General features: G+C 67.4%; 49 protein-coding genes (2 of these 49 only partly in view). 26 read left to right on the top strand and 23 right to left on the bottom strand.

Annotated elements, in window-relative coordinates:
• Positions 1-9: the end of a M13 family metallopeptidase gene (locus NA4_RS02420; protein ID WP_373862749.1), read on the top strand. Its footprint begins 2,019 nt before the window's first position; only the last 9 of its 2,028 coding nucleotides appear in the window; its start codon lies off the left edge, out of view; it ends in the stop codon at positions 7-9.
• Positions 10-65: 56 nt separating this feature from the next.
• On the opposite strand, the gene NA4_RS02415 is transcribed toward NA4_RS02420, so the two are convergent.
• The 3 genes from NA4_RS02415 to NA4_RS02405 form a co-directional block, all read right to left on the bottom strand.
• Entirely contained in the window at positions 66-968 is a 903-nt protein-coding gene (locus tag NA4_RS02415) for a L,D-transpeptidase (RefSeq protein ID WP_067463207.1), read from the bottom strand.
• Positions 969-1,262: 294 nt separating this feature from the next.
• Complete coding sequence (locus tag NA4_RS02410; RefSeq protein ID WP_245671047.1) at positions 1,263-2,642, bottom strand: cytochrome P450; 1,380 nt, start codon at positions 2,640-2,642, stop codon at positions 1,263-1,265.
• Between the two features lie 60 nt (positions 2,643-2,702).
• The gene (locus NA4_RS02405) at positions 2,703-4,004 is read right to left on the bottom strand and encodes a serine hydrolase domain-containing protein (RefSeq protein WP_067463113.1); all 1,302 of its coding nucleotides are present in this window, start codon (positions 4,002-4,004) and stop codon (positions 2,703-2,705) included.
• 260 nt (positions 4,005-4,264) lie between these two features.
• On the opposite strand from NA4_RS02405, the gene lppU reads away from it, so the two are divergent.
• Together lppU and NA4_RS02395 are read left to right on the top strand one after the other, a co-directional pair.
• Complete coding sequence (gene lppU, locus NA4_RS02400; RefSeq protein ID WP_067463110.1) at positions 4,265-4,888, top strand: LppU family putative lipoprotein; 624 nt, start codon at positions 4,265-4,267, stop codon at positions 4,886-4,888.
• Positions 4,889-4,984: 96 nt separating this feature from the next.
• Positions 4,985-6,436, top strand: coding sequence for an MFS transporter (locus NA4_RS02395; protein WP_067463107.1), 1,452 nt, complete (start codon positions 4,985-4,987; stop codon positions 6,434-6,436).
• A 58-nt stretch (positions 6,437-6,494) separates the two neighbouring features.
• Here NA4_RS02395 and NA4_RS02390 read toward each other — a convergent pair whose 3' ends face one another.
• A complete protein-coding gene (locus tag NA4_RS02390) occupies positions 6,495-7,169 on the bottom strand; it encodes a S1 family peptidase (protein WP_067463103.1) in 675 nt (224 codons plus the stop codon).
• Positions 7,170-7,694: 525 nt separating this feature from the next.
• On the opposite strand from NA4_RS02390, the gene NA4_RS02385 reads away from it, so the two are divergent.
• The 9 genes from NA4_RS02385 to NA4_RS02345 all read left to right on the top strand — a co-directional run bounded on the left by NA4_RS02385 (position 7,695) and on the right by NA4_RS02345 (position 17,243).
• Positions 7,695-8,549: an MlaE family ABC transporter permease gene (locus tag NA4_RS02385; protein WP_067463100.1), complete on the top strand. Its 855-nt coding sequence runs from the start codon at positions 7,695-7,697 to the stop codon at positions 8,547-8,549.
• A gap of 4 nt (positions 8,550-8,553) precedes the next feature.
• Complete coding sequence (locus NA4_RS02380) at positions 8,554-9,417, top strand: ABC transporter permease (protein ID WP_067463097.1); 864 nt, start codon at positions 8,554-8,556, stop codon at positions 9,415-9,417.
• Between the two features lie 7 nt (positions 9,418-9,424).
• Entirely contained in the window at positions 9,425-10,900 is a 1,476-nt protein-coding gene (locus NA4_RS02375; protein WP_067463094.1) for an MlaD family protein, read from the top strand.
• Positions 10,897-11,940 (top strand): MCE family protein, encoded by a 1,044-nt coding sequence (locus NA4_RS02370; protein WP_067463091.1) that lies wholly within the window; start codon positions 10,897-10,899, stop codon positions 11,938-11,940. The genes NA4_RS02375 and NA4_RS02370 overlap by 4 nt, the downstream gene beginning before the upstream one ends.
• Positions 11,940-12,938: an MCE family protein gene (locus NA4_RS02365; RefSeq protein ID WP_067463088.1), complete on the top strand. Its 999-nt coding sequence runs from the start codon at positions 11,940-11,942 to the stop codon at positions 12,936-12,938. The genes NA4_RS02370 and NA4_RS02365 overlap by 1 nt, the downstream gene beginning before the upstream one ends.
• On the top strand, positions 12,935-14,044 hold the full coding sequence (locus NA4_RS02360; RefSeq protein ID WP_067463085.1) for an MCE family protein: 1,110 nt from the start codon (positions 12,935-12,937) through the stop codon (positions 14,042-14,044). Before NA4_RS02365 ends, NA4_RS02360 begins: the two co-directional genes overlap by 4 nt.
• Before the next feature lie 8 nt (positions 14,045-14,052).
• Entirely contained in the window at positions 14,053-15,144 is a 1,092-nt protein-coding gene (locus NA4_RS02355; RefSeq protein WP_067463082.1) for an MCE family protein, read from the top strand.
• A complete protein-coding gene (locus tag NA4_RS02350) occupies positions 15,141-16,319 on the top strand; it encodes an MlaD family protein (protein ID WP_067463079.1) in 1,179 nt (392 codons plus the stop codon). Before NA4_RS02355 ends, NA4_RS02350 begins: the two co-directional genes overlap by 4 nt.
• A 132-nt stretch (positions 16,320-16,451) precedes the next feature.
• Positions 16,452-17,243, top strand: coding sequence for a hypothetical protein (locus NA4_RS02345; protein ID WP_067463076.1), 792 nt, complete (start codon positions 16,452-16,454; stop codon positions 17,241-17,243).
• Positions 17,244-17,320: 77 nt separating this feature from the next.
• Here NA4_RS02345 and NA4_RS02340 read toward each other — a convergent pair whose 3' ends face one another.
• From NA4_RS02340 to NA4_RS02320, 5 genes are all read right to left on the bottom strand, one after another.
• Complete coding sequence (locus NA4_RS02340) at positions 17,321-17,893, bottom strand: ribonuclease H family protein (RefSeq protein WP_067463073.1); 573 nt, start codon at positions 17,891-17,893, stop codon at positions 17,321-17,323.
• A gap of 10 nt (positions 17,894-17,903) precedes the next feature.
• Entirely contained in the window at positions 17,904-18,362 is a 459-nt protein-coding gene (locus tag NA4_RS02335) for an SRPBCC family protein (RefSeq protein ID WP_067463070.1), read from the bottom strand.
• Between the two features lie 133 nt (positions 18,363-18,495).
• Positions 18,496-19,680: an L-2-hydroxyglutarate dehydrogenase gene (gene lhgD, locus NA4_RS02330; protein ID WP_067463204.1), complete on the bottom strand. Its 1,185-nt coding sequence runs from the start codon at positions 19,678-19,680 to the stop codon at positions 18,496-18,498.
• Between the two features lie 292 nt (positions 19,681-19,972).
• Positions 19,973-20,764: a TIGR03084 family metal-binding protein gene (locus tag NA4_RS02325; protein ID WP_067463068.1), complete on the bottom strand. Its 792-nt coding sequence runs from the start codon at positions 20,762-20,764 to the stop codon at positions 19,973-19,975.
• 111 nt (positions 20,765-20,875) lie between these two features.
• A complete protein-coding gene (locus NA4_RS02320) occupies positions 20,876-22,231 on the bottom strand; it encodes a DUF445 domain-containing protein (protein WP_067463066.1) in 1,356 nt (451 codons plus the stop codon).
• A 261-nt stretch (positions 22,232-22,492) separates the two neighbouring features.
• Between NA4_RS02320 and lon the strand changes: the two genes are divergently transcribed.
• Positions 22,493-24,829, top strand: coding sequence for an endopeptidase La (gene lon / locus NA4_RS02315; RefSeq protein WP_067463200.1), 2,337 nt, complete (start codon positions 22,493-22,495; stop codon positions 24,827-24,829).
• A 71-nt stretch (positions 24,830-24,900) separates the two neighbouring features.
• On the opposite strand, the gene NA4_RS02310 is transcribed toward lon, so the two are convergent.
• Both NA4_RS02310 and NA4_RS02305 read right to left on the bottom strand, forming a co-directional pair.
• A complete protein-coding gene (locus tag NA4_RS02310) occupies positions 24,901-25,335 on the bottom strand; it encodes a PaaI family thioesterase (RefSeq protein WP_067463063.1) in 435 nt (144 codons plus the stop codon).
• Positions 25,332-25,919 carry a TetR/AcrR family transcriptional regulator gene (locus NA4_RS02305; protein ID WP_067463060.1) on the bottom strand — a complete coding sequence of 196 codons (588 nt, stop codon included), beginning with the start codon at positions 25,917-25,919 and terminating at the stop codon, positions 25,332-25,334. Before NA4_RS02305 ends, NA4_RS02310 begins: the two co-directional genes overlap by 4 nt.
• Before the next feature lie 95 nt (positions 25,920-26,014).
• Here NA4_RS02305 and NA4_RS02300 point away from each other — a divergent pair, with 95 nt between their 5' ends.
• The 4 genes from NA4_RS02300 to NA4_RS02285 all read left to right on the top strand — a co-directional run bounded on the left by NA4_RS02300 (position 26,015) and on the right by NA4_RS02285 (position 30,582).
• Positions 26,015-27,085 carry a DNA polymerase IV gene (locus NA4_RS02300; protein WP_067463197.1) on the top strand — a complete coding sequence of 357 codons (1,071 nt, stop codon included), beginning with the start codon at positions 26,015-26,017 and terminating at the stop codon, positions 27,083-27,085.
• Between the two features lie 37 nt (positions 27,086-27,122).
• The gene (locus NA4_RS02295) at positions 27,123-28,118 is read left to right on the top strand and encodes an oxidoreductase (RefSeq protein ID WP_067463195.1); all 996 of its coding nucleotides are present in this window, start codon (positions 27,123-27,125) and stop codon (positions 28,116-28,118) included.
• Between the two features lie 109 nt (positions 28,119-28,227).
• Positions 28,228-28,944 carry a TetR/AcrR family transcriptional regulator gene (locus NA4_RS02290; RefSeq protein WP_067463188.1) on the top strand — a complete coding sequence of 239 codons (717 nt, stop codon included), beginning with the start codon at positions 28,228-28,230 and terminating at the stop codon, positions 28,942-28,944.
• Positions 28,945-29,061: 117 nt separating this feature from the next.
• Positions 29,062-30,582 (top strand): alpha/beta hydrolase, encoded by a 1,521-nt coding sequence (locus tag NA4_RS02285; protein ID WP_218022232.1) that lies wholly within the window; start codon positions 29,062-29,064, stop codon positions 30,580-30,582.
• 64 nt (positions 30,583-30,646) lie between these two features.
• Here NA4_RS02285 and NA4_RS02280 read toward each other — a convergent pair whose 3' ends face one another.
• Positions 30,647-32,527, bottom strand: a complete 1,881-nt coding sequence (locus NA4_RS02280; RefSeq protein WP_067463054.1) for an ABC transporter ATP-binding protein — start codon at positions 32,525-32,527, stop codon at positions 30,647-30,649.
• Between the two features lie 356 nt (positions 32,528-32,883).
• Between NA4_RS02280 and NA4_RS02275 the strand changes: the two genes are divergently transcribed.
• From NA4_RS02275 to NA4_RS02255, 5 genes are all read left to right on the top strand, one after another.
• The gene (locus NA4_RS02275) at positions 32,884-35,673 is read left to right on the top strand and encodes an FAD-binding and (Fe-S)-binding domain-containing protein (RefSeq protein WP_067463051.1); all 2,790 of its coding nucleotides are present in this window, start codon (positions 32,884-32,886) and stop codon (positions 35,671-35,673) included.
• 246 nt (positions 35,674-35,919) lie between these two features.
• Complete coding sequence (locus NA4_RS02270; protein WP_067463048.1) at positions 35,920-36,840, top strand: DNA-3-methyladenine glycosylase family protein; 921 nt, start codon at positions 35,920-35,922, stop codon at positions 36,838-36,840.
• 224 nt (positions 36,841-37,064) lie between these two features.
• Positions 37,065-37,526: a DNA-directed RNA polymerase subunit beta gene (locus tag NA4_RS02265; RefSeq protein ID WP_245671043.1), complete on the top strand. Its 462-nt coding sequence runs from the start codon at positions 37,065-37,067 to the stop codon at positions 37,524-37,526.
• 143 nt (positions 37,527-37,669) lie between these two features.
• On the top strand, positions 37,670-37,894 hold the full coding sequence (locus NA4_RS02260) for a DUF397 domain-containing protein (protein WP_067463043.1): 225 nt from the start codon (positions 37,670-37,672) through the stop codon (positions 37,892-37,894).
• Between the two features lie 131 nt (positions 37,895-38,025).
• Positions 38,026-38,223 carry a hypothetical protein gene (locus NA4_RS02255; protein WP_067463040.1) on the top strand — a complete coding sequence of 66 codons (198 nt, stop codon included), beginning with the start codon at positions 38,026-38,028 and terminating at the stop codon, positions 38,221-38,223.
• Between the two features lie 48 nt (positions 38,224-38,271).
• Here the strand turns inward: NA4_RS02255 and NA4_RS02250 are convergent, their stop codons facing one another.
• The 7 genes from NA4_RS02250 to NA4_RS02220 form a co-directional block, all read right to left on the bottom strand.
• Positions 38,272-39,018 carry a succinate dehydrogenase/fumarate reductase iron-sulfur subunit gene (locus tag NA4_RS02250; protein ID WP_067463037.1) on the bottom strand — a complete coding sequence of 249 codons (747 nt, stop codon included), beginning with the start codon at positions 39,016-39,018 and terminating at the stop codon, positions 38,272-38,274.
• Positions 39,019-39,020: 2 nt separating this feature from the next.
• On the bottom strand, positions 39,021-40,961 hold the full coding sequence (locus NA4_RS02245; protein WP_067463034.1) for a fumarate reductase/succinate dehydrogenase flavoprotein subunit: 1,941 nt from the start codon (positions 40,959-40,961) through the stop codon (positions 39,021-39,023).
• 24 nt (positions 40,962-40,985) lie between these two features.
• Positions 40,986-41,852 carry a succinate dehydrogenase subunit SdhC gene (gene sdhC, locus NA4_RS02240; protein ID WP_245671041.1) on the bottom strand — a complete coding sequence of 289 codons (867 nt, stop codon included), beginning with the start codon at positions 41,850-41,852 and terminating at the stop codon, positions 40,986-40,988.
• A gap of 600 nt (positions 41,853-42,452) precedes the next feature.
• Complete coding sequence (locus NA4_RS02235) at positions 42,453-42,740, bottom strand: Rv0250c family protein (RefSeq protein WP_067463031.1); 288 nt, start codon at positions 42,738-42,740, stop codon at positions 42,453-42,455.
• Between the two features lie 193 nt (positions 42,741-42,933).
• Positions 42,934-43,896, bottom strand: a complete 963-nt coding sequence (locus tag NA4_RS02230) for an alpha/beta fold hydrolase (protein WP_067463028.1) — start codon at positions 43,894-43,896, stop codon at positions 42,934-42,936.
• 330 nt (positions 43,897-44,226) lie between these two features.
• A complete protein-coding gene (locus tag NA4_RS02225; protein ID WP_067463025.1) occupies positions 44,227-46,182 on the bottom strand; it encodes an acyl-CoA dehydrogenase family protein in 1,956 nt (651 codons plus the stop codon).
• 168 nt (positions 46,183-46,350) lie between these two features.
• The gene (locus NA4_RS02220) at positions 46,351-47,532 is read right to left on the bottom strand and encodes an ATP-binding protein (RefSeq protein ID WP_067463022.1); all 1,182 of its coding nucleotides are present in this window, start codon (positions 47,530-47,532) and stop codon (positions 46,351-46,353) included.
• A 133-nt stretch (positions 47,533-47,665) separates the two neighbouring features.
• Between NA4_RS02220 and NA4_RS02215 the strand changes: the two genes are divergently transcribed.
• The 3 genes from NA4_RS02215 to NA4_RS02205 all read left to right on the top strand — a co-directional run bounded on the left by NA4_RS02215 (position 47,666) and on the right by NA4_RS02205 (position 49,350).
• Positions 47,666-47,923 (top strand): hypothetical protein, encoded by a 258-nt coding sequence (locus NA4_RS02215; RefSeq protein WP_067463019.1) that lies wholly within the window; start codon positions 47,666-47,668, stop codon positions 47,921-47,923.
• 425 nt (positions 47,924-48,348) lie between these two features.
• A complete protein-coding gene (locus tag NA4_RS02210; RefSeq protein ID WP_084496728.1) occupies positions 48,349-48,942 on the top strand; it encodes a C40 family peptidase in 594 nt (197 codons plus the stop codon).
• Between the two features lie 3 nt (positions 48,943-48,945).
• A complete protein-coding gene (locus NA4_RS02205) occupies positions 48,946-49,350 on the top strand; it encodes an RNA-binding S4 domain-containing protein (RefSeq protein WP_245671040.1) in 405 nt (134 codons plus the stop codon).
• A 98-nt stretch (positions 49,351-49,448) separates the two neighbouring features.
• Here the strand turns inward: NA4_RS02205 and NA4_RS38590 are convergent, their stop codons facing one another.
• The 4 genes from NA4_RS38590 to NA4_RS02190 all read right to left on the bottom strand — a co-directional run bounded on the left by NA4_RS38590 (position 49,449) and on the right by NA4_RS02190 (position 57,294).
• Positions 49,449-51,383: a fatty acyl-AMP ligase gene (locus NA4_RS38590; RefSeq protein ID WP_169810965.1), complete on the bottom strand. Its 1,935-nt coding sequence runs from the start codon at positions 51,381-51,383 to the stop codon at positions 49,449-49,451.
• A gap of 144 nt (positions 51,384-51,527) precedes the next feature.
• On the bottom strand, positions 51,528-51,680 hold the full coding sequence (locus tag NA4_RS40020) for a hypothetical protein (RefSeq protein WP_157128750.1): 153 nt from the start codon (positions 51,678-51,680) through the stop codon (positions 51,528-51,530).
• The gene (locus tag NA4_RS02195) at positions 51,677-57,001 is read right to left on the bottom strand and encodes a type I polyketide synthase (RefSeq protein ID WP_067463015.1); all 5,325 of its coding nucleotides are present in this window, start codon (positions 56,999-57,001) and stop codon (positions 51,677-51,679) included. Before NA4_RS02195 ends, NA4_RS40020 begins: the two co-directional genes overlap by 4 nt.
• Positions 56,998-57,294: an acyl carrier protein gene (locus NA4_RS02190; protein WP_067463178.1), complete on the bottom strand. Its 297-nt coding sequence runs from the start codon at positions 57,292-57,294 to the stop codon at positions 56,998-57,000. The genes NA4_RS02195 and NA4_RS02190 overlap by 4 nt, the downstream gene beginning before the upstream one ends.
• Positions 57,295-57,496: 202 nt before the next feature.
• Here NA4_RS02190 and NA4_RS02185 point away from each other — a divergent pair, with 202 nt between their 5' ends.
• Positions 57,497-57,671, top strand: the 5' portion of a protein-coding gene (locus NA4_RS02185) for an MBL fold metallo-hydrolase (RefSeq protein WP_157128749.1). The gene runs 800 nt beyond the window's last position; the window shows 175 of its 975 coding nt (coding positions 1-175); the start codon lies at positions 57,497-57,499; its stop codon lies off the right edge, out of view.

Here is a 57,671-nt window from a genome sequence, read left to right as displayed (position 1 = left end):
ATCTGGTGATCCGAAACTGAGGCGGCCCCCATTCGGGGGCCGCCTCGGTCACACTCTTAGTTCTCTTAGTTCCAGTCGCCCAGGCCGTCGCTTGCGCTGAGGGTGCCGCCTTTGGTGTTCTGCACGATCACCGCGTCACCCCTGCGCGCGTTCTCGAAGAACCACTTGCCGTCTTCGGTGCTGACATTCAGGCAGCCGTGGCTGACATCGGACACGCCTTGCTGGGCGACCGACCACGGAGCCGCGTGCACGAAGATGCCGCTGTTGGAGATGCGGGTCGCGTACTCGACCTCGAGCTTGTAGCCCTCGGGATCGGTGATCGGCACACCGTAGGTGGACGAGTCCATGATCATCTTGCGCTGCTGTTCGCCGACGATGTAGGTGCCGTTCGGGGTCTCGTGCTTGGGCTTGCCCATCGAGGTCGGCATTTCCTTCACCACCTCGCCGTTGATGGTGATGGTGATGGTGTGGGTCGTGTCATCGGCGGTGGCGACGAACGCGTCGCCGATGCGGAACGAGCTGGTCGTGCCGCCGGCCTGGACCTGCACGTCGGTGTTGTCCGGCCAGAACTCGTCCGGCCGCCAGCGCACCTGCTTGTCGCCGCGCCAGTAGAAGTGACCGGGGGCGGGCTTCGATGACGTGATCTTGATGGCCTTCTCGGCGGTGGCGTGGTCGGTCACCGGTTCGGTGAAGGTGATGATGATCGGCTGCGCGACGCCGACGACCTCGCCGTCGGCGATGTTGATCGAGGGTGGGGCGAAATTGGCCTGCGACCCCGGATCGGTGGCCGCCGCGGTGGCCGAGCCCGTGTCGATACCCGGAATCGGTTCGGCTTGTGCAGGCGCGACGAGCATGACTCCGGCCGCCGCGATCGCCGCGGACAGCAGGACGCCCTCGCGCAACCGGCGGGTTAGCCGAGCTCCCTTACGGTGAGCAGGCAACGACGCGGTGTGCAAAGCGGCATGCATAGATTTCTCGTCCATTCCATCTCTCGCACGCGCGCGTACGAGATCTTTCATTTCAGCGCGGAGCCAGAAGAGCGCCCCATGGGTATTGACAGCCCGACCCGCCGTCCTTCCTACCGTCCCGGAGCACGCCGAAGCTACCGGCGTTTCAGTGTGATTCAGTCAGCGAGCTGAATGTGTCATGCATCACAATCAATTTCGATGGGTATCAGTCCGGTGAACGTCCCGGTCACACCGGAACACCTGGCTCGGGCTGACGCCTCGAGCGTTGCTGGAAGGTGGTTCGCCACAAACTTCTTAGTGAGGAACATCACTCACTACGTCGAAGATAATCGCGTGATGCGGACCGGTCGCGATGTTGTGCGGCACCGAGACCGGGACGCGTCCGTGCGCATAGCGGGGCGACAGTCGCAGGTGCTTCTGCCCGAGAATTGTGGCCAGCGCGATCCGCAACTCGTAGTCCGCGAGCGCGGCGCCGACACAGCGCCGGTGGCCACCGCCGAACGGAGCGAACTCGAACGGACGGTAGCGGCGCTCGATGAAGCGGCTCGGGTCGAAGCGGGCTGCGTCGGGCCAGACGTCCGGATCGGAGTGCAGCAACGGCACCGCGATCCCCATGGTGTCGCCGGGTTCGAGCGCGATGCCGCGCAGCGTGTACGGCTCGGTGAGCCGCCGTAGGACGATCGGGACCGGCGGGTGCAGCCGCAACGTCTCCTGACACACGGCGTCCAGATAGGGCAGTCCGGCCAGCTCCGTCGCGCCGGCCCCGGGACCGGCGTCGCGCAGCTCCGCCCGCAGCCGCGCCAGCACCTCCGGTGCCCGGTGCAGCCGGAACAGCGCCCACACCAGCACGGTGGCGGTGGTCTCGTGCCCGGCAACGAGCAGGGTGCGTACCTGCTCGCAGAGCTCGTCGTCGGTATCGGCCGCAGTCTCGCCGCCAGCAGCGGACAGCAGTAAACCCAGCACATCGGTCGGGTGTGCGTCGGCAGTCTGGCGCCGTCGTGCGATCTCGGCGCGGATCAGCCTGTCCAGCCGCGCGCGGGCGGTTTGAAATCGGTCCCATGGACTATGCCCGAGCACTCCGTGTCGCAGGGCGGGCACCAGCAGCAGCGGCCCGGAGAATGCGGTGAGGAAGTCCGTGACGGCGGCGGTGTACTCCGCCCGCCGCTGCGCGTCGTCCACGCCGAGCACCACCGTCGAGATCACCCGCAGCGTGAGCGCCCGTGCGGCGGCGCGAGCATCGATACGGGCGCCCGCCACCCAAGCCCGGCCACTCTCCCCGGACAGCTCCCGCATGGTGGCGTCGCGGATGAGCTCGCCGTATTCGCGAATCCGCACGCTGTGGAACGCGGGCGCGAGCAGCGCACGGTCGCCCCGGTGGCGTTCGCCCGACGCCAGGATCAACGATGCCGCGCCGACCATCGGCTCGATCGGATTCGGACGCGGCGGCTGCGTGGATTCGATCGGTGCGCGGAAGATCTCGCGTGCGCCGACAGCCGTCCCGGTGAAGAGGGCCGCACCGAATCCGGGGAAGCGAACGTAGAACGGGTCGCCCTCACGCGCTCTGCGCCACTGGAAGTACCGGTCGAAATCGATTCCCGCGGCCAGCGCGTGTAGCACCGTCAGTCGAGGCGCGCGTGGCCCGGTGCTGTCCTCGCTGGCGCGAGTCGAAGGCATACGCACGTCCATACCCACGGATACGAACTCGACACCGGAGGGGTTCGACTTCCGGCAGCATCAAGGCGGGCCTGGCAACCGTCCGGCCTGCTGGTATTTGCGGACCGTGGCCTGCGCCGTCGCGCCCAGTCGCGCGAGCCTGGCGTCACCGAGCGCGGTCACCATGCTGCCGATCCCATTGGTCACGAACGCGATCGACATGCGCAGATCCGGGTCGGCGTACGCGCCGGAACCGCCCATGCCGTAGTGGCCGAACGCGTTGTGGGGCTGCTGCTTGGCCATCAGCACCGGGCGGTGATAGCCGAGTGTGAAGCGGATCGGCACGCCGAGCACGTAGTCGCGGCTGTGCGCGGGCTGCACCTTGCTGATGGTCTCGATCGTTTCCGGAGCCAGGAACCGCGTGACGTGCTCCGGCGCGGCCCTGCCGAGACCGTGCACGCCCCACTCCGGCCGGTCGGGGTAGACCACGCCGTCGTTGGCCAGCGCACCGTACATCCGCGCCAGCGCACGTGCCGAGAAGACGCCGTTCCAGCCGGGCATCACCGAGTCGTGCACCCGGGGGTCGCGGACCAGCTCGTCGAAGCTCTCCGGCATGCCGGCCTCGGCGATCCCGCGCACCGGCCGAACCCAGGACATCACCGAGGAGGCGGTGTTCCAGCGGATTCCCGGCGGACCGAGGGGCCGCACGATCTTGGCGATCCGATGTCGTTCCGATTCCGGCACCTGGAACCAGTACTCGTCGAGCCCGAGCGGCTCGGCGATCTCGGTGCGCACCACGTCGGTGAACGACGCACCGGTCACCCGCTGCACGATCTCGGCGACCAGCCAGCCGAAGGTGATCGCGTGATAACCGGAGGTGCGGATGCGGCGGGGATCCGGCGGGCTGTCGGCGAGCGCGCGAACGACGGCGTCGTAGTTCAGGATCCCTTCGCGACCAGGGACCAGGCCGCGCACCCGATGCAGACCCGCGCGGTGCGACAGCACGTCGCGCACCGTGATGTCCTCTTTGCCGTGCGCCGCGAACTCCGGCCAGTACTCGGCGACCGGCGTGTCATAGCTGATCAGTCCGCGCTCGGACAGCCGATGCACCACGGTCGAGGCCACGCCCTTGCCGGTGGAGAAGGTCAGTGTGACGGTGTCGTCCCGCCAGCGGCGCTCCTTGTCCGCCCAGCCGGCCCAGATGTCGACAACTGGCCTGCCATCCAGGTAGACCGCCAGCGCCCCGCCACCGCGCGCGGGCTGGGCGAACAGGCCGAAGAATTGATCGGCCAGCCGGATGAACCGCGGGTCGACCAGCATGTCGCGCGGTGGCGCCAGCTTCTTGGCCGCCGCATCGGCGGGCTCGAACTCATCAGCCGCCATTGCCGAAACCATGGGGTCACCTCCTGACCACCGTTAGTCGCGCCGGTGAACAAGAGTAACCCGCGGACTAGCTCCGCCGACGGTAAAAGGCGTGGTGAGGCAGTTATCGCCGGAACCGTGGGCGGCTGGTTTGTGTCTCCGGCTCGACGTGCGCTCGGTCCATGGTGTATTCATGGCGTGGTATTTCAAGCACAGCCATGGCAACTTCGGATTCTTACGGGGGTGTGAGTTCGGAGCGTTACAGCTCGGGAGGACTGTACGTGTCTCGTCAACCCACCTGGGGTCGTCTCGCCTTCGCCGGACTCGCGATCGCGGCGTCTCTGTCGATGATCGGGTGCAGCTCCACCATCAGCGGTACCGCGCAGCCCGCCCTGGAGAACGGGACGATCGATGCCGTCTCGGTGACCAATACGCCGAAACCGTCCGCGAGCAAGCCCACTCCGAGCAGCAAGCCGTCGCCGACCAAGTCGGGTGGCGACACCGACTTCCAGGCCGAGATCGGTGACTGCGTGACCCTCGGCGGCACCACAACCAACGCCACCATTGAAAAGGCGTCGTGCGGTAGCCGCGCATCGAACTACAAGGTGATCGAGAAGAAGTCGAAGAGCTCGCAGTGCATCAGCGACGCGGACAACTACTACGCCGAGACGATCAACGGCATCGAGCAGGGCGCGCTGTGCCTGGACATCGACTGGGTGGTCGGCGGCTGCATGGACGTCGGCGGCGATGATCCCAAGCGCATCGACTGCACCGGTTCGAGCCCGGCGAAGGGCGTGAAGGTGGTCAAGATCCAGCAGGGCGCCGACGACGTCAGCGTGTGCGGCAGCGGCACCGGGTACGTCTACGACAAACGCCGTTTCGTCGTCTGCGTCCAAGAGCTCTGACCAAGCCTGGCGGTTGACCATACCGGCCGTGCCTCGCGAGGCACGGCCGGTCATTGTTGGGGCTACCGACCCGCGGTCTGTCGCTAGGTTGGGTTGGTGAGCACTACCGAGCTTCCCCGTCTGCGGTCGAGCACCGGTCGCTGGATTCTGCTGGCCACCATCCTCGGATCGTCGGTGGCCTCGCTCGACGCGACAGTTGTCAATATCGCGCTGCCGCGGATCGGGGAATCGCTGGACACCGACGTCGCCGGGCTGCAGTGGACGCTGAACGGCTACACGCTGACGCTGGCCTCGTTCATCCTGCTGGGCGGTTCGCTGGGCGACAAGCTCGGCAGGCGCAGGGTCTTCGTCTGGGGGACCGTCGCGTTCGCGATCTCATCCGTATTGTGTGGCGCCGCGACAACCATCGAAATGCTGGTCGCCGCCCGGATCCTGCAGGGCCTGGCGGGCGCGATGCTCATGCCGGGCAGCCTCGCCCTGATCTCCTCCTCGATCGACCAGCGCGACCAAGGCGCGGCGATCGGACTCTGGTCGGGCTTCGGGGGCGTGGCAGGCGCGCTCGGACCTTTCCTCGGCGGCTGGCTGATCGAGGTCGCTGGCTGGCGGTCCATCTTCTTCCTCAACATTCCACTGACCCTGGTGGTGGTGCTCGTCGCGGTGCGGCATGTGCCGGAGAGCCGGGACCCGAGCGCGGCGACCGAACTCGATCTGCCGGGCGCCGTGGTGGTCGCGCTCGGCCTCGGCGCGCTGACGCTGGGACTGATCGACACTGTGCCGCTGCTCATCGCCATCGGTCTCGTGTTGCTGGCGGTCTTCGTCGCGATCGAGCTGCGCAGCGATCACCCGCTGGTGCCGCCCGCGCTGTTCCGTTCCCGGGTGTTCACCGCGGCCAACCTCGTGACGCTCGCGGTCTACGCCGCACTCGGCGGGGTGTTCTTCCTGTTGGTGCTGGAATTGCAGCTGGTGGCGGGATACTCGCCGCTGATGTCCGGGGTCGCGACGGTGCCGGTCACCCTGATCATGCTGGTGCTCTCGGCTCCGGCCGGGCGCTGGGCACAGGTGCACGGGCCGCGCGTTCCGATGACCGCAGGGCCGCTGCTGGCGGCCGCGGGCTTGGTGCTCTTGCTGCGCATCGGTCCCGACACCACCTACCTGACCGACGTGCTGCCGGGCGTCCTCGTCTTCGGACTCGGGCTCGCGGTACTGGTCGCCCCGCTGACCGGCGCGGTGCTCGGTGCGGTGCCCAGCAGCGAGGCGGGCATCGCTTCGGGCGTGAACAACGCGGTTGCGCGCACGGCGCAACTGCTCGCCGTTGCGGCGCTGCCCGGGCTCGCGGGTATCGCGGGTGCGTTGGGCGACCCGGCCGCGTTCGACGACGGTTTCGCCACCGCGATGTGGCTGTGCGCCGGCCTGCTGGTGACCGGGGCGGTGCTCGCCGCCGTGCTGCTGCGCCCCGAGCGCCGTGTGCCCGTCCTGGACAGCGTCGACTGCATGCCGCAGTGTGGCGTGGCCGGTCCCGCGCTCGCACCAGCCCGAAGCGAAAAATAAACGGCCCGAATGGATTGCTCCATTCGGGCCGCTTTCTGCGATCAGGTCGGGTCTGCGATCAGATCGGGATGTAACCCGCCCCGACACCGCCGCGCGCGTTGAGGTCGCCCATAATCGTGCTCATGTTGGTGCCGACTTCCGGGCCGAAGCAAGCGATGGCCAGGTAGGCGTTCACCATGCCGACAAGCGTCGTGCCGACGACGACCGGTGCGCCGGAGTCGCCTTCCACCACGCACATCTGACTCCAGGTCTCGATGTTCGTCCCGAACACGTCACCCCAAGCGATACCGCAGGTGTTGCCGGTGGTCCTGCCTTCCTTGCAGACGATCTGCGGGAAGCTGGCAGGCGCGCCGATCCCGGTGATGGTGACGTTCCCGATGCGGTTCACCGGGACCATCTTGCCCGGCTCGAACTGAATGACGGCGTAGTCCAGTTCGTGGTTGGAGTAGATGAACCGGCCGATCACGCCCGCGCCCCGATCGGATTCGGCGTAGACCTGCGAACCGGGATCGCCACAGTGTCCAGCGGTCAGCCCGACCAGACGGCCCGCGTTGTCGTGGCCGACGGTGGTGACCGTGCACTCGAACTGGTTGTCGATGATGATCCCGGATCCACCGCCCACGACCGGCAGGCCCGGTTGGGCGTTGGCGGCCCCTGCGCCCGTGCCGAGCAGCGCCGCGCCAAGGGCGACGGCGAAGGCGGCGTTGGCCACCTTGGCGAGTTTGCTGAACATGTCCCTCCAGACGTCGGAAGCCCGCACGATATCAATCTGTCGCACCCATCGTGTCAGTAATCGACCTCGGGCGCGTCACCCACTTCGGGTTGTCCCCATTGTGATCGGGTTCAACCCTATTTCGTACATTACAGTGTCAATGTATCTTTCGCTCATATAGCGGATTGCTATCGCAATTGTGAAAATCGCGTGTCTGTTTGTCGCCCAGTGGTACTAAGAGGCGGATGTGTTCGTCTCCGGAATCAAATACTATTTTTGATGAAGTTACTCCGTATTAATTCGCCACAGCAACCGGCATAGGCCGGAGATTGACGCAGGTTGGTTGTCACTTGTGCCAGAGATCAGCGCGCTGGTACTGGGCCGTATCTCAATGTTCACGGCCGCTGCCATTGCTTTTCGTCAACGGTGAGCGACATCTATGACTGCAATCACAAGTCGGTGGTGTGTTCTGCACTACTCCGTAGTAAGGTGCGTCAAGCAAACGAGTCGTCGGGGCAACCAACCGGCGTCGAGGAGGGTTAGCCAGTGCAGTCGACCGAGAGTCCACCCCGAGGGTCACGGTTCGGTGACGCGGTCGATTGGACGAAGTCGTACTGGCAGGATCACCCCAAGCGTTCGCTGGAAACGTTCGGTCGCCAGATCACCATGGGGTTCGCGGCGGTCGCCGAACTGTTCGTCGCGATTTTCCGCAGGCGCTTCCCCTTCGGGGAGTTCATCCGGCAGTGCGCGTTCATGGCCAGCGTCTCCGCGGCGCCGACGCTGCTGGTCGCCATCCCGATCGGCGTGATCGTCTCCATCCAGGTCGGTTCGGTCGCCGGTCAGGTCGGCGCCACCTCGTTCATCGGCGCCGCCAACGGTCTCGGCATCATCCAGCAGGGCGCTCCGCTGGTCACCTCGCTGATGATCGCGGGCGCGGTCGGCTCCGCGGTCTGCGCCGATCTCGGCTCGCGCACCATCCGCGAGGAGATCGACGCCATGAAGGTGATGGGCGTCGACCCGCTGCGCAGGCTGGTCGCGCCGCGCCTCGGCGCCGCGATGCTGGTCAGCGTGCTGCTGTGCGGCTTCGTGGTCTTCGTCGGTTTCTTGACCGGCTACATCTTCAATATCTTCGCGCAGAACGGCACGCCCGGTTCCTACGTCGGCACCTTCGCGTCATTCGCGGTGACCACCGACCTGCTCGTCGCGCTGGTCAAATCGCTGATTTTCGGACTGCTGGCCGCAATCATCGCCTGTGATACCGGATTGAACACCCGGGGTGGTCCCGGCGGTGTCGCGAACTCGGTGAATTCCGCGGTGGTCAGCTCGGCCATCATGCTGTTCGGGGTGAACCTCATCATCACCCAGGTTTACAACGCACTATTCCCGTCACAGGTGGTCTGAGCCGGTGTCATCAACCTATGTACCTCCGCTGCTGCGGCCCTTCCAGGCATTCCGGAAATCCGCCCAAGCACCGGTGGATCTGCTCGCCAGGCTCGGCCACCAGGTGTTCTTCCTGTTGCGCTCGATCGGCTCGATTCCGTTGGCGCTCAAGCACTACCCCAAGGAAGTCTGGCGGCTGCTGTCCGACGTCACCTGGGGCAACGGCAATCTCGTCGTCGGCGGCGGCACCATCGGCGTCGTCGTCATACTGAGCGCATTCGGCGGCATGACCGTCGGCATCCAGGGCTACAACTCGCTGAACCTGCTCGGGCTGAGTCCGATCACCGGCGCCGTTTCGGCATTCGCGACAACCCGTGAGCTCGGGCCGCTGCTGGCGGCGCTGGCCTTCGCCGCCCAGGCGGGCTGCCGCTTCACCGCGCAGCTGGGCGCCATGCGCATCTCCGAGGAGATCGACGCGCTGGAGTCCATCGCCATCCGGCCGCTGCCCTATCTGATCAGCACCAGGATGTTCGCGGCGATGGTCGCCATCATCCCGCTGTACTGCCTGGGTCTGGCCGTGGCGTACATCTCCTGTGCGGTGACCGTCCAGCTGATCGGCGGCGCCGCCGCGGGCACCTACCAGCACTACTTCTATCAGTTCCTGGTCCCGGTCGACGTGATCTACTCACTGCTCAAGGCGATTCTGTTCGTCGCGATCACCACGTTCATCCAGTGCTATTACGGCTTCTTCGCCTCCGGTGGCCCGGAGGGCGTCGGCGTGGCCGCAGGCCGGGCGATCAAGATGAGCATCATTGCGGTCGTCTTCGCGGACCTGTTCATGACATTGGCGATCTGGGGCGTCGACCCCGGAATCCGGATCTCGGGGTAATCATCAGATGATCATCGATCCCAGTGGGCGTGGGCCCTCGATGCGGCAGTTGCTCATCGCAGGCCTGTGCGGTCTGGTCGTCTTCGCCTTGGCGTTGACCTTCTTGATGCTGCGCTATCAGGGTTACTTCCGGGAGAAGGTCAATGTCACCGCGAACCTGACCACCACCGGTGACGGCTTGCCCGAGCGGGCCGACGTGAAGTTCCGCGGCGTGCTCGTCGGCGCGGTGCAGAACGTCGACGTCGCCGCGAAAGGTGAACTGCAGAAGGTCAGGATCGAGATGAAGCCGGAGTTCGCCGGCGGCATCCCGGCCAACGTGACCGCCCGCGTGGTGCCGAGCAACCTGTTCGCCGTCACCTCCGTCGAACTGGTCTTCAACGGACCTTCCGACCAGTATTTGCGCGAGGGTTCGGTCATCGAGGAGGACCGCAGCCAGGGCACCATCGCGCTGCAGGACACCCTCACCACGGTGCGTGACATCCTCGACAAGATCGACCCGGTGCAATTCGGCCGCGTGCTCGGCACCCTGTCGCAGGCGCTGGACGGCAGCGGCCGGATGCCCGGCTCCACCGTCGAGCGGTTCGACCGCTGGCTGCTGGCGGTCGACGAGTCCATCCCCGACCTCGGCGTGCTACTGGGCGACTTCTCCGCTTCCTTCCACGCGCTCAACCAGTCCGCGCCGGAGCTGGTCGACGTGCTCGGCAGCTCGGTGCAGACCGCCCGCACCATCGCAGACCGGCGCAGCGAGCTGGTCGCGCTGATCACCGGCACCAGCCGGACCATCGACACGGTGAACGATCTCTTCGCCCGCAATCCGGATGTCGGCAAGGAGGTCACCGCCGGGACCAGCGATATGTTCGGCGCCCTCACGGCCGACCCCGACGCGATCACCAGGAGCCTGCTCAACCTGAGCGAGACCATGCGCCGGATGGACACCACATTCCACTGGGGGCCGCAGCAGCAGCAGGTCTGGAACGCGGGCGTCACGCTCACGCCGTACCGGCCGTACAGCGCGGCCGACTGCCCGCGCTACGGCGAGCTGGTCGGCCCCAGCTGCTACACCGCGCCTGCTGTCGCCGAACTGCCGGAACTGCCGGAACAGCTGAGGCCGCGCGCGCTCGCCTCGGCCGCCGGGCTTCCGCCGGTGGTGCCGATGCCGGGTCTGCCCTTGATCCCGGGTGTCACCACCCCGGACCCGGCCCGGGCCACCGCAGCAGCTCCCACCGGCGGGGTGCCCGCTCCGTTCGCGGGCACGCCGCTCGAAGGCCTGTTCCCGATGCTGCCGCCTGGTCTGCTCCCGCCTGCCGCACCGGCGCCTGCCGCACCCGAGGGCACCCCGTCGGCAGCACCGATCTCCTACCAGGGTGACTCGGCGATCGTCGCGCTGCTCGGCCGCAAGCCGACCACCGTCGAATATCTGCTGCTCTCCTCGATTCTGAAGGGCGGAACCATGCACGTGTCCGACAACGGTGCCGGACGATGAGCATTCGTAAACCGCTGATCGGATTCAGCATCTTCGTGATCGTGTCGATCCTCGTCACCGTGATCGTGTGGAATACGTTGGCGCGCATCGTCAGTGGTGACACCTACACCTACTCCGCGACCTTCTCCGACGTGCTCGGCCTGCACGAGGGCGACGACGTGCGCATGGCGGGCGTCCGGGTGGGCAAGGTGGAGAAGATCGAGCTCGGCCGCGACGCCGATCTGAAGAAGTCGGTCGCCAAGGTCACCTTCGTGGTGCAGCGCGACCAGACGATCTACGACGACACCAAAGCCCTTGTCCGCTACCAGAACCTGATCGGTCAGCGGTATGTGGCACTGGCTCCGGGTAAGGCCTCCAGCCCGGCGCCGCTGAAGAACAACGCGACGATCCCGATCGAGCGGACCGAGCCGTCGTTCGATGTGTCGGCTCTGCTCAACGGCTTCCAGCCGCTGTTCCAGGTGTTGCAGCCCGAGCAGGTCAACCGCTTGTCGGAGACCTTCATCCAGGCGTTGCAGGGCGACGGTGTCTCGTTGAGTGCGTTCATCGTCCAGGCCGCGCAGCTGGCCACCGACTTCCAGCGCAGGGACGCGATTCTGTCCGATGTGATCACCAACCTCTCGGGCGTGATGGCGGGGTTGGCCAAACGAGGTGATGAATTGGAGACCCTGATAACCCAGACCCGGGCGTTGATCGGCGGGCTGTACGAACAGGGGCAGTCGCTGCTCGCCTCCACCGAGCAGATCGCAGGCGCCACCACGTCGCTGGTCGCCATGATGGACCAGATCCAACCCAAACTGCAGACCGCGCAGAACTCCACCAGCGCGGCGCTGACCCTGCTGCTGGACAACGGCGCCAAGCTGGATCAGGCGGCCATCGACCTGCCGAACATCCTGTCGGCGGCGGGCAGGCACACGTCCGAAGGCGCCTACGCCAACGCGTACCTGTGCGGCCTGGACCTCACGCTCTACGGCATCCTGTTCCCGCGCGGACTGTTCTCCCAGATCGGTGGGACCTCGAACTCGGCGGTGTGCCGCCCATGATGACGAAACTCAAGGCCAGGTTCGACAGCAACCGGTACTTCTGGTTGGGCATCATCGGCGGCGCCCTCATCGTGGTGCTGCTGCTGGTGTCCAGCGTCTACAAACTCATCGGGGTCGGCGAGCAGTCGATCAAGGCCGAGTTCGTGCAGGCCGCGGGCATCAAGGTCGGCGACAAGGTGAACGTCGCGGGTGTGTCCTCCGGGCGGGTGGTCGGCGCCGAACTCGAGGGAAGTCACGTGCTGCTCACGCTCAGCGTGCGCGACGACGTAAAGCTCGGGCCGGACGCGCGCGCCTCGATCAAGATGGCCACGCTGCTCGGCGCCAGGTATGTCGACCTGGAGCCCGGCGACGGCTCCGGCTTGAAGGGCAAGCGAATCCCGCTGTCCAACACCGCCGTTCCGTACAACCTGGCCGACGTGGTGCAGATCGGCACGCCGAAGTTCGAGGCGCTCGACACCAAGAAGCTGGCGCAGTCGCTGAATCTGATCAACGAGCAGGTGGGCGGTTCGCCCGAGCTCGTCGCGCAGGCACTCGACAGCGTCGGCGCCCTGGCCAAGGTGATCGATACCCGCAGGGTAGAGGTCGACGCACTGCTGAAGGACCTGGACCGGGTCACCCGGATCCTCGCCGACAACCGCAACAGCGTGCTGCTGGTGATCACCCAGGGTGAGGCCATCGCCAACCGGGTGATGGAGCGCCAGGCGCTGCTGCGCCAGCTGCTCGACGGCGTCGCGACGCTGACCAGGCAGCTGCAGGAGATCGGCGCCGAGAACAACGATCAGCTCGGGCCGACCATCCAGCAGCTGAACACCATGGCCGAGGGCCTGCAGAAGAACAAGGACAACCTGGACCGGCTGCTGTCGCTCATGCCGCCGACGGTGCGCTACCTGGCGAACTCGTGGGGTGGCAGCGGTCCGTACGGCGACGTCGGCCTGCCGTGGATGTTCCCGGACAACTGGTTGTGCTTCGCCCAAGTGATCGAGGGGTGCCAGGGATGAAACTCCGCACGGCTTTTCCGCTGAAGACCGTCGCGAAGACGCTCATGATCAGCGCCGCGGCGCTGACGGTCGGCAGTTGCTCACTGCTGCCGAGTTCGGTGAACGACGCGTTGGGCACCACGATCCGGATCACCGCGGACTTCGAGAACATCGCGGGCATCTACGAGGGCAATCCGATCACGGTGCTCGGCCTGGACGTCGGCAAAGTCGACAAGGTGGTGCCCAAAGGCACCCTGGTCGAGGTGCACATGTCCATCGACAAGGACGTGAAGATCCCGAAAGACGCGCAGGCCGCGATCGTCTCGCCGTCCATCGTGACCGACCGGCACATCGAGCTCACCCCCGTCTACACCGGCGGCGAGACCATGTCCGATGGCGCGCACCTGCCCAAGGCGCGCACAAAGACGCCGGTCGAACTGGACACGATGATCAAGACGATCGATCAGTTCGCCGTCGCGCTCAAGCCCGAGCCGGGCCAGGAGGGCATCGGCCCGCTGTCGGGCCGGGTGCTCTACCCGATGCTCAACGGCAACGGCGAGAAGATCCGCGACACCCTCAACGCGCTGTCCGGCGCACTGAAGGTCGGAGTGGACAACAAGGACGCGATCTCCAGCATCATCATCAAGTTGAACGAGCTCACCACTATGCTGGCCGAGAACGACCAGTCGGTGCGCGATTTCAGCAACCGGGTGACCCAGATGACCGGGCTGCTCGCCGAGCAGTCCCCTGGCCTGCAGGCCACGCTCGACCAGCTCAACGCCTTCTTGGCGAATACAAGCACCACGCTCACGCAGTATCAGGATCAGCTGGCGGGCACCATGGCGGGCCTGACCAACGTCACCCAGCAGTTGCGCGACAACGCCTACGGCATCACCGAGGTCGTCGACGTGGCGCCGCTGGTCATGCAGAACATCGACGGCATCGTGAACCGAGAGCACCAATACGTCCGGCTGCACGCGATCATCGGTACCGCGCTGTCGGGTGAGATCGTCAGCCTCTTCTGCGAGCGCGTGCAAATGCGGGCCGATGGCTGCCGCACCGGAAACATGCAGGACTTCGGCCCCGACTACGGGCTCACCGCCGCACTGCTCGGACTGACGAAATGACGTACCGAATGACGATCAAGGCACGCAGGGCGCTGGTCGCCGTCGTCGCGGTGGCCGGTGTGTCGGTCACCGCGGGCTGCGGGTTCACCGTGGAGAAACTGCCGCTGCCCAAACCCGGTGTGAGCGGGGACACCTACACGGTGCACGCGCTGTTCGAGAACGCGCTGAACCTGCCCGACCAGGCGAAGGTGAAGATCGGCGGTTCGGATGTCGGCGTGGTCAGCGACATCAAGACGAAGAACTTCCAGGCCGTCGTGGATCTGACCATCCGCAAGGACATCGAGTTGCCCAAGGGCAGCACGGCGGAACTGCGTCAGGCCACCCCGCTCGGTGACGTGTTCGTCGCGGTGTCCAAGCCGAAGGCCGAGCCGGGCGCGGAAATGTTGCGCGACGGCGACACGCTGACCCTGGACAGCACCTCCGCGGGTGCGACCGTCGAGCAGCTGCTCATCTCGGTGTCCATGCTGTTCAACGGCGGCGGCATCGCGAGCTTGTCCCGGCTGGGCGCGGAGTTGGACTCCATCGTCGGCGGCCGCGGCGGGCAGCTGGCCCATCTGATCACCGAAATGACCGGTGTGGTCAGCAGTTTGAACGCCAACACCGCCCGCGTGGACAGCGTCCTGGGTGAGTTCAGCACCTTGGCCAACACTATCGAGTCGCGGCGGTCCGAACTCGGCGAAGTGGCCGACACGCTGCCGCAGATGATCGGCGCCGTCGCGGAGAACAACCGGGCCATCGGCGAACTGCTGACCAAGCTGTCGGTGGCCAGCGCCGCGCTCGGCGACTACGCGAACACCTCCACCGACCAGCTCGGCAGTCTGCTGGACAACACCCGTCAGCTGATGGACGCGCTGGCCAGAACCGGTGACGGCTTCGGCGTGCTGCTCGATCGGCTGCGGGTGCTGCGGCCGAAGATCGACGCGACCTTCCGGGGCAGCAGTTTCGCGGTGTTCGGGAACGTGACCAACCTCGACATCAGCGCGCTCACCGACCCGCAGCACGGGAAGATGCAGGATCTGCACGACCTGCAGGACTTCGCGGGGAGCCTGATCCAGGTGCTGCAACTGGTGCAGGGCCGGGTGGCGGGAGGACACCGATGACCTTCCTTCGCAACCTGGCCGGGCGCAAGCTGCTGCTGTCGAACCTGGGCCTGGTGCTCGTGCTGCTGGTCGGCGCCGCGTACCTGATGGTGAACGTCATGCGGGTCAATCCGCTGCGCTCGGATTACACGGTCATGGTGAACCTGGACCGTTCCGGCGGGCTGCAACCCGGCAACGACGTGACTCTGCGCGGATGGCGGATCGGCAAGGTCACCTCGATCGAGCTCATCGACCGCGGCCAGGCCATCACCGCCACCGCGCAGATCGACGCGAAGTACAAGATCCCGGTGGACACCCGCATCGCGGTGCAGGCCCTGTCCGGCGCGGGCGAGCAGTACATCGACTTCCGGCCGAACTCCGAGCAGGGTCCGTTCCTGGCCGACGGCGCGGTGATCAGGTTCGATCCGGAGAAGATCCAGACGCCGACCCCGGTGTGGGCGGTGCTGGACAACTCCAGCGCCCTGATCGCGCAGATCAACCCGGACCACTTCAAGGTCATCCTGCAGGAGCTGGACATCGCGCTCAGCGCGGGACCGGATCAGCTGCGCGGCATGGTCAACGGGATCAGCCTGGCCATGGCCGGCCTGGACTCGTTGCTGCCGCAGACGACGAACCTGATCACGAATCTGCGCACCATCGCCAACACCACGTCCATGGCGCAGCCGGATCTGGCCACCCTGACCCGCAACTCCGGCACGCTGTTCGAGCAGTTCAACAACGCGAATGCCGAACTGCAGCGCGTGCTCGATCAGGCTCCCGGCCAGCTCACCAGCCTCGGCGCGGTGGTGGACCGGACGGCCGATCCGATCACCAGCCTGGCGACCAACTTCCAGGCGATCACCAAGGCGGCGCAGTTGCGGCTGCCCGCGCTGCGGGCGCTGTTCCCCTCGCTCGCGCTCGGCGGCGAGGCACTGGGCATCCCGGCGCACGACAGTGAGTTCCACGCGATCATCGACATCTGGCCGCGGCCGTTCTGCACCTACGAGACGCCGAAGATCCGCAACGAGGTCGTGCAGGACGGCACGATTCCGAAGTGGAACTACTGTGAGAACCCGCCGCCGGGTCAGCTTGTCCGTGGTGCGGCGAACGCGCCGCGGCCGAACGTGCCGAACAACGGCGCGCACATGCCGCCGGGTGTGGATCCGAACGAGCGGACCCTTCCTCCGGTGCGGTGAGTTCGCACCCGGTCCGCCGGTCATCCCGCCGGACCGGGCATACTCGCCGGTAGAACGCGTAAGGTTCGCTGTCGCGGGCCCTGAAGCCAATCGGTGCGCACCGATGCGCGCCGGGAAAGCAGGTTTGTATCGATGTCTACCGACGACGCCGAGACCGACAAGGACGCCGAGACCACGGCCGCCGCGGGCGGCAAGGACACCGACGCGGTGACCGAGAAGTCGGAGGATGCCGCTGCCGCGGCGAAGCCCGAGCTGTCCAAGGCGGAGAAGGCAGACAAGACCGAAACGGAGAAGAAGGCGGCGGCGAAAGACGCTCCCAAGGCGGACGCGTCCGGAAAGTCCGCATCGCTTCCGCTGGTGGCCGCGTTTGCGGCGGGTGTGCTGGCGGTCGCGGCGATCACCGCGCTCGTCGTGTTCTTCCTGCAGGGTAAGGACCGCGGTGACAAGCTCGACGCGATTCGCGATTCGACCAGCGCCGCCTGCGAGTTCGGCAAGGACGTCTCGGTCTACGACTACTCGAAGAACTTGGACGACTACTTCACCACCGTGAAGGCCGGATCGACCGGGGAGTTCCTGAAAGAGTTCGACGATGCGACCAAGGCGCTCAAGGACGCGATGGTGCAAGCGCAGGTCAAGTCGTGGGCCGACGACGTGCAGTGCGGCTACCAGTCCGGCGACAAGACCTCGGCGAAGGTGCTGGTGACCCTCACGCAGTATCGGACCAACTTCACCCAGGCCACCCCGGAGCGGCAGTTCGTGGTCGTGATCGCCCAGCTGCAGAAGTCGGGCGACAAGTGGCTGGTCGAGAAGCTCGACTCGCCGATGCTGAAGGGCGCCGGTACGGGCCTGCCTGGTGCGCCTGCGCCGGGCGGTGCTCCGCAGCCCGCGCCGTCCCCGCAGCCCGGGCCGCAGCCGGGTAACTAGCCGAGCGCCTCCGGCGGTGGGCCGAGCCACCACCGCCGGAGGTCATTCGGGCAGACTCCCGTGCCCGCGCGAGCGGATCAGAACAGTGTCAATGCTTGTGGCGCCGACGGCGCGGCCGCCTTCCCCGCGGCCTTGTCCTTCGGCGCTTCCGGCGCCGTCGACGCTTCCTCCACAGTCACCGCGGGCATTTCCACGGTGTTCGCCTCGGCGACAGCCGCGGTGACCGCAGCCTGCCGAGCCGCTTCGCCGGCCAGCGCGTCGGCCTGCTCATTGAAATAGTTGCCGACATGTCCTCGCACCCACCGGAATCGGACCGGGCCGGGCCTGCTCGCGATGGCTCGATCGATCTGCTGGACGAGTTCGACATTCTTCACCGCGCCGCCGGTGGACGTCCGCCATCCATTGAGCCGCCAGCCCGACACCCACTCCGAGGCGCACTTGATCGCGTAGAGCGAATCGCTTTCGATGAGAAGGGGTTCGGAACCGGGATGGGCGAGGATCGCCTCCAGCACCGCGCGCAATTCCGCGACCTGGTTGGTTCCGGACGCGGCTCCCCCACTTGCCGAGGAGCCCTGATGATTGACCCAAGCCCAGCCGATGGCGCCGCCGGGATTGCGCAGGCAGGATCCGTCGGTGCTCACGATGATCATGGCTGGCACCCTACGCAATCCGACCGACAAGATCGGTACCGTGGAATTCCTCTATCTCCCTCCGTAACCGGGATTCGGTACGCCGCAGCGCCGATCTGACCGCAGCGTCCACCAGGCGTCCTACCGGGCCACGCGGCCCGCCGTATGCCGCCTCGGAGGTCAGCACCGACCGCCCGTAGCCGAGCGGGTCGAAGCGCAGCGTCAGGGTTCCGGACAAGCGTCCACGAAGCGTATACCCGATCACCGCGTTGCGGCGGTATTCGGTGATCTCGCAGGTCACATGCGGTCGCCAGAGTGCGAGGCGGGCGCTGGTCGCGAAGACCGCGCCGAGTCCGCGGTCCGCTTCGCCGGTCGGTACGAATTTCGCGACGCCGAACATCCAGTCCGGCACGAATAGGTGGTTCTCCGTGTAGTTGAAGGCGACCTCGACGGGCGCTCCGACGTCACTCGCGTACTTGATGTGGCCCATAGGCCCTCCCTGTTCACGACTGGCGTCAAAAGTACTACAGCTCTCCTCTTTATTCGAGGCCTCTGTGAAATTTTGGTGTGCCGCATTGCCAGATTGCGACCGGCCGGTTTGTCTTGGCGTCTTTCGGCGGCGCTCAGAGTTGGTCGACGATGTGCTCCGCGATCGGCATGGCCGAGGTCGCCGCGGGTGAGGGCGCGTTGAGCAGGTGAATCGAGCGCTCGGTCCGCTCGATCATGAAGTCGTGCACCAGGGTTCCGTCTCGCAACACCGCCTGCGCGCGAATGCCGGCCTCGCGTGGAAGCAGATCGGCGAGCGTCAGCTCCGGACAGTAGCGGCGGCACTGCGCCAGGTATCCGCGTTTGAACAGCGAGTCGCGCAGTTCCCGCAGCCCGGTCCGCACGTTCGCCCTGGCGACCCGGTGAAATCCGGGAAATCCGAGTATCTCTCGTGCGTCCCTGGCATCGAAGCTGCCCTTGCGGTAGCCCTCTCTGGCCAATCCGAGCACCGCGTTCGGGCCGACGGTCAGCGCACCGTCGATCGTCGGGCTCAAATGCACCCCGAGGAAGGGCAACTCGGGATCCGGAATGGGGTAGATCAGTGTGCGGACCAGCCCGGCTCGTTCCTGCGGCAGCTGGTAGTACTCGCCTCGGAACGGAACGATGCGAAAGTCCGTGCGCAGCCCGGCCGCTCGTGCCATCCGATCGGCCTGCAAACCCGCGCAGACCACCAAGCGGCGCGCTGACCAGGAGCCGGTCGGGCCTGCGGCGGTCACCGCGTCCGACGTCTCGGAGAGCGTGGTGATCTCGGCGCCGAGCACGAATTCGCCACCTGCTGTGCGAACTTCGTCGGCGAGCGCGGTCGTCACCCGGGTGAAGTCGATGATCCCCGTGTCTGGGACGAACAACGCGCCGACACCGGTGATCCGCGGTTCACGTCGAGCGAGTCCCGCGGCGTCGATCAGTTCGACGGCCACCCCGTTGGTGATCGACCGTTCGTGCAGCGCGAGCATGCGTGCGTATTCGGCGTCGTCGGTGGCCACCAGCAACTTGCCGCAGACTCGGTACGGAATGTCATGTGCCGCAGCGAACTCCTTGGTCCAGCGGGCGCCACGGCGGCACAGCGTGGCCTTCAGGCTGTCCGGCGGATAGTAGATGCCGGAATGGATGACGCCGCTGTTGTGACCCGTCTGGTGGGTGGCAAGCTCGGACGCCTTCTCCAGCAGCACCAGGCTCGCACCGGGGTGGCGCGCGAGGATCTGGTGCGCGGTCGCGACGCCGACGATGCCGCCGCCGATGACGCAGAAGTCATAGGTGGTCATCCCCGCGCCTCGGTCCCGCTCGGCTCCGGCATGATCGCGGCTGTGTCGCTGGTTCGCTCGCTCATTGTCGAGCAGGGTAAGCGGTGTTTCCACGATGGTGCCCTGCTGGGGGCGTTTATGTTTCCGGCAGTGCACGAGCGGGTAAACACCCGTGTAGCAGGCGAGCGCCATTCTCGACTGCCACATCGAGACACCTCCGGCCAACGGCGTCCGGCCGTCGACACGAACAAGGCGCACCCAAGTGTGGCGCTCGCCCGCTCCTTACTCTTCGGATCGGGTCGGGGGCGGCGGGTCAGGCGAACTGGCCCGCTGCCCTTCCCTCGCCCGTCGGCCCCGCGAAAGCCTGTGCGATAGTGAGCCATTCCGCGGCGTCGTCGCCGTGCGGCTCGATCGCAAGGTCGTCCCGATGGCGGCGCTGCGTCACGAGGAGGCAGAAGTCGAGCGCGGGTCCGGTCACCCGCTGTGCCGCATCGTCGGGGCCCCAGGACCAGATCGTGCCGTCCGGCGCCGTCAGCTCGACTCGGAATTCCGCTGCGGGCGGGGTCTTTCCGTGCACCGTGTAGGCGAAGTTCCTGGTGCGCACGCCGATATGGGCCACGGTGCGCAGCCGCGCGGTGGGCGTCCTGCGCACGCCGAGCCCATCGGCCACGTCCTGCCCGTGTGCGAATGTCTCCATGATGCGGGCGGTGGTCATCGAGGCCGCGCTCATCGGCGGCCCGAACCACGGCACTTTGACACCCGCGGGCACCGCGCGCAGTGCCGCGGCGAGGGAGGCGCGTCCACGCCGCCACCGGTCGAGCAAGTCGGCGGGTGGCTCGGTCGCGGCCTTCTCGGCCGCTTCATCGACGAAGGTGAGCGCACGCGGCCCGGCCTCGGTCACCAGACGCTGGAAGGTCTCGGGGTCCGCTGCCGCGATCGTCGCGATTTCGTCGGTCCATGCCAGATGGCCGATCTGATGGGCGATGGTCCAGCCGGTTGCGGGGGTCGCACGCGCCCATTCCTGCGGAGCCAGGGGGCCGACGAGTCGTTCCAGTTCCGCGCATTCTTCGGCGAGATCGCCGAGCAGCGCGTCGAGGTCAGCCATACGTTTCCTTGCCCTCCCGGGCACACCACCATGTGTGCCGTTATTGTCCAGCATCGCAGCGGCAATAGAAAAAGGCAAGCATGCTTGTTTTATATTTGCCGGGGGTACGCCTTACCAGCCGAAAACGACCAGGTGGGAGGCGCCGACGACAAGTCCGAGCACCGCCCCGTGCAGGTACAGCAGCCAGGCGTCCTGCTCGACGGACGCGTAGAACATCTCCATGAACTCGCCCGGCGTCAGCCGCCGGAGTTTGCGCGCCGCGAAATCGTCGATGGTCTTGGCCTGTTCGAGGGTGAACTCCTCGTCTTCCACCAGACTGGGCGCCAAGCCGACCGCGGCTCCCGCCGCGCCCACTGAGAGGTTGACGAACTGGCGGCGTCCCAGTGCCGCGCGCACCAGCGTGGTGGTCGGTCCGAGCTGGCGATGGATCTCGTCGGCGATCACATGCTCCAGCAACTGCCTGGTCTTGTCCCCGTTCGGGCCGTCGAGCAGCTCTTTCGACAGATTGGGCAGGGTCAGCACCTGATAGGCCAGGATGTGCGCGAGGTCGGTCGCCGCCTGCGGCTGCCGCTTCGCCAGCAGCGCTTGCTTCCACAGGTACTTGTACCTCGGTTGTGGGTCGCCCGGCTCGAACACCATCTTCACGGCGATGACGTTCACGATCACGCCGATCGCCGCCGAGGCGAGCAGTACGATCACCCAGCCCGGCACCAAGCCGAATACGGGAATGCGCTGGTGCACATGCATATACAAGGCCAGCAGCAAACCGAATGGCGCGCCGAGCAATCCGATGCGCACCATGAAGCGCAACTCCGGCGCCGCGATGGTGGTGGTCAGGTCCTTCAGGATGGCCGGGTTTTCCCGCAGGTAGCGGATGACGAAGCTCTTGATGTCGATCAGTTGGTCCACGTTGTCGCCGAGTGAGGCGAACGCGCGGCGCGACAGCGCGGGCAGTTCCCGATCCACCCGCTGGTAGATCAACTGCTTGGCGGCGCGCGGCACCGTGCGCCACAGGTCGCGGTTCTCCCGGTACATCAGTTCGTCGACCAGCGGCCGCACCTGTTGGCGGGCGAGCATCGCGGTGTAGTCGGCGATACCGTCCAGATCGAGTTCGTGGATGAAGTCCTTGGGACTGCCGATCCGCATCAGCGCCTTGTCCACGCAGATACTGGCCATCTTCTCCGCGCGCGCCGGAATGAAGCCCTGGAATCCGAGGCGGCGGCCGTCGCCGGAAAAGGTCGGCAGTACCTGGACCCGGCGCGGAAAGTATGGATAGAGCACCTGCAGGCCGGGGATGCGAACACCGCGAAACTGGATCGGCCAGAACAGCATCAGTACGCCGGTCCAGTTGGTCAGCCACCCGGCCAGCGCACTGAAGACCGGAAACGTGACCAGGTCGACCACGAACTTCGACTGCCCGGTCAACCCTTCCCAGTCGATGAACACGCCAGCGGCGAGCGACGACATCGATGGGACTCCCTAGGCCGAGCCGGCGGTACCGCCGGTATGAGATACCAAGGCCCCCACGTTCTCATTGTCTTGGACGGAGTGTCAACGAGGCCCCTGGGCGGAGAATTCGCCGTCAGCGAACGACACGAGCGGCGTGGAACAAACGCGAAGACCCCCGGGTTGAGTAGGCAACGCTCAACTTTTGGAAGGGTCGAAGACGTGACTACACCACAGAACCTGCCGGTGCTGTTCCTGACCGATCCGATCGTGCTGCCGGGCATGGTCGTGCCCATCGAACTGGACGAGTCCGCGCAGGCTGCGATCGATGCCGCCCGGGCGGCCAAGAAGGACTCCGTGCTGCTCGCCCCCCGGCTGACCGAGGGCTACGCCACCTACGGTGTGGTCGCGACCATCGAACAGGTCGGCCGGATGCGCGGCGGAGCCCCTGCGGCCGTCCTGAAGGCCGAGCGGCGCGCCAAGATCGGACACGGGGTCACCGGACCGGGCGCCGCGCTGTGGGTGGAGGCCGAACCGGTCGAGACACCCACACCGGACGGCCGGACCAAGGAGCTGGCCGCCGAGTACAAGAAGCTGGTCGTCTCGGTGCTCCAGCGCCGCGAGGCGTGGCAGATCATCGACGCGGTCAATCAGCTCACCGAGCCGTCGGCGATCGCCGACACCGCGGGTTACGCGCCGTACCTGACCTTCGAGCAGAAGCGGGAGCTGCTGGAAACGCCGGATGTGACCAAGCGGCTGAGCACCCTGATCGAGTGGACCAAGGAGCACATTGCCGAGGCCGAGATCACCGAGAAGATCAGCGAAGACGTCCGCGAGGGGATGGAGAAGAGCCAGCGCGAGTTCCTGCTGCGCCAGCAGCTCAACGCCATCCGCAAGGAACTCGGCGAGGACGAACCCGACGGCGCCGACGACTACCGCGCCCGCGTCGAGCAGGCCGGACTGCCCGACACCGTGCGGGAGGCGGCGCTGCGCGAGGTCGGCAGGCTGGAGCGGGCCAGCGATCAAAGCCCGGAATCCGGCTGGATCCGGACCTGGCTGGATACCGTGCTGGAACTCCCGTGGACGGTGAAAACCACCGACAGCACCGATGTCTCGGCTGCCCGCGCGGTCTTGGACGCCGATCACCACGGCTTGGACGAGGTCAAAGACCGCATGGTCGAGTACCTGGCCGTGCGGGCCCGCCGTGCCGCCCGTGGCCTGGAGGTCGTCGGTGGACGTGGTTCCGGTGCGGTGCTGGTGCTGGTCGGCCCGCCCGGTGTGGGCAAGACCTCGCTCGGTGAGTCCGTCGCGCGCGCCTTGGGGCGCAAGTTCGTTCGCGTCGCCCTGGGCGGCGTGCGCGACGAGGCCGAGATCCGCGGTCACCGGCGCACCTACGTCGGCGCACTGCCCGGTCGCATCGTGCGCGCTATGAAAGAGGCCGGTTCGATGAACCCGGTCGTCCTGCTGGACGAGATCGACAAGGTCGGCTCGGACTTCCGTGGCGATCCGGCCGCCGCCCTGCTCGAAGTGCTGGACCCGGCGCAGAACCACACCTTCCGCGACCACTACCTCGATCTGGACCTCGACCTGTCGGACGTGCTGTTCATCGCCACGGCGAACGTCATGGAGACCATCCCCGGACCGCTGCTGGACCGGATGGAGCTGATCACCGTCGACGGCTACACCGAGGACGACAAGGTGGCGATCGCCCGCGACTTCCTGGTGCCGCGGCAACTGGAGCGCAACGCGCTCACCGCCGACGAGGTGACCGTCACCGAGGAGGCGCTGCGCGAGATCGCGGCCAACTACACCAGGGAAGCCGGAGTGCGGCAGATGGAGCGGCTGATCGCGAAGGCGTTGCGCAAGGCGGCGACTCGGCTGTCGGAGCGTGCAACCGCCCCTGCCGCATCGGGTTACGACGCGGAGCTGGGCTACGAGAAACTGGTGCAGGACGCCCTGACGATCGGTCTGGGCGACTTGAAGGACTACCTCGGCCGCCCGCGCTTCACCCCCGACTCGGTGGAACGCACCGCGGTCCCGGGTGTGGCGACCGGTCTCGCCGTGACCGGGGCCGGTGGCGATGTCCTCTACATCGAGGCCAACGCCGCCGAGGGTGAGCGCTCGCTGACCCTCACCGGCCAGCTCGGCGACGTCATGAAGGAATCCGCGCAGATCGCGCTGACCTACGTGCGCTCGCACCTGGAGGAGATCGGCATCGAGCCGTCGGTGCTGGATCGCAATATCCACATCCACTTCCCGGCGGGCGCGGTGCCCAAGGACGGCCCGTCCGCGGGCGTCACCATGGTCACGGCTCTGGTCTCGCTGGCGCTGGGTCGCCAGGTGCGCTCGGATGTCGGCATGACCGGGGAGGTCACGCTGAACGGCCGGGTGCTGCCGATCGGTGGTGTGAAGCAGAAGCTGCTCGCCGCCCAGCGGTCCGGCTTGAAGACGGTGTTCATCCCGGCGCGCAACGAGCCGGACCTCGACGACGTCCCCGAGGAAGTTCTTGCCGCGCTGGATGTCCGCCCTGTCGCCGACGTAGCCGACATCCTCGCCTACGCCATCGAGCCGGTCACCGAACCGGCGCTCGATGGCATGACCCTCGCCGCCACCGCCTGAGCTGCGCCAAGGGCCGGGCATGGAAAACCTTCCGTGCCCGGCCTTGTGGTGTCGCGGCCGATAGCGTGGACTCACGCTCCCAGGTCTCGTTCCACGGTTCGCGTAGTACCCTGTGCCACCGCGCAGAGCGCGGGTTCGCGGTCCGGGCTCTCGGCGTAGATCTCGCAGTGCACCACGGCCTGTCGCCGGGTCGAGCCCGTGACGGTTGCCTCGGCACGCAACCGTGTTCCCGCGGCAGGCCGCAGGTAGGTGACGGTGAAACCGCCGGTGAGCACGTTCGGCCCGAGGACTGTTCCCGCTGCGAAGGTGAGCGCGTTGTCGGCCGCGTAGGCGAGCACGCCGCCGTGCACGAAGCCGAATTGCTGTCCGAGTTCGGGACGGATGCGGATGACCAAGGTAGCGGCGCCATCGCCGAACGCGGTGATCTCGGTGCCGACCAGGGTGGCGAACGGCTGTGCGTCGAGTATCTTTCGCGCGCTGTCGATGTCCAGCGTGGGGGCGGTCATTCGAAAACCTTTCCGTCGGGGGTTCGGGTGCGGTCGGCGACGAGAGTGATCCAGGCGGCGTCGGCGAGTTCGCTTGCGACTTCGGTCGGTGAGATGCGCATTTCGCCGCCGAGCCACTGCCGCGTGTACTCCTGCGCTGGTCCCAACCACAATGCGTAGACCAAGTCCAGCGGGAGATCACGGACCACCCCGTATCCGGCATGCGTGCGCCACCAGCGTGCGGTGTCGCTCATGAAACGACGATTGCTCTCGCTCTCCCGTACCCCAGGTGGCCGCGCCGAGGTGAGCACCATTGCCCGGTACTGGTTCTCGCTCACCCAGCGCAGGTGCTCGCGCACTCCGGCGGTGATCCCTTCATAGGCGTTGGCGCTGTCGCCGACCACCGCCCAAAAGTGTTCCTGGTAGTCCGCGAGCGCGTTGGCCCACACCTGCCGGTACAGGTCGGCCTTGTCCGGGAAGTGGTGGTAGAGCGCCCCGACGCTGGCGCCCGCGGCGTCGCGGATCTGCGTCAGCGTTGCGTCCAGCGCGCCCCGCTCGGCGAACTGCCGCTCGGCCGCCAGCAGCAACCGATCTCGAATCTTCACATACAGAATTTAGTTCTGTTTTCGACACCGCACAAGGCGGTCCGGTTCGGCGGAATTCCGGCAGCGTGTCGGAGGGCTGCGGTAAGAACGACCATGTGGCCAGATGGCTGTTGCACGTCGACCTCGACCAGTTCCAGGCGGCGGTGGAGTTCCGCCGCCATCCGGAACTGCGGGGGCTACCGGTCATCGTCGGCGGGCACGGTGATCCGACCGAACCGCGCAAGGTGGTGACCTGCGCGTCCTACCCGGCGCGTGCGTTCGGGGTACGGGCCGGGATGCCGCTGCGCAGTGCGCAGCGCAAATGCCCCGAGGGCATTTTCCTGCCTTTGGACATGGCAGCCTACGAAGACGCCTCCGACGAGGTGATGTCATTGCTGCGGACGTTTCCCGGGCGGGTCGAGGTGTGGGGCTGGGACGAGGCGTTCCTCGCCGCAGACACCGACGACCCCGAGGCCCTCGCACAGCGGGTTCGCAGCGCCATCGCCGGTTTGGAACTGACCTGCTCGATCGGCATCGGCGATAACAAGCTCACCGCCAAGCTCGCCACCGGGTTCGCCAAGTCTGCGGGCAAGTCGTCGGCCGAACCGGCCGCAGGCGCCGGAGCCGCCGCGGGCGTCTACCGGCTCACCGCCGCGAACTGGAGCGATGTGATGGCCCACCGCCCGACCAACGCGCTCTGGGGTATCGGCAATCGGATCGCCGCCCGCCTCGCCGAGCTCGGCATTCAGACGGTCGGCGAGCTGATGGTGGCCGACCGGCATCGGCTTGCCGCCGAGTTCGGTCCGAACACCGGTCCCTATCTCTGGGTGCTCGGACATGGCAAGGGCGACACCGAGGTCACCACCGAACCGCGAATTCCCGTAGGCCGCAGCAAATCCGAGACATTTCCGCGCGACCTGACCGATCCGGTCGAGATTCGTGCCCAGGTCGCGCGGCTGGCCACCGAGGTCGCCGAAGAGATGGCCGCCGCGGGCCGGATCGGCACCCGGGTGTCCGTGACGGTTCGCACCAACACCTTCTACACCCGGAGCAAGCAGGAGAAGCTCCCTGAACCGACCATCGACGTCGCGCGGATCGCCGAGACCGCGGTGCGCATCGTCGACCGGTTCGAGCTCGATCGGCCGGTTCGTCTGCTCGGTGTCCGCTTGGAACTCGTGCCGCAGTAGTGCCCGGAGCCGTCCGGGCGCTCGTATGCTCGTCGGCATGGAGTTCTGGGCGATGGTGGCACAGGAATCGGAGAGCGGGATCGTACTGACCCGGCGGCAGGTCGACGAGGAATTCCTCGGACCGGGCGACGTGACGATCAAAGTGCACTACTCGAGCGCGAACTACAAGGACGGTTTGGCGATCACCAAGGGTGGCGGCGTGGTCCGCGACTACCCGATCGTGCCCGGCATCGATCTCGCGGGCGAGGTGGTCGAATCGTCCGTCGACGACTTCGCTCCCGGCGATCCGGTGATCGCGCACGGCTACGGACTCGGTGTCTCCCACAACGGCGGTTTCGCCGAATACGCCAGGGTGCCGGCGGACTGGATCGTCAAGCTCGACCGGCTGAGCCCGCGCGAGGCGGCGGCGATCGGCACCGCCGGCTTCACCGCGGCACTGAGTGTGCAGGCCCTGCTGGATCGCGGACTCACCCCGGACGACGGCCCGGTGCTGGTCACCGGCGCGACCGGCGGCGTAGGCAGCGTCAGCGTGGATATCCTCTCGCGCCTCGGCTTCGAGGTCATCGCCTCGACCGGCAAGACCGACGCGGACGATTTGCTCAGCGAACTCGGCGCCAATGAGGTGATCGGCCGCCTGCCGGAGGACCCGAGCGCCAAGCTGCGGCCGCTGACCAAGGCCCGCTGGGCCGCGGCGGTGGACAGCGTCGGCGGTACTTCCCTCGCCTACATCCTCAGCGCGATCGGCTATGGCGGCGCTGTTGCGGTCAGCGGGCTCACCGGTGGGGCCGAGCTGCCGACCACGGTGATGCCGTTCATCCTGCGCGGGGTCGCCCTGCTGGGCATCGATTCGGTGAACGTGCCCATCGAGCGGCGTGCCGAGCTGTGGACCAGGCTCGGTAATGAGCTTCGCCCGCAGCATCTTTCGACCCTGCAGAGCTACGCTCCGGTCACCGAGGCAGAGCGGGTGCTGCACTCGATCACGAACGGAACCCACTCGGGCCGGACGGTACTGGGCGTCGCTGGCGAGTTCTGATCGTCAGGGCTAGGAAACGCATCGAAGCGAACACTGTGCGCTAACGGTGCATGACGTACGCATCTGCGAACGACGTGCGTTATGCTGACGGCGAACGGAAGGAGTGGGCATGTCCGCCGAGAAACAGCCGGTGGGTTCGGTGTGGACGCGCCCAAGGCGCGGCCGCGAACAACCGGCTCTGACCAGGGAACAGATCGTGGCCGAGGCGGTGGCGCTGCTGGACGCCGAGGGAATGGAGGCGCTGAGCATGCGCCAGCTCGGCGCCCGGCTGAACGCGGGCGCCACCTCGCTCTACCGCCATGTGACCAATCGCGACGAGCTGATCGAGCTGGTGGTCGACGAGGTCTACGGCGAGATCAGCGTTCCCGAGATCGGCGATCCGGCGCAGTGGCGCACGGCGACGCAGGAGTGCGCGATGATCCTGCGCGCGATGATCCTGCGACACCCGTGGATGGCCTCGACGCTCGGCCAGGTCGGGCTGTCGTACTTGGGCCCGAACGTGATGCGGCTCAACGACCGCATGGTCGGGTTGTTCGAAGCGGGCGGCTTCCCCGTCGACGAGGCGAGCGACGGCATCGGCACCGTGATCAGCTACGTGGTCGGCATGGGCATCGCCGAGGCGGCGTATCTGACTCTGCTGGTCCGCAGCGGGAAGACCGAACAGGAGTGGCTTGCCGAGCTGCGGCCCGCCGCGGAAGAGGCGGCGCGCGAGTTTCCGCGCGTCCAAGAGGATTGGAACCAGGACCCGGAACAGCGGCGCGAGCGGAAGTTCCGCTATGGGCTGGACCGTGTGCTGGACGGGCTGGACGGGCGCCGGTCCAGGTGACCGTGGTGCCCGGGCTCTGCCCGAGTGGGAAGGGGTCGCCACCGCCGCTGCCCTGATCCGATACGGTTCTCTGCGCAACGATCCCGCATGTTCGCTCCGGTCGAGAGGCGAAGTCTGTTGTCAGCGAAGCTGTTCTGGCGGTCGATATCGGTACTGGCGGTCTCCACGCTGCTGGCTGTGCCCGCGTACAGCCATGCGGAGCCGGTTGACGAAGCACACCCCGCCGGGTTGGACCGGTTCTATCAGCAGCGGCTCGAGTGGAAGCCCTGCGGGATCGAGAACCTGGACAAGGCGGGTGGCGAGTGCGCGGATGTGCTGGTGCCACTCGACTACAGCAAACCCGAGGATCGCACGATGACCGTGGCGATCTCACGGGTCAAGGCTGTGGACGCGGCGCGGCGCCGGGGCATTCTGCTGTCCAATCCGGGCGGTCCAGGCGGGCAGGGCCTGGACAGTGTGGATCTGCTCGGTGACGTGTTGTCACCGGAGGTGCTGGCGAGCCACGACCTGATCGGCATGGACCCACGCGGAGTCGGCGCGTCCGGCCGTAGTCCGCGGTGCGGATGGCCGGTCGGCGAGATGGTGCGATCCGCCGGGCTGGATGTGCTGGGATTCGTCCACGACACGGTGCAGTCGGCGGGCATGGCCGCGTCCTGCCTGATTCGTGATCCGATCACGATGCGGCAGTTCACCACGCGCAACACCGCGCGGGATATCGATGTCGTCCGCGCGGCGCTCGGCGAGCGAACGATCAACTTCTACGGCTTGTCCTACGGCACCTATCTCGGTGCGGTGCTCACCCAGATGTTCCCCGAGCGCATTGATCGAATCGTGCTCGACAGCGCGATCGATCCGGACCGGTATTGGACGGGCCTGGTGCAGGATTGGGGTCCAGCCGACGAGATCGCGCTGGACGACTGGGCCGGGTGGGCAGCTGCCCGGGATGGCGAGTTCCGGCTCGGTGCGACGCCGCAGCAGGTCCGTGCCACGATCGAGAACCTTGTCCGGGTCGCCGCGCGTCAGCCGATCGTCATCGACGGATTCGCGATCAACGATCACTGGCTGCCGTTCATCTTGCACGCCCTGCTGACCAATTTCCGGCTGAACGAGCCGCTGGCGGCCACCGTGCGGGAGCTCGCCGACGCCGCGGGCGGTCCGCCGACGACATCCCGCACGCCCCGGCTGCGCGCGATCGTGCAGGCGCTGCGCGACGAGGAGAACTCGACGCTGGCGCAGATCGCCTGCGGCGATGTCGGCGCACCGATCGATCCGACCTGGTACTGGCGCAATATCGAAGAGACCCGCGCCACACAACCGGTGTTCGGCGCACTGGCCGGCAATATCCAGCCATGTGCCTTCTGGCCGCGGCCCGTCGAACCTCCCACCCTCGTCCGGAACCCGGTTCCCGCACTCATCGTGCAGGCGAGCGGAGACCCGCGGACACCCTATGCCCACGGCGTCCGGCTGCATCAGTATCTCTCCGAGTCACGGATGGTCACATTGCAGGACGTCCGCATCCACATGACTTTCCGGCCCGATCTCAGCAGCTGTGTGAACAGTGCGATCAACGCCTACTTCGGCGCGGGCACACTCCCGGACACCGACATCACCTGCTACGCGAATCCGTCCGCCCTCTAGCCCGGCACCGCTGACCCGGCGATGAGCGCGGGTCAGCGGTGGTCGTGGCGCTGCGCGGTGGCGATCACGCTGCGACGGTCACGGGCTCGTCGGCGAACTGCGTCCGGTACAACTCCGCGTAGCGGCCGTCGGCGGCCAGCAGCTGGGTGTGCGTGCCGCGCTCCACGATTCGCCCGTCCTCCAGCACCAGGATCTGGTCGGCGGCGCGGATCGTGGACAGGCGGTGTGCGATCACCAATGCGGTCCTGCCATCCAGTGCTTCGGAAAGCGCCTCCTGCACAGCGGCTTCCGAGGTCGAGTCCAGCGACGCCGTCGCCTCGTCCAGGATGACGACACGGGGCTGCTTCAGCAGCAGACGGGCTATGGTCAGACGCTGGCGCTCACCGCCGGACAGGCGGTAGCCGCGCTCGCCGACCACGGTGTCCAGCCCGTCCGGCAGCGAATCGACGAGACTGCGCAATCGTGCTCGCTGCAAGGCATCCCACAGCTCGTCCTCGGTGGCCTCCGGCCGAGCCAGCAGTAGATTCGCGCGGATCGACGTGTGGAAAAGATGCCCATCCTGGGTGACGAGTCCTACCGTTTCGCGCAGGGATCGGGTGGTCAGATCGCGCACGTCGGTGCCGTTCAGCCGCACCGCGCCGCCGTCCACGTCGTAAAGCCGGGAAACGAGTTGAGCCACGGTGGACTTCCCGGCACCGGAGGAGCCGACCAGTGCGACGAGCTGTCCGGGTTCGGCGCGGAACGACACGTTGTGCAGGACCTCGACTCCGCCGCGGGTGTCCAGCGTCGCAACGTCCTCGAGCGAGGCGAGTGACACCTTGTCCGCCGACGGGTAACTGAAGGTGACGTTGTCCAGTTCTACCGCGACCGGCCCCGCAGGTACCTCGACCGCGCCGGGGGCTTCCTCGATCAGCGGTTTCAGGTCGAGCACTTCGAAGACCCGCTCGAAGCTCACCAGCGCGGCCATGATTTCCATGCGGGCGCTGGCCAGCGCGGTCAGCGGCGTGTAGAGCCTGGTGAGCAGCAGCGACAGGGCGACAACGGCGCCTGCGTCGAGCTGCCCACGCAGTGCGTACCAGCCGCCGAGCCCGTAGACCAGGGCGATCGCCAGTGCCGACACCAACGTGAGCGAGGTGACGAACGCGGTTTGCAGCATCGCGGTGCGCACCCCGATGTCCCGCACGCGGCGGGCGCGCAGCGCGAATTCGTCGGACTCCTGTTCGGGACGGCCGAACAGCTTGACCAGCGTCGCGCCGGGCGCCGAGAAGCGCTCGGTCATTTGGGTGCTCATGGCTGCATTGAGGCCCGCCGCCTCCCGTTGCATTGTCGCGAGTCGATTGCCCATGCGCCGCGCCGGGAGGACGAACACGGGCAGGAGTACCAGCGCGAGCAACGTGATTTGCCACGAGATGCTGACCATGACGCCGAGCGTGAGCGCGAGGGTCACCAGATTTGTCACGACGCCGGAGAGAGTGTCGCTGAACGCGCGCTGCGCCCCGATGACATCGCTGTTCAATCGGCTGACCAGCGCGCCGGTGCGGGTCCGGGTGAAGAATGCGACGGGCATCTTCTGCACATGGTCGAACACGGCGGTGCGCAGGTCGAGGATCAACCCCTCACCAATGCGGGAGGACAACCACCGGATGATCACCCCGAGCGCAGCATCGACTACGGCGAGACTGCCGATCACTATTGCGAGGATGACAACGACCTTCGGTGCGGCCCCGCCGACGATGCCGTTGACTACCCGTCCAGCTAGGACGGGCGTGGCCACCGCCAGCAGTGCCGATATCACGCTGAACAGCAGGAATGCGCCTATCCGGCGTCGGTGCGGTGCGGCGAACCGCAGGATTCGCGTGGCCGTGGCCAGGCTGAATGGCCGCTCCTCCTGCGGCGCATTCGCCCGCCGATACATCTGGCTCCACGCCACGGACTCGATACTCACGTTCCTGCTCCCTCTCGCTCCCCACCCATCGAACACCTGGTCACCGACACTAGGACCTCAACAAAGGTTGAGAACAAGTCGATTCCAGTCCCAACCCGATTCCGCCAACGGCGAACGTCTACCAAGCAGGGCGGTGTCACCGGTGCCGCTCCAGAACTACCGCGATCTGCGCACATGGGTTGCGCCGTCAGGGAGATGTGCCCCGGCCCGGCTCGCGTCCGAGTGACCGTCGCGCAAGTGACGAAGTCACAAGCGGCGGTCGCTCGGACGCGAGCCACAAGGGGGCCGCGAACACGCAGCGCCGCAGGCGCTGCAAAAACAGCAGAGCCTAGGCTGGCGAGGTGACCGACAACCGGATGGCGGCACTGCGCGGTGCGATCGGGGGTGAGGTCGACACCTCCGAGCGCCGTCGCGCGGAGTACTCCTCGGACGCGTCGAACTACCGGGTTCGCCCGGCCGCGGTCGTCTTCCCGCGCACCGACGAGGACGTTGCGGCCACCCTGGGGTTCGCGCGTGAGCACGGCCTTCCGGTAACCGCGCGCGGCGGTGGAACATCGGTGGCGGGCAACGCGATCGGCCCCGGGCTGGTGCTCGATTTCAGCAGGCATATGAACCGGATCGGGGTGATCGATCCGGACGTGCGCGTCGTCACGGTGCAGCCGGGAGTGGTGCTGTCGGACCTGCAGCGCGCCGCTCGTCCGCACGGGCTGCGCTTCGGGCCCGATCCCTCGACGCAGAGTCGCTGCACGCTCGGCGGCATGATCGGCAACAACGCCTGCGGGCCGCGGGCCGTCGCCTGGGGCCGGACCGCCGATACCGTGCGCGAAGTGCGCATCCTGGACGGCACCGGCATCGAACGCACGCTGGCAGCGGATTTGTCCGCGGTCCCGGGCCTACCGGAGTTCACCAGGGCGCATCTGGCGGTACTGCGCACCGATCTCGGGCGCTTCGATCGGCAGGCGTCCGGTTACGGCTTGGAGCATCTGCTACCCGAGCGCGGTGCGTCGGCTGCCAAGGCGTTCGTCGGTAGCGAGGGCACCTGCGGCCTGTTGCTGGACGCCACGGTCGAGCTGGTCGCGCTGCCAGCGGCGACCGCGCTCACGGTGCTCGGTTACCCCGACATCGCCACCGCGGCCGATGACGTGGCCGCGGTGATGGCTTGCGCGCCTATCGCGGTCGAAGGCATCGACGCGCGGCTGGTCGATGTGGTCCGCGCGCACCGGGGGTTCGTCCCGGACCTGCCGAGGGGTGGCGGATGGCTGTTCGTGGAGACCGCCGGTGCGACGGCGGCCGACGCGGCGGCCGTCGCACAGCGGTTGTGCCGGACGGCGGGAGCGGTCGACAGCAGAATCGTCACCGATCCCGGTACCGCCGCCGCACTCTGGCAGATTCGTGCCGACGGCGCGGGGCTGGCCGGTCGCACACCGGACGGCCGCCCGGCGTGGCCCGGCTGGGAGGACGCGGCCGTCCCACCCGAGCGGCTCGGCGCCTACCTGCGCGATTTCGCCGCGCTGACCCGCGACCACGGCGTGGACGGGTTGCTCTACGGGCACATCGGCGACGGCTGCATCCACGTCCGGCTCGATCTCCCGATCGTCGACGCGCCGAGGCGGTTTCGCGCTTTCCTGTTCGACGCGGCGGAGCTGGTCGTCCGGCATGGCGGCTCGCTCTCCGGCGAGCACGGCGACGGCCGGGCGCGCTCGGAGCTGCTCTCGGTGATGTACTCTCCTGCGGCACTCGACGTCTTCGCCGGATACAAGGCGCTGTTCGACCCCGGCGACCTGCTGAATCCCGGTGTGCTCGTCGCGCCGCGTCCGGTCGACGCCGATCTGCGACTAGCCGGGCTCCCCCCGGTCCGGATGTCGAACGGTTACGCGTTCCCGCGCGACGACGACGATATCGGCGTGGCGGTCCATCGTTGCGTCGGCGTCGGCAAGTGCCGCGCCGACGGCGGTTTCATGTGCCCGTCCTTTCAGGCCACCCGGGATGAGAAGGACAGCACGCGTGGGCGGGCACGGGTCCTGCAGGAAGTGGTGCGCGGCGCGCTGCCCTGGTCATCGGAGGCCGTCGCCGAGTCGCTCGATCTGTGCCTGTCGTGCCGGGCGTGCCGGTCGGACTGCCCGGCGGGGGTGGACATGGCCACCTACAAGTCGGAGACGCTGTACCGCCGGTACCGTCGCAGGCCGCGTCCGATCGATCACTACTCGCTGGGCTGGCTACCTCGGTGGCTGACCGTCGCGACTCGGATGCCGCGCGTGGTCAACGCGGTGGTTGGTCGCGCCACGCTGCGTCGGATGGGTTTGCGGGCAGCGGGAATCGACCCGCGCCGTACCGTTCCGCGGTTGGCGGAGCGCACTTTCCGCCGGATCTGGCGTGATCTGGACGAGGGTGCCTTGCTGGCCGAGTCGGCCTACGCGCCCGAGGAACCGGGCACGGTTACCGGCTCCGGCGACGTGATGCTGTGGGTCGACACCTTCACCAACGCCTTCGATCCGGAGATCGCGCTGGCCGCGGCGCGGCTGCTCACCGCTCTGGGCTACCGGGTCCGGATCCCCGAGCGCGGCGTCTGCTGTGGGCTCACCTGGATCAGCACGGGGCAGCTCGACGGCGCGCGCGCACGGCTGCGGGCCACCGTGGCCGCCCTGGCGGAACACGTCGCCGCGGGCGGCATTGTCGTCGGACTTGAACCGTCCTGCACCGCGGTCTTGCGTGCCGACCTGCCGGAACTGTTGCCCGACGATCCCCGGTCGGCCGCAATCGCCGCTGCGGTGCGCACCCTCGCCGAATTTCTGGCCGAGCAGCCGAGCTGGAGGCCGCCGGCCCGGACAGGGCAATCGGTGGTGGTCCAGCCGCATTGTCATCAGCATGCGATTCTCGGCTTCGAGGCCGATCGCCAGCTATTAACCAGCATGGGCGTGCTGATAACGGAAATCACCGGATGCTGCGGTCTCGCCGGAAACTTCGGCATGCAGGCCGGCCACTACGATATTTCGGTCGCGGTGGCCGAGCACGGCATGCTTCCCGCGCTGCGCGCCGCCGGCGAGAACGCGGTGATCCTCGCCGACGGCTTCTCCTGTCGTACCCAGGCCACTGCCCTGGCCGGACGACGCGGCCGGCATCTCGCGCAATTTCTCTTGGGGCAGTGAATCGGCTCAGCTGCCGAACGGCAGGGTGCCGGGCGGAATCTGGTAACCCGAGCTACCTGCGGAAACATTGCCCCAGGCGTTGAGCAACCAGTTGAGCACGTTGGTGATCATCGAAACCTCCGTCATGGCGACTGCCAGCTATTTGCCGATTGAAATCAGTATCGCCCGGCTATCGGCGTCGTTACACGCCAGGCAGACCCCGACGCGCGCACCGCACCGGGGCAGAATGATGTCGTGCGCATTGCGATGGCCGAGCCGGGAGCGTACCGGACCGTGACGGCGGAGCGGCCGATCGATCTGGCGAGCACCCTCGCTCCCCTCGGCCGCGGCGGCGGCGACCCATGTCACCGGGTGACGGGTGACGGCGCGCACTGGCACGCCTCCCGCCTACCGACCGGGCCGGTCACCTACCGATTGACCCAGTCTGGTCCGCGCGCGGTGCAGGCCCGCGCCTGGGGGCCCGGCGCGGCGGAGTTCCTGGACGGTCTCGAGTACATGCTGTGCTTGGACGAGGACGTCTCGGCCTTCGCCCCGGATCATCCGAAGCTCGTCGACGCGCACCGTCGTTTCCCTGGGCTGCGCATGCTGCGTACGGGTTTGGTGTTCGAGGCCTTGGTACCCGCGGTGCTGGAACAGAAAGTGCACAGCATCTCAGCGCGTGCGTCGTGGCGAAAACTCGTGCGGCAGTTCGGCGAACCCGCACCCGGCCCCGCGCCCGAGGGAATGCGGCTGCCACCGGACGCCGATGCCTGGCGGCGGATTCCGTCCTGGACCTACCACCGGGCAAACGTCGGCCCGCAGCGGGCGCAGACCATCGTGCGCGCGGCCAGGGTGGCCGACTCGCTCGAGCGTGCGGCGCGGGTCGATCCGGCCGAGGCGGCGCGCATGCTGCGCAGCGTTCCCGGCATCGGGGTGTGGACCGCCGCCGAGATCGCGCAGCGGGCTTTCGGCGACGCGGACGCGCTGTCGGTCGGCGACTACAACCTGGCCGCCACGGTCGGTTGGACCCTGCTCGGCCGCCCGATCGACGACGACGCGATGGTGGAATACCTGGAACCGCTACGCCCGCACCGCTACCGGGCGATCCGCCTGCTGGAGATCAGCGGCCACTTTCACAAACCGAAGTTCGGTCCCCGCACTCCCCTCACCGACCACACCTGGCACTGAGCCAGGTCTTTTGTATACCGGCGTTCTTCATTTTCCCCAGTTTTGCCCATTCTTTATCGGTTCCTCCCACGCTGTACCACGGACACTTGAGTGACCCGCGCCACGTTTGAAACCACCACCGTAATCCCCGCACCGGTGCATCGTCCGGAGCTGCCGTCAGGGTTCGGTATGGCCGGCGCTCATTGTCGAACCACACAGCAGCAGGGGGTTGTTCAGTGGATCAGATGCCACTCGGGGATACACCGCGCTCCAGATGCCAGTTCTATCGGCGGGAGTGTGATCTGCCCGCCGTCGTCGACCCTCCCGAACTCGGCCGGATCGTGATGCGCGCCGGATCGGTGTGGGCGTTGACGATGCCGAGCAGCTTGGGGCAAGCGGTCAAGGCGCATATGCAGAGTATGAGCGTCCCACTCGGTCCGATCCTCGCGCATCCGCGCTCGAACCGGTGGACGTTCCTGATCACGCCGGACCTGCCCGAAAGCGATACACGGCTGTTCGCCGAGCTGTTCCGGCTGGATGTGTCGGTCGCTCGCACCGGATCGACGATCGCGTTGCCGTCTCCGACGGCGGCCGTGGGCTCGATCCGCCGCTGGATCGTCCCGCCGCGCAACCATTTTCGCCCGTCCGGTCAGGTAGTGGTCGCAGCCATCCGTGCTTGGGCCGACCCGGCGCGGCACCGCCGGTGAAGGCACCCGCCGGGTGTGCGACCGGGGATCGCTTCGCGGTCGGAGTCATCGTGCCCGGCGATCTGCTCGGTTGTACACCGGACAGTGCCGGCGGCGGCGGTACGATCTCGCACGGCGACGCAGACGGCTAGCGAGGGGACATCATGAGTATCCAAGGCAACGCGAACATCGACCTGACCGGCGCCGTATGGCGAAAGGCCGGGGAAGGCTCGGGCAACGACAGCGTGGAGGTCGCTCTGCTCGCGGATGGGCATGTGGGTTTACGCAACGGGAAGGAGCCCGACGGGCCGGTGCTGGTCTTCACGCCGGGGGAATGGGCCGCTTTCACCGCTGGTGTGCACGACGGTGAGTTCGATCGCCCGAAGTAATAGCGGTGCGGCCCGGCGGCGACCGAAGAGCTGCCTGAAGTGATCGAATCTGCACTTGAAGATCACGAAATGACACAGATTCGACAACGAAACCACGTTTGTCCGGGTTGATTCCGGGTAGCCCTAAGTTCGTGGACCGTGGGCTCAAGAGTTCCCATCCCCGGTACAAGAAACTGCGGCCGGGCGATTGGGTGGAATGGCTGATCGTCGCGTTGCTGTTCGCGGTGTCGGCGATCGGTGTTTTCATCCTCACCAGCTCGGTCCTGACGGCGTTGCTCGTCGGCGTGCTGGTCTGGATTGTGGCCCTCGGTGTAGTGGCAATGCTATAGGGTGCGCCGACCGGCCGGGGTTGTCCCCGGCCGGTCGTCCGCGGCGTATCAACGACGAAACAGCTTGTTGCCCAACCAGACCAGCGGATCGTACTTCCGGTCGGCAACCCGCTCCTTCAGCGGGATCAACGCGTTGTCGGTGATCTTGATGTGCTCCGGGCAGACCTCGGTGCAGCACTTGGTGATATTGCACAGGCCGAGCCCCTGCTCGTCCTGCGCCAAGTCACTGCGGTCGGCGACATCCAGCGGATGCATCTCCAACTCGGCGATCCGCATCAGGAAACGCGGTCCGGCGAACGACTTCTTGTTCTCCTCGTGGTCGCGCACCACGTGACAGGTGTTCTGGCACAGAAAGCACTCGATGCACTTGCGGAACTCCTGCGAACGTTCCACGTCGACCTGCTGCATCCGGTAATCGCCCGGCTTCAGGTCCGCGGGCGGCGTGAACGACGGGATCTCCCTGGCCTTCTCATAGTTGAAGGACACATCGGTCACCAAGTCCTTGATCACGGGGAACGTGCGCATCGGCGTCACCGTGATCACCTCGTTCTCGGCGAAGGTGGACATCCGCGTCATACACAGCAGGCGCGGACGCCCGTTCACCTCCGCCGAACAGGAACCGCACTTGCCTGCCTTGCAGTTCCAGCGCACGGCCAGGTCGGGCGCCTGCGTGGCCTGCAACCGATGGATGATGTCCAGCACCACCTCGCCCTCGTTCACCAGCACGGTGTAGTCGTGCAGTTCTCCACCGTCGAGATCGCCGCGCCATACGCGGAATTTGGCGTCGTAACCCATCGTTACGCCTCTCGCTCCGTCGAATTCCCGGCAGCGGCCGGGTGCCCGGCGAGTTCCGCCGGGGTGTAGTACTTCTCGAGCTCGCCGAGATCGAAAAGGGCGAGCAGATCCGGACGCATCGGAACCTGATCCTTACGCGTCACTGTGACGCCGGGAATCGCGTCGCCTGCCGTGCTGGGATCCACCGCGCAGACCAACAGCCTGTTGCGCCAGTCCGGATCCATCGACGGGTGATCGTCCCGGGTGTGCCCGCCGCGGCTCTCGGTGCGCAGCAGCGCGGCATGTGCCACGCATTCACTGACCAGCAGCATGTTCTGCATATCCAGCGCGAGATGCCAGCCCGGGTTGAACTGACGGTGCCCCTCCACGGTGACGTGCCGGAATCGATCGCGCAGCTCGGCGAGCTTCTCGATCGCCTCGCGCACCTCGTGTTCCTTGCGGATGATGCCGACCAGGTCGTTCATCGACTGTTGCAGATCGGTGTGCAAGGTGTAGGGGTTCTCGCCGTTGCCGTCTGTGGCGGGATCGAAGGGCGCCAAGGCGGCCTTCGCGGCCTTCGAGACATCGTTCTCGGAGACCGACGGCCGATCGGCGAGGCCCTCCACGTAAGAGGCGGCGCCGAGCCCGGCCCGGCGGCCGAATACCAGCAGGTCCGACAGTGAGTTCCCGCCGAGCCGATTCGAGCCGTGCATTCCGCCGGAACACTCGCCCGCGGCGAACAGGCCGGGCACCGTGGCCGCGCCGGTGTCCGGATCGACCTCGACACCGCCCATCACGTAGTGACAGGTCGGCCCGACCTCCATCGGCTCCTTGGTGATGTCGACGTCCGCGAGCTCTTTGAACTGGTGGTGCATCGACGGCAGCCGCCGCACGATCTCCTCGGCGGGCATCCGGGACGCGATATCGAGGTAGACGCCGCCGTGTTCGGTGCCGCGGCCCGCCTTGACCTCCTCGTTGATCGCGCGCGCGACCTCGTCACGCGGCAGCAGATCCGGGGTGCGGCGCGCGGAATCGTTGTCGCGCAACCACTGATCGGCCTCCTCCTCGGTCTCGGCGTACTGACCCTTGAAGACCGGCGGAATGTAGTCGAACATGAACCGCTTGCCCTCGGTGTTCTTCAACACCCCGCCGTCACCGCGCACGCCCTCGGTGACCAGGATGCCCTTCACGCTGGGTGGCCAGACCATGCCGGTCGGGTGGAATTGCAAGAACTCCATGTTGATCAGCGTGGCTCCGGCGCGCAGCGCGAGCGCGTGCCCGTCGCCGGTGTACTCCCAGGAGTTCGAGGTCACCTTGTACGACTTGCCGATGCCACCGGTCGCCAGGACTACCGCCGGTGTCTCGAACAAGATGAAGCGGCCGGATTCGCGCCAGTAGCCGAACGCGCCGGAAATCCGGTCGCCGTCCTTGAGCAATTCGGTGATGGTGCACTCGGCGAACACCTTGATCCGGGACTCGTAGTCGCCGGTCGCCGCGAAATCCTCCTGTTGCAGCGCGACGATCTTCTGCTGCATGGTGCGGATGATCTCGAGGCCGGTACGGTCGCCGACGTGGGCGAGCCGGGGGTAGGTGTGGCCGCCGAAATTGCGCTGGCTGATCCGGCCATCGGCGGTCCGATCGAACAGGGCCCCATAGGATTCCAGTTCCCACACCCGCTCGGGTGCCTCCTGGGCATGCAGTTCGGCCATGCGCCAGTTGTTCAGGAACTTGCCGCCCCGCATCGTGTCCCTGAAATGGACCTGCCAGTTGTCTTTTTCATTCGCGTTGCCCATCGAGGCGGCGCAGCCGCCCTCGGCCATCACGGTGTGCGCCTTACCGAACAGCGACTTGCACACCACCGCGACGGACAGCCCGTGCTCCCTGGCCTCGATCACCGCACGCAGTCCGGCGCCGCCCGCTCCGATCACGACGACGTCGTAGTTGTGCCGTTCCACTTCTGCCATGCAGAGAACTCCTCAGTGAGGCGGTCAGTCGATGAACCGCAGGTCCGAAATCGTGTTGCTGGCAACCAACATGACGTAGAAGTCGGTCAGCACGAGCGTGCCGAGAGTGGTCCAGGCCAGCGCCATGTGCCGGGTGTTGAGCTTGGAGACCTGGGTCCAGAACCAGTAGCGCACCGGGTGCGCGGAGAAGTGTTTGAGCCGTCCGCCCGCGATGTGCCTGCACGAGTGGCAGGAGAGGGTATAGGCCCAGAGCAAGATCACGTTGCCCAGCAGCACGATATTGCCGAGGCCGAAACCGAAGCCGCCGGTCTTGCCGTGGAACGCGACGATGGCGTCGTAGGTGTTGATCACCGAAACCACCACGGCCACATAGAAGAAGTAGCGGTGGGCGTTCTGGATGATCAGCGGCATCCTGGTCTCGCCGGTGTACTTGGCGTGCGGCTCGGCCACGGCGCAGGCGGGAGGAGAGAACCACACCGAGCGGTAGTAGGCCTTGCGGTAGTAGTAGCAGGTCAGCCGGAAGCCGAGCAGGAAAGGCAGTGCCACGAACCCGAGTGGCAGGATCGCGGGCAGCTCGCCGAACGGGGTGCCGAAATGGCTCGAACCCTCGACGCACGAAGTGCTCAGGCACGGCGAGTAGAACGGGGTCAGGTAGTGATAGTCCGGAACCCAATATGCCGTGCGCACATACGATCTGATTCCCGCGTAGAGGACGAATGCGGCCAGTCCGAGCACCGTGAACAGTGGCGGGATCCACCATCGGTCGGTGCGTAGCGTGCGTTCGGAGATCCTGGCTCTTGTTCTGTTGAAGACGCCGGTGCCCGTGTCCGGGGCGGCGGTGGGTGCGGCATTCACTGGGATGCCTCGCTGATCTTGTGTGCGGGTGGCCATCGTTACCTCCGCAATCGAATGTGATGCTGAGCACCATACGACACCCCCGCTATGGCATGGCCAGGGTCCCGGCAATACGAGCCGGGCGAGATGCTAGTGATTTGCGCCACATCTACGGCGGAATCGGCTCGTGGCCGCATGCGGTGAATGGGCCGCAAACAGGTCGAACTCGACTGAGCCGGAACGGGTTCAGCGCACGCGCGCGGCACGGAATCCCGCTCGGATGGCGGTACCTGAGGTGTGTTCCGGGGGCAGCGAGCCGGACGTGGACTTGTGCGGAGATCGGCCCGCCGGTCTGTCCATATGGTGTCAGACCTGGACCAGCTCATGTGCTCGCAGACCGAGCGAGATGCTTGGTAGCTAGTTGCCCCGGTCGGCTCCGCGACAGGGCGGTCTCTATACGGGTGGTCTTCCCGGCGGCGGCTCGCCGATCCGATCCGGATCGGATCGGCGCCACGACCCGCACCGAAGGCGGGTGGGCAACCACTCGGGAACCGGGCCGGCGCCGCGCACAGCGCCCAGGCATACCGATCCGTCACGCACGCCGAGTCGCGGACCCACTGCGGTTATCTCTGGGCCCGCGAAATCGGTGCCGGCGTCCTATGTGGTCCGCGGACGGGAGTGGAAGCCGAGCCCCTCGTCCTGCGCGCCCATCCAGGCGGCCTCGTCGGACTTGCTGTCCGGAACGTAGATGACGTCCTGCGGCCGGCGCCGTACCTCGGGAGGCGGTGACTGCTCGAGTTCGTCGGCGTCGATGACCAGGCGCTCGAGGTCGTTCTCCAACCGGCGCACGGCGCTCGCGTCGCCGTACTGGTCGCGCAGTACGCCGATGGATTGCCGGAGCTGGCCGACCGCGTAGCGTAGTTCCGCAAATTCGCTGCGTGTCATCGATACCTCCTGTATTCCCTGGCGGACATGCGAACTCGGTAGTCAGTGCACGGTTTGCCCGTCTGCCTCGGACCGCACGACACCGAGTTGTGTGAGCCACCACACAACGTGATCTACAACACAGTACCGAAAGAATCGGGATCTGGCTCGTACCTGGCCGGAAATCGGCGATTGCCCACCGGTTGCCTGACGGTCAGCCAGCGGCGGCGTAGTCGGCTGTCGTCCGCGTCGTGGCGAAGGTGCGTTCGACCAGGCCGACGATGGACAGCGCCACCTCTTCGGCCCGCTCCAGCATGACGCTGTGTCCGGCCCCTTCCAGGCGCACCAGCTCGGAACCGGCCAGCTGGGACGCCAGCGCCACCGAATGGGCGAACGGGACGAGGATGTCCGCCGAGCCCGCGAGCACCAGTGCGGGGATGGTGCCGAGCCGGTGCAGGGTCGCCGTCTCGTCGAAGGTGATCAACGAGTGCAGGAAGCTGCACATGGTCAGTAGCGGGGTGTCGTTCAGCATGGCCGTGGCCAGCGCGGCCATCCGCGGGTTCACCTTCCCGGTGCCGAAGTTGGCCTCGCGCAGGATGGGCGCGACCAGGCGGCGGGTCAGCCGCTTGGAGGTCTGCAGCACGCGCGGTGCGCGGGTGACGGCGGCCTGCAGCGAGCTCACCGCGCGCCGGTTCAGGAAGCGGGCCAGCCCGGCTTCGGTGATGCCGTTGGACGCGCCCGCCAGCAGTCCGACGCCGGCGATCCGCGTGCCGATGGTTTCCGGGTAGAGCCTGGCATAGGCGAGCACGACCATCGCGCCCATCGAGTGGCCGACCAGGATCACCGGACCGGTCGGGGCGATCGTCCGCAGCACGGTGTCCAAGTCGTGCCCCAGCTGGTCGATGGTGTAGGTCGACGGATGTCCCGCGCCGGATTCACCGTGGCCGCGGTGGTCGTAGAACACCATCCTGGTGTCGTTCCGCCATTGCCGCAGCAGTTGGTCGCGCAGGTAGGACCAGGATTCGCTGCGCAGGCAGTGGCCGTGCACGAAGACCACGGTCGCGGGGGCGTCGTCGGCGCCGAAGACGCGCACCGCGAGAGGGACACCGTCTGCGGCCGCCACCGTGACGCGGTGGCCGTCGTAATCCGCGGCTCGGCGGGCGATGGTCGTGGACATGGCACCCTCCTGTGGGCGAGAAGCCTCGTCTGCGCTTCTTGTCCAGTTTTCGGTGGGATTTTCCGCGTCGTTAACGCCCCATACCTGCCGTTATGGACACGTTGCCCAACCGAGGCTGCCGATCGATCCCGTGGTCGCGGCCGCGCTCGCCAGAAAAATATACGAAAAAATTGGGCGGACGCTAGATTTCGGTAGATACCCCGATCGTTCGCCGATCGGAGAATCTGCGGGTTTCTACGGATAATCCGATACTGCCGAATAGTGCCTGAGTGACGGCGCCGTCACGGTCGGTCCCCGCGCTACCGACCGTGACGGCGGTCTACCGCGCGATCACGCCTCCGCGTTGCTGCGGGTCGAGGACAGGAACGGGCGCAACAGGTTCGCCTCGGTCGACGGACCCATCTGCCACTCCGCGATCCACGGCCCGGTTCCCTCGCTCGGATCGAGCACGCCCTCCTCCAGCCACTGGTAGCGGCCGTCGAGCACGCCGCGGGTGAGGGTGCGATCGTCGTCGTCGGTGTTCTCCCACAGCTCGTCGAACAGCTTGCGCACGCGCAGCCGCGACTGCCTGCAGAAGGTGTCCGCCAGCTCTTCGGCGGCCTTGGCCTCCGGCGCGCCCGCGGTGCGCAGCGCCTGGGCACGAACACAAGCCGCGGACATGGCGAACAGCTCCGCGCCGATGTCGACGATCCGGCCGAGGAAGTTCTGTCGGTATTCCAGGCCGGCCTGCCAGCGGCCCATCGCGTACATCAGCGACCTGGCCTGCTTGCGCGCACTGCGTTCGACGAACCGCAGATGACGCGCCAGCACACCGAATTCGGTGTAGGCGGCCGGTACCGTGCCCGCTCCGACGGCCAGCTGCGGGAACCACTTCGCATAGAAGCCGGTCGCGCCGACCGCTGCCTTCGCCTTCTCCTTGAACTCGGCCTTGCGGTCCACCAGAGCGCCGGCGGCCGCCATGTGCGCATCGGCCATCTCCCGAGCGATCAGCAGCCGCATGATCTCGCTGGAGCCTTCGAAGATGCGGTTGATCCGCAGATCGCGCACCAACTGCTCGGCGGGGACCGCGCGCTCCCCCCTCGCGGCGAGCGAGGCCGCCGTCTCGTAACCGCGGCCGCCGCGGATCTGCACGAGTTCGTCGGCGATCTGACAGCTCATCTCGCTTGCCCACAGCTTGGCCAGCGCCGCCTCGATCCGGATGTCGTTGCGCGCCTCGTCGCACATGGTGGCCGACAGATCCAGCGACGCCTCCAGCGCGAAGGTAGTGGCCGCGATGAACGAGATCTTCTGGCCGACCGCCGCGTGCTCGCCGACCGGCCTGCCCCACTGCACCCGCTGTGCGCTCCACTCCCGCGCGATCTTCAGCGACCACTTCGCGGCGGCGGTGCACATCGCGGGGATGGCGAGCCTGCCCGCGTTGAGCGTGGTGAGCGCGATCTTGAGGCCGTCGCCCTCGCGGCCGATCAGGTTGCGCTTGGGCACAACGACGTCGTGCATCCTGGTCAGGCCGTTCTCGATGCCGCGCAGACCCATGAACGCGTTGCGCCGCTCCACGGTGATGCCCGGCGAGTCCGCTTCCACGACGAACGCCGAGATGCCGCCGCGATGCCCCTCGCTCTTGGGCACCCGCGCCATCACCACCAGCAGCTCGGCGACGACGCCGTTGGTGGTCCACAGCTTGACGCCGTTCAGGATGTAGGCCTCGCCGTCCTCGGTCGGCGTCGCGGTGCTGGCCATCCGGGCCGGATCGGAGCCGACGTCGGGCTCGGTGAGCAGGAACGCGCTGACCGCACCTGCCGCGCAGCGGGGCAGGAACTCCGCCTTCTGCTCGGCGGTGCCCGCCAGCTTCAGCGGTTCGGGCACGCCGATGGACTGGTGTGCCGAGAGCAGGACGCCGAGGCTCGGGTGCGCCGAGCCGACCAGCATCAGTGCCTTGTTGTAGCCGACCTGGGAAAGCCCTTGGCCGCCATAGGATTCCGGTATCTTCAGGCCGAAGCAGCCGAGCTCGGCCATACCCTTGACGTACTCGTCCGGAATCCGGCCCTCGGCTTCGATCACCAATCCGTCCATGGACTCGCACAGCTTCCGCAGCCGGGACAGAAACGCCTCGCTGTGCGCGGCGTCCTCGGGGCTGGGCTGCGGGTACGGGTGGATCAGATCCAGCCGGAACCGTCCGAGAAACATCTCCTTGGCGAATGAGGGCTTGGCCCACGTGGTTTCGCGGGATTCCTCGACCAGTGCGCGGGCCTGTTCTTCGGTGGCGTCGACTTTCGCGGCTCTCGCCATGATGTCCTCCCTCGGACGTGATCAGGATCACATTCGAGTGTAGGAGACTTTGTTACCCGTCGGTAGGGCTCTTGGTGCAGAGAAATCTACAAAAATCTATTGATCGTGTAAGAGGGGCGAATACTGGGCAATCGACCCCTGTATTCACTGGCTGTCGGGTGGCGGCGATCAGACCGAGCGCAGATAGCGGCCGAAGTGCGGCACGGTGAAGCCGATCGTGCCGCGCTCGGCCGAGTAGATGAGGCCCTTCTTGATCAGCCCGTCGCGGGCGGGCGACAGCGAGGCCGGCTTGCGGCCGAGTTCGTTGGCCACCGCCGCGGTCGCCACCGGGCCGTCATCGCCCGCCAAGTCCGCCATGGCCCGCATGTACTCGCGTTCAGCGGGCGTTGCCCGCTCATAGCGAGAACCGAAGAACCCCACCGCCAACTCCTCCTCGGCGGCAGGAGAAGCGACCTCGACGTCTTCGGCCGTGATCGGGCTCTCCGGCGCCTGGTCCCAGGCGGCTTTGCCGTAAGCCTGCACGAAATAGGGGTAACCATCGGCCTTTTGGTATAGGGCATCCAGGGCACCATCGGTGAACTTCACGTTCTCGCGTTGCGCGGGCGCGATCAGCGCTTGGTCCGCGGATTCCCGGTCCAGCCGGTCGATGCGGTGATAACTGAACAGTCGCTCGGAGTAGCTCTTCGAGGCCGACAGCACCGCGGGCAAATGCGGCAGGCCCGCGCCGACCACGATCAGCGGCGCGGCGTCCTGACTCAATTCGTGGCAGGCGCCGCAGATCGCGGAGATGTCGGCGGGGCCGAGATCCTGCATCTCGTCGATGAATATCGCGATGCCGACGCCGATGTCGCCGGCCAGCGCGGCCGCCTCGATCAGCAGCTCCACCAGGTCGATCTCGATGTCGCCGGAATCGGCCCGCCCGCTCACCGCGGGCACATCGATGCCGGGTTGCCAGCGCTCCCGCATGCCTTTGTCCGCGGTGGACCGCAGGGCGAAAGCCTTGAGGATGCCGAGGAAGTCGTCCACCCGTTCCGGGTTGCGGTGCGACATGGCGATCGCGCGCGCCGCCATGTGCAGCGCCGAGGACAGCGGCCGGCGCAGTTCCTGATCCGGTCGCGCCTCGATCTTGCCGGTGCCCCAGCCGCGTGAGATCGCGGCCGAGCGAAGCTGATTGAGCAGCACCGTCTTTCCGACACCGCGCAGGCCGGTGAGCATGACGCTGCGTTCCGGGCGACCACGCGCGACGCGTTCGAGCACGATGTCGAACGCGGTGAGTTGCTTGTCGCGCCCGGCTAGTTCGGGTGGGCGCTGTCCCGCTCCGGGTGCATACGGATTCCGCACGGGGTCCATGCCCCGACACCGTAGCGCGTCAGGTCCACATAATCTGGGCACATCTACGGCGTGTCCTAGAGAGCCTTAGCGGTCCGTATTGCACTATTGCTCTCGCCGTCGGCCCGCCGGGCTGACGCGAGAAGGGAGGGTCATGACCGACGAACCAACCCCGGCCGGCACCGCCGAGGTGGTCGAGTCGTGGAATGTTCCCGCGGGCGCCACGGTGGCCCAGCGCATCAGGTCGAACATCCTGGTCGCGATCGAACGCGGTTACGACGATCCCCAGTTGGTCGCGGACCTCGCGGTCGGTCCGCTGGTGATGGCGCTCGGCAAGCTCGAGGTGGAGCTGGCCGACGCGCGGCGCCGGATCGACGAACTGGAGCGCGTGATCCGCGGAGACCGATCCTGAGTGCGGCACCGCGGATCCGGGTTGGGATGTCCATTCGGTGATCTCGCGCGTTCGGTCGAGATCTGGTTGTGACCATCCGAGCCCTCTGCTTTTCGCGCGGCTATCCAGGGGTTCGCGCGGTGATCGAAAAGACGCAGCTCTGTGCGCTGGACAACATCGCGCCAACACCGTAATCTTCTCGTGACTTAGTGGAACCAGTCGCTTCGTAAGAGAAACGGCGCCACTAGTTACCGCCTAAACGGCAGTCGGGCCACACGGTCTCGGCAGTCGTACCGAGGACTCGGAGGATCGTTCTGGGTCGGGCCGCTCTCCCGGTCCGAACTCGGTCGGCGGGAGCGCAGCAAGATCGGAGACGTAGCTCGGTGGGTAAACACAGCTTGCAACGGGATTCTCGGGTTCCGAATTCCGTCAAGGGTGCGATTGTCATGGGTGCGGTGGCCGCCACCGGCGCCATGCCAGCGATTCCGGCCATGGCCGCGACTATCAACGTTCCTGGCGTCGGTAACTTCGACGTTCCGCAGGAATGGGAACAGCCGGTCCAGCAGCTCAATCAGCAGATCCAGCAGGCGCTCGCGGCCGTTCCCGCCGCCCCTGCGCCCGCGCCCGAGGCGCAGGTGGCTCCCCAGCTTCCTGGTCTCGCGCCGATGATGCCGGGCCTGTTCGCCCAGCCGACCTCCCCGGGTGACATCGCCCTCGACGCCGCCAGGACCAAGGTCGGCGCCAATTACTCTTGGGGCGCCGCGGGTCCCAGGGCCTTCGACTGCTCCGGCCTCGTCCAGTGGGCGTTCCGCCAGGCGGGCGTCGACCTCCCCCGCACCAGCTTCGAGCAGTCGCACGTCGGCGCGCCGGTCGCCTACCACGAGTTGCAGCCGGGCGACATCGTCGTCACCAACGGCGGCGGTCACGTCGGCATCTACGCGGGCGACAACAAGCTTCTGAATGCGGTCCAGTCGGGTACGCCGGTGTCCTACACCCCGCTGCGCCCCGACATGGTGGTTACCGCACGCCGTATCGTCTAACGAGTGGCCCGCGCCGAATCCGGCATCCAGAGCAGCGCGACCCAGGCCCGCGTCGATTCGTGGACCTGGGCCGTTCGGCTGTTCAAAACCAGGTCCGCTGCCGCGGAAGCATGCCGGGGCGGGCACGTGCGGGTGAACGGCTCGACGGCCAAGCCCGCACAGCCTGTGCGCCCCGGTGACGAGGTGCGCATCCGGTCAGGTGGTCTCGAGCGCATTGTCATCGTGGAGCGAATCGTCACCAAGCGCGTCGGCGCTCCGATCGCCGCGCAGTGTCTGATCGATCGCAGTCCACCGCCACCGCCACGGGAAGTCGTGGCGAGCATGCCCCGTCGCGATCGCGGTGCGGGGCGTCCCACCAAGCGTGAGCGGCGTGAGACCGACCGTCTCCTGGGCCGGGCTGATCACTAGCGGGAGCATCCGGCCACATCTCCGCGGAAGGCATTCTCTGAGTCCACCGCGACGAGTTCGCTTGTGATGTCGGTGTGACAGCGGCCGGTGTCCCGGTCTCAGATCATCGCGAGTGGGCGCAGGTGGCCTGCTACGTAGCGAGCCCTGCACTCTCCGCGTCGTAGCTTTCCGCTGCTGGTCTTGGGAATCCGCCCCGGTTCGACGAGCATCACCGCGGCGGGCATCACCTCGTGCGTGGACGCGACCGCGGAGCGGATGCGACGGGCCAGTGCGGAGAGTTCGGCGGGTTCTGCCGCGCCGATGGTGACGAGTTCGGCGACCACGACCAGGTCTTCCCGACGGCCGTCATCGTGCCCGAACGCCGTCACATGGCCCGGCCGGATATCCGGAGAGCATGCTTCCACGGTCGTCTCGATGTCGGTGGGATAGTGATTGCGTCCGTCGACCACGATGACGTCCTTGCGGCGTCCGGCGATGTAGAGCTGGCATTCATACTGGAAGCCGAGGTCGCCGGTGCGCAGCCAGCGGACGTCGTCGTGGGGCAGCGTGGCGCCGAAGGTCTCCTCGCTAGCGTCGGGCCTGCCGAAGTAGCCGTCGCACACGTTGTTTCCGGCTACCCAGATCTCGCCGACGCGCCCTGGTGGCAGGGCCGACCCGGTGACCGGATCGACCACACATACCGCCTGTCCCGCAGGTGTGCCGCAGCCGACGAGCGGCGTGCCGTGCTGTGACTGCCGCGCGTTGTCGGGTAGCGCGACCGCGCGACCTTCGGCGAGCGCGGCCCGTTCGAAGTGGTGCCACACCGGTTCCTCGCGCGAATCGCAGACGGTGACCGTGAGCGTGGCCTCGGCAAGGCCGAAGCCGGGTGTGTGCGCGTGGTGGCGAAAGCCATAGGGGGCGAAGGTCTTGGTGAATTCCTTCAGCGCGTCGGCGCGGACCGGTTCGGAACCGTTGAGCAACACGTCCAGCCCGGACAGGTCGAGACCGGTCCGCTCCTGCGGCGTCGTGCCCGACACCGCGAGCGTCAAGGCGAAATTGGGACATCCCGTGATGCCTGCGCGGTAGTCGGCGATCGCGCGCAGCCACCGGATGGGCCGCTTCACGAACTCCGACGGCGCCAGGGTGACGCCGTGCACGCCGAGCCAGAGCGGCAGCGCCAGACCCAGGATCAGCCCCATGTCGTGAAAGAACGGTAGCCAGGTCACGATGGGCCGATCCCGGGCCGTGAACACGGCGTCCCGCAACTGCGCCAGCGCCGCGGCGAGATTCTCATGCGTGACGCGAACGCCGGCGGGGGACTTGGTCGACCCGGAGGTGTACTGCAGATATGCGAGCTCGCCGCACACGGGGTCGACCACGGGCACATGGGTCTGCGCCGCAGCGGGAATCCGCGGGGCTGCGCGCATGCTGCCAAGCGGTGGTGTTGATCCAGCGACTGAGTCTGTCGGTTGCCCGGCTCGACGCGGCCGCCCCGGGGAGGCCGAAGCTGCTGCCGATATGGCTGGAAACGCGTCCGCGTGCATAGCAGGGCGCGTGGCCAAAACGAGCGGATTCGCGGCTGGCTCGCGGGAATCCCCTATCGGCCCGGACGGTTCCGGCGGCACGGTGAGTACACGCCCCAGTGCCGGCCCGAGGGTTACGGCGGTGATCTCGTCGTGGGCGGAGAGCAGTGTCATGGTAGGGCGGGCGTCGGCGAGGATCGCGTGCACGCGGTCTCGGTTGCGCGTGCCACCCGCGGGGAACAGCGGTACCGCTATGCGATTGCTGTACAGACAGGCAAGAAAGGCCACCGCATAGTCGATTCCGTGGGCGCACAGAATGGCGACGCGGTCGCCGGGCGCGCTCTCCCGCCGCAGTCGTGCGGCGAGCGCCCCTGCCGCGGCGTGCAGGCCCGCGTAGGTCACCGTGACGGGCACGCGTTCTTGCAGGCGGAAGCGCAGTTCGGTGTAGGCGGGCTCGTCCGGCCGTGTCGCCGCCCAGTGGGCCACCTGGGCTGCGAGAATATTGCCCGGCGCGTGGTCAATCCTGGTCACGATGCCTCGCTGGCTCTCAACATGACGGGCACGCATTCTTGCATGCGGTAGCGCGGTTCGGTGCAGGCGGGCTCGTTTGGTTGGATGGCTGTCCCATGGGCTACATCGACCCCGAGTGTTTGCCTGGCACGTGGATGCTCGCGGTCATGATGCCTCGCTGGTTTTCGACGTGGCGGGTACACGTTCTTGCATGCGGTAGCGCGGTTCGGTGTAGGCGGGCTCATTCGGCTGGGTGGCCGCCCAGTGGGCTACCTCGACCGCGGGGGTATTGCCTGGTATGCGGTCACTCGCCGTCACGATGCCTCGCTGCTGTTCGCAGCGACCCGGTCCAGCAGGGCGGCGCCGAGTGCGGTGATGGTGGGGTGTTTGAACAGCTCCGCGGTCGCGATCCGAACACGCAGCCGGGCTTCCAGATTGCGGCGCATCTCGATGGCGAGCAGGGAAGTGAGCCCGAGGTCGTTGAAGTCGGCGGCAGGGTCGACGTGCTCGGCGGGCAGGCCGAGTGTGCTCGCCAGCACGCGGCGGATGGTGGTGGTCAGTGGCTCGGCGGGTTCCGGCGGCGTTCGCAGGTGCCCCGGTGCGCTGTCTCGGCTGGGCGCTGAATCGACAACCGGCACAAGAAGGTTCGCCAGTCGCCCGGCTACCGGTGAAGTGTCGGCGGTCGGGGTGTAGTCCAGCGCGAGCAGATACGGGCCTTCGTAGCGGAGGGCTCCGGAGAGCACGGCGCTACCTCGGTGCACATCGAATGTCCCGACGCCCGCGCGTCGCAGGTGGCTCGCCCCACCGGCCGCAGCGGCGAGCCCGGAGTACCACAGGCCCCAGCCGATGCTGAGAATGCGCCTGCCCGGGTCGCGCGAAGCCAGGGCGTCCATGGCCGCGTTCGCCGCGGCGTAGGCGGCTTGGCCGGGTGCGCCGAGCGCGCCGGTCGCCGAGGAGAACAGCAGGACGAAGTCGGTCGCGTCGGTCGCGGTGAGCTCGATCAGATTGCTCGCCGCGGTGGCTTTGGGGGCGCACATCCTGGCCAGCTGACTTGCCGTGACCGCGTCGAACGCGGCGTCTTCCAGCGCACCGGCGGCGTGCACGACACCGCGAATGGCCGCCCCCCAGGCCCGGATGTCGCTGAGCGCGTTCGCCAGATCGTCCCGGTCGGCCGCATCGCAGCGCACCACGACAATGCGGTCCTCCAAGCCGTCGAGCAGCGCGGGCACCGGGCGGGGTGCGCGCGTCAGCACCACCACGTCTCGTGCTCCCGCGTCGAGCAGCCAGCGGACGGCGACCGAGCCGAGCGTCCCCAGCCCGCCGGTGACGACATAGGTTCCGTTCGTGTCGATACCCGCGATCGGCAGCGCCCGCTCTCGCGCCGGCATGAAACGCCGGACCGCGACCTCACCGGCGGACAGGCGAAGCTCGTCGGGAATGTCGGCAGCGGTCACCAGACGGCTGAGCAGCGGCACGCTGTTGGGGTCGGCATCGGCCCAGACCAGGCGCACTGTCCGGCCCGACTCGAGCTGCAGCGAGCGCACCAGGCCTGCGATCGCCGCGGGCTCGACCGCGCAACGGTTGGCGGATGCGTCGTGCCGTGCGGGGCCGGAATCCTGCCGCGGCAGCACGACGGTCATGGACGCGGTGGAGTTGTCGGTGGAGATCCGTTGCAGCAGATCGAGAACCCGCCCGAGCGATGCGACGCCTGCCTGCGCATCGCTCGCGCTGTCGTCCGCGGGACAGACCACCACCACGGCGGTCCGGCCGTCACGGCGCCCGGTGAGGACGGCGGTCACGAGCGGACCCGCATCGTCCGGTTCGCGCGCGACTCGTTCGGTCGGCAAGCCGGCATCCAGTGCCCTGGCGAGCCGGACCGCGAGCTCGGACGCGCCCACCACCACCGCGCGCCGCCCGACCGTGGGCGCGTCGCCGAGGCCCAGCGCCTGGGGATCGCACGATATCCACGCCTCTTGACGGAACGGCGCGTCCTGTTCGGCGCGTGGTGTTCGCCGTGCGCCGAGCTCGTCCGCGTCACCGGGCTGGGCGTAGCGAATGTGCACGCCGGAGAAGGCAAGACAGGGCACCCCGTGCTGGTCGGTCGCGATGACATCGCCCACCAGTCCGTTGCCGGTCCGCTCCCGGATCAACGCGTGCACCTCGAGCACATGGCGATTCGGTTCGTTCGACAGCCAGGCGGAATCCATGCCGATCGGCAACGGAATCGACGCGGCGGGCAGCTCGTCGAACAGTGCCGCGGCGAGCACTTGCAGGCACCCGTCCAGCGTTGCGGTGCAGTGCAATTCGGCGGCATCGAACAGGCCGAGCGCCCGCCCGGTGCCCGCCGCGATGCCGCGCAGCGCACGGAAGCGCGGTCCGTACTCCAGTCGCCTGCGGCGCAGTTCCTCGTAGAAAGTCCCGGTGGCGATGACCCGCATGTGGTGGCGGGCGGCCCGGTTTGCGTCGACCACCCGCATCCATGCGACGATATCCGCGGGTGTGGGGTCACCGGCGGGCCGGGCCGAAGCCAGCGTCTCGGTGCCGGTGACCTCCGCCCGCACGCTTTCCTCGGCTCCCGGTCCGCGATAGACGACCTCGGGCAGCGTTCTCGAATCGGTTCTCTCGTGCACGACGAAATCGGCGAGCCGGCTGGTCCCGGCCGTCGTTCGGGCCAGGTGCAGCAGCCTACGCAGCCAGAACACGGCGGGCACCGTGCTGTCGCCGTGCACCACGTGATCGGTGAGATCCTCGGTGCGAAAAGCGGATTCGGGGGTCTGCCCGTTCGCGGGTCCCGACACCATGAGCGGGAACCTCCGCTTGCGCCACTGCCGGGGCAATGCGCCGCCGAACGGGCCGAGTGCCGACCAGTCGACCGGCCGCCCCTCCAGGTACAGCCGGGCCAGACCGGCGAGGAATCCGTCTGCCTCGTCCTCGCGCAGCGCCACCGGATGCGTGCCCTCACGGAACTCCGGGTATTCCCGCACGGCGGAGGTGAGTACGGGATGCGGGCCGATCTCCAGCACGGTCGAGATGCCGTCCTCGGCGGCGCGTTCCATCGCCGCCGCCAACTGCACGGTGCCCGCGGCATTCTCGGCCCAGTAGTCGCGGTCCATGGCGGCTGTGGTGATCTTCGCGCCGCGCCGAGCCGTCGAGTACACCGGCACCTGCGGCGCCAGCGGAGTGATCTCGCTCAGTGCCCCGACGAACGCCGGGAGCACGGCGGCGACCTGCGGGCCGTGCGCGGCGAAGTCGACGGCGAGCCGACGCGCGAACATGTTGCGGCGAGTGGCTCGGCGCACCAGCGTGTCGATATAGCGCGGCGTGCCGGACACCACTACCGATCTGGGGCCGTTGACCGCGGCGATGCCCACCTCCCGGTGCATCGGCTCGACCAGTTTCGTCGCTTCGTCCGGGGCCGCCTCCAGCACCGCCATCGCGCCGTGGCCGTCCAAATTGGCCAGGGTCGCGCTGCGCAGCACCACAATGCGCGCCGCGTCCGCCAGGGACAGCGCGCCGCCGACCGTGGCGGCGGCGATCTCGCCGAGACTATGCCCGGCCACCGCATCGGGCCGAATGCCGAACGCCGCCAAGAGTTTCACCACTGCCACTTGGAACGCGAACAGCGCGGGCTGGACCAGTTCGGTAGCGTGCGCGCCATCCGTGGCAGCGAAAGCGAAACCGTGCCGCGGCGTCCAGATTCGCGGTCCACCCGCCGCCACGATCGCGTCGGTCGCTTCGGCGAGCGCGGTGGCGAAGACCGGATATCGCGCCGCCAGCGCACGACCCATCTTCGGATGCTGGCCACCTTGACCGGAGAACAACAAGAGCAGGCCGCCAGGGCGGCGGTTCCGCATAGGGCCGAGCACTGTGCCGACGTCGCCGCGGCCGAAGGCACGCAGCCGGTGTACCGCGTCCCGGTGGTCGTGCGCCAGGACCGCGGCTCGCGTGGTTTCGGGAAGCGATCGAGTTGTGTCCGCGGCGAACTCGCCCAGCGGCGGGCAGGCGCGATCCAGCTCGTCGGCCAGCCGCAGCGCGTGCTCGCGCAGCTCCACGTCGTCGCGGGCAGTCAGCGGCAGCACTACCGGGAAGTGATCGCTCCGGTCCTGCCGTGGCGCGGCGACACCGCGCACCGCGATGTGCGCATTCGTGCCACCGAATCCGAACGAGCTGACGCCCGCCATGCGCTCCGGTGCGGGTACGTGACTCCAGTCCACCGGCTCGGTCGGCACACGCAGACCACGCTCGGCCAGGTGCAGCAACGGGTGTTCGGCGCGGAGGTTGATCGTCGGCGCGATCACGCCGTGATGGATGGACAGGGCGGCCTTCACCAGCCCGGTGACTCCGGCCGCCGCCTCCAGATGTCCGATATTGGACTTCACCGAGCCGATCCAGATCGGATCGTTCGCGTCTATGCGCGACCGGTCGCTCGATCGCTGTGCGTCGATGCGTGACTGTTGGTTCGGTCGCTGAGTGTCGGTGCGCGACTGCTCGAGCGGTCGCGGTGCGTCGGTGCGTGACTGTTGGTTCGGTCGCTGAGTCTCGGTGCGCGACCGGTCGCTCGATCGCGGAGTGTCGGTGCGTGACTGTTGGTTCGGTTGCGGGGTGTCGGTGCGTGACTGTTGGTTCGGTTGCGGGGTGTCGACGTGCGACCGTTCGCTCGAGCGCTGGGTGCCCTCGCCGAGCGCGGCGGCCAGCGCGCCGATCTCCACGGCGTCGCCCAAAGGCGTTCCGGTGCCGTGACATTCGATGTAGCCAGCACCGCGCGGCGTACTACCGGCACGCGACCACGCGGTGCGCAGTGTCTCCTGCTGCGCGCGGCCGTTCGGTGCGTAGAGGCCGTTGGAGCGTCCGTCCGATCCGACGGCTGTCCCGATGATTTCCGCGTACACCCGATTGCCCTCGCGCAGCGCGTCGGCGGTCCGTTGCAGGACGACCACCGCGCAGCCGTCGCCGCGGGCATAGCCGTCGGCGGCGGCGTCGAACGGTGCCGTGCGCCCGCCTGGCGACAGGAAACCGCTCTCGGCCAGGTAGTTCGACGTGTGCTCCAATAGCACCAGATTGACGCCGCCGACGATGGCGAACGGGACGGTGCCGTCGGCGAGCAACCGGACCGCGAGATCCACCGCGGCGAGTGAGGACGAGCACGCGCTGTCGAGCACCAGGCTCGGCCCGTGCAGATCGAGCACGTACGACAACCGGTTGGCGATGATGCTGAGCGCCGACCCGGTCACCGCGTACTGGGCGTCGTGACCTTCCCGGCCGAGCACTGCTATGCCGTGGTCGTACCCGGACGCGCCGAATACCACTGCTGCGTCGGATCCGCGTGCGCGATAACCGATTCCGGCGTCGTCGAGCGCCTCCACCGCGACCTCCAGCGCGAGCCGCTGCTGCGGGTCCATGACGGCGGCTTCCCGCTCGGAGATGGCGAACCAGTCGTTGTCGAACGACTCGACATCGTCGAGGTAGCCGCCGCGCCGGGCGCCCAAGCGGCCGGCGGGCGGTGTGGACGTGGCATCCCGGCCGTCGAGTAACAGCCGCCAGAATTCGGCAGCGCTCGCCGCTCCGGGCAGGCGGCAGCCGATGCCGATGATGGCGACGGGTGTATGCGAGCCGATCGAGTCCGTAGGCGCGGTGCTCATCGCATCGCGAGATACTCGACAAGCTGCTCGATGTCTGGATGGTCGTAGATCGCGGTCAGCGGAACCTCGACTCCCATAGCGTCTTCGAGATGGGCGGTCAGCCTCGCAAGCTGGGTGGAACTGAGGCCGAGATCGGTAAAGGGCGAACTGGTCGACACCGTGGCGGCGTCGATCCCTAGTAGGTCCGCAACGGCCGTGACGGCGGCGCAAGTCAACGCGGTGCGCCGGCCGTAGCCGAGCGAACCGTCGTTCCCCTGCACACCACTGTGCCCGTCCGGAAGACTGGGCGGCATCGCGTCCTCCCTCCCCGTCTCCCGGCTACTGCTACCCACAGAGAACGGTACCCACGCGATTATGCCGCAGAAATCGGCCGGAGCAAGGTCGCATCGAAGGCGCAGCCGTCCGAAGCCCGCGCCGGGCCGAGCGATGGCGAGGCAGCCGCGTTTCCGCTGCATGCCCTGCCTTTCGCGAACCACGGCGATCCCTTACGGTGGCATGGTGACCGAACCGGACAGCGGTGCCGCCACCCGCGCCGAGCGCACGCCGATCGTGCCCACTCTGCTGCGCTGCTGTGCCGCGCTGGCGGCGACGCCGGGCCGCCTACTGCGCCCGCGCCGCCCCGACACCGCACTGCTGGCGAATCTCGAGGTGCGTCCGCTGCCCACCGCGA

The organism is Nocardia amamiensis NBRC 102102 (assembly GCF_001612745.1).
In the GTDB taxonomy this organism is placed as follows: domain Bacteria; phylum Actinomycetota; class Actinomycetes; order Mycobacteriales; family Mycobacteriaceae; genus Nocardia; species Nocardia amamiensis.
Note: the sequence above shows the minus strand (reverse complement) of the source record. Positions and strands in the feature narration are given on the sequence as shown.

Bases quoted from the DNA above. Each gene is read 5' to 3' on its own strand.
- NA4_RS02415 (WP_067463207.1), bottom strand. From the start codon at position 968: ATGCATGCCGCTTTGCACACCGCGTCGTTGCCTGCTCACCGTAAGGGA.
- NA4_RS02410 (WP_245671047.1), bottom strand. From the start codon at position 2,642: ATGCCTTCGACTCGCGCCAGCGAGGACAGCACCGGGCCACGCGCGCCT.
- NA4_RS02405 (WP_067463113.1), bottom strand. From the start codon at position 4,004: ATGGCGGCTGATGAGTTCGAGCCCGCCGATGCGGCGGCCAAGAAGCTG.
- NA4_RS02390 (WP_067463103.1), bottom strand. From the start codon at position 7,169: ATGTTCAGCAAACTCGCCAAGGTGGCCAACGCCGCCTTCGCCGTCGCC.
- NA4_RS02375 (WP_067463094.1), top strand. From the start codon at position 9,425: ATGATCATCGATCCCAGTGGGCGTGGGCCCTCGATGCGGCAGTTGCTC.
- NA4_RS02370 (WP_067463091.1), top strand. From the start codon at position 10,897: ATGAGCATTCGTAAACCGCTGATCGGATTCAGCATCTTCGTGATCGTG.
- NA4_RS02365 (WP_067463088.1), top strand. From the start codon at position 11,940: ATGACGAAACTCAAGGCCAGGTTCGACAGCAACCGGTACTTCTGGTTG.
- NA4_RS02360 (WP_067463085.1), top strand. From the start codon at position 12,935: ATGAAACTCCGCACGGCTTTTCCGCTGAAGACCGTCGCGAAGACGCTC.
- NA4_RS02355 (WP_067463082.1), top strand. From the start codon at position 14,053: ATGACGATCAAGGCACGCAGGGCGCTGGTCGCCGTCGTCGCGGTGGCC.
- NA4_RS02350 (WP_067463079.1), top strand. From the start codon at position 15,141: ATGACCTTCCTTCGCAACCTGGCCGGGCGCAAGCTGCTGCTGTCGAAC.
- NA4_RS02345 (WP_067463076.1), top strand. From the start codon at position 16,452: ATGTCTACCGACGACGCCGAGACCGACAAGGACGCCGAGACCACGGCC.
- NA4_RS02340 (WP_067463073.1), bottom strand. From the start codon at position 17,893: ATGATCATCGTGAGCACCGACGGATCCTGCCTGCGCAATCCCGGCGGC.
- NA4_RS02335 (WP_067463070.1), bottom strand. From the start codon at position 18,362: ATGGGCCACATCAAGTACGCGAGTGACGTCGGAGCGCCCGTCGAGGTC.
- lhgD (WP_067463204.1), bottom strand. From the start codon at position 19,680: ATGACCACCTATGACTTCTGCGTCATCGGCGGCGGCATCGTCGGCGTC.
- NA4_RS02325 (WP_067463068.1), bottom strand. From the start codon at position 20,764: ATGGCTGACCTCGACGCGCTGCTCGGCGATCTCGCCGAAGAATGCGCG.
- NA4_RS02320 (WP_067463066.1), bottom strand. From the start codon at position 22,231: ATGTCGTCGCTCGCCGCTGGCGTGTTCATCGACTGGGAAGGGTTGACC.
- lon (WP_067463200.1), top strand. From the start codon at position 22,493: ATGGTCGTGCCCATCGAACTGGACGAGTCCGCGCAGGCTGCGATCGAT.
- NA4_RS02310 (WP_067463063.1), bottom strand. From the start codon at position 25,335: ATGACCGCCCCCACGCTGGACATCGACAGCGCGCGAAAGATACTCGAC.
- NA4_RS02295 (WP_067463195.1), top strand. From the start codon at position 27,123: ATGGAGTTCTGGGCGATGGTGGCACAGGAATCGGAGAGCGGGATCGTA.
- NA4_RS02290 (WP_067463188.1), top strand. From the start codon at position 28,228: ATGTCCGCCGAGAAACAGCCGGTGGGTTCGGTGTGGACGCGCCCAAGG.
- NA4_RS02275 (WP_067463051.1), top strand. From the start codon at position 32,884: ATGGCGGCACTGCGCGGTGCGATCGGGGGTGAGGTCGACACCTCCGAG.
- NA4_RS02270 (WP_067463048.1), top strand. From the start codon at position 35,920: ATGGCCGAGCCGGGAGCGTACCGGACCGTGACGGCGGAGCGGCCGATC.
- NA4_RS02265 (WP_245671043.1), top strand. From the start codon at position 37,065: ATGCCACTCGGGGATACACCGCGCTCCAGATGCCAGTTCTATCGGCGG.
- NA4_RS02260 (WP_067463043.1), top strand. From the start codon at position 37,670: ATGAGTATCCAAGGCAACGCGAACATCGACCTGACCGGCGCCGTATGG.
- NA4_RS02250 (WP_067463037.1), bottom strand. From the start codon at position 39,018: ATGGGTTACGACGCCAAATTCCGCGTATGGCGCGGCGATCTCGACGGT.
- NA4_RS02245 (WP_067463034.1), bottom strand. From the start codon at position 40,961: ATGGCAGAAGTGGAACGGCACAACTACGACGTCGTCGTGATCGGAGCG.
- sdhC (WP_245671041.1), bottom strand. From the start codon at position 41,852: ATGGCCACCCGCACACAAGATCAGCGAGGCATCCCAGTGAATGCCGCA.
- NA4_RS02235 (WP_067463031.1), bottom strand. From the start codon at position 42,740: ATGACACGCAGCGAATTTGCGGAACTACGCTACGCGGTCGGCCAGCTC.
- NA4_RS02230 (WP_067463028.1), bottom strand. From the start codon at position 43,896: ATGTCCACGACCATCGCCCGCCGAGCCGCGGATTACGACGGCCACCGC.
- NA4_RS02225 (WP_067463025.1), bottom strand. From the start codon at position 46,182: ATGGCGAGAGCCGCGAAAGTCGACGCCACCGAAGAACAGGCCCGCGCA.
- NA4_RS02220 (WP_067463022.1), bottom strand. From the start codon at position 47,532: ATGGACCCCGTGCGGAATCCGTATGCACCCGGAGCGGGACAGCGCCCA.
- NA4_RS02215 (WP_067463019.1), top strand. From the start codon at position 47,666: ATGACCGACGAACCAACCCCGGCCGGCACCGCCGAGGTGGTCGAGTCG.
- NA4_RS02210 (WP_084496728.1), top strand. From the start codon at position 48,349: ATGGGTGCGGTGGCCGCCACCGGCGCCATGCCAGCGATTCCGGCCATG.
- NA4_RS02195 (WP_067463015.1), bottom strand. From the start codon at position 57,001: ATGAGCACCGCGCCTACGGACTCGATCGGCTCGCATACACCCGTCGCC.
- NA4_RS02190 (WP_067463178.1), bottom strand. From the start codon at position 57,294: ATGCCGCCCAGTCTTCCGGACGGGCACAGTGGTGTGCAGGGGAACGAC.